47 protein-coding genes and 2 pseudogenes are annotated in these 44,553 nt (G+C 61.7%); 25 read left to right on the top strand and 24 right to left on the bottom strand.

The features are described 5' to 3' along the window. Window positions 1-64 precede the first annotated feature (64 nt). Window positions 65-973, top strand: coding sequence for an RNA polymerase sigma factor (locus AC1D35_RS21800; protein ID WP_113307804.1), 909 nt, complete (start codon window positions 65-67; stop codon window positions 971-973). A 123-nt stretch (window positions 974-1,096) separates the two neighbouring features. Here AC1D35_RS21800 and AC1D35_RS21795 read toward each other — a convergent pair whose 3' ends face one another. Then, window positions 1,097-1,504, bottom strand: coding sequence for a hypothetical protein (locus AC1D35_RS21795; protein ID WP_113307803.1), 408 nt, complete (start codon window positions 1,502-1,504; stop codon window positions 1,097-1,099). A gap of 159 nt (window positions 1,505-1,663) precedes the next feature. Between AC1D35_RS21795 and AC1D35_RS21790 the strand changes: the two are divergent. Further along, window positions 1,664-2,061 (top strand): annotated as a pseudogene (locus AC1D35_RS21790) (transposase); the annotation flags it as partial. Window positions 2,062-2,150: 89 nt separating this feature from the next. On the opposite strand, the gene AC1D35_RS21785 reads toward AC1D35_RS21790, so the two are convergent. Then, a complete protein-coding gene (locus AC1D35_RS21785) occupies window positions 2,151-3,092 on the bottom strand; it encodes an NmrA family NAD(P)-binding protein (RefSeq protein ID WP_113307802.1) in 942 nt (313 codons plus the stop codon). 74 nt (window positions 3,093-3,166) lie between these two features. On the opposite strand from AC1D35_RS21785, the gene AC1D35_RS21780 reads away from it, so the two are divergent. Next, window positions 3,167-3,967 carry an AraC family transcriptional regulator gene (locus AC1D35_RS21780; RefSeq protein ID WP_113307801.1) on the top strand — a complete coding sequence of 267 codons (801 nt, stop codon included), beginning with the start codon at window positions 3,167-3,169 and terminating at the stop codon, window positions 3,965-3,967. A 259-nt stretch (window positions 3,968-4,226) separates the two neighbouring features. Continuing rightward, window positions 4,227-6,221 (top strand): ABC transporter ATP-binding protein/permease, encoded by a 1,995-nt coding sequence (locus tag AC1D35_RS21775; protein ID WP_113307800.1) that lies wholly within the window; start codon window positions 4,227-4,229, stop codon window positions 6,219-6,221. A gap of 54 nt (window positions 6,222-6,275) precedes the next feature. Here AC1D35_RS21775 and AC1D35_RS21770 read toward each other — a convergent pair whose 3' ends face one another. Next, a complete protein-coding gene (locus AC1D35_RS21770) occupies window positions 6,276-6,533 on the bottom strand; it encodes a GNAT family N-acetyltransferase (protein WP_477852169.1) in 258 nt (85 codons plus the stop codon). Between the two features lie 437 nt (window positions 6,534-6,970). After that, a complete protein-coding gene (locus tag AC1D35_RS21765) occupies window positions 6,971-7,117 on the bottom strand; it encodes a hypothetical protein (protein WP_162747306.1) in 147 nt (48 codons plus the stop codon). Window positions 7,118-7,318: 201 nt separating this feature from the next. Here AC1D35_RS21765 and AC1D35_RS21760 point away from each other — a divergent pair, with 201 nt between their 5' ends. From AC1D35_RS21760 to AC1D35_RS21750, 3 genes are all read left to right on the top strand, one after another. Continuing rightward, a complete protein-coding gene (locus AC1D35_RS21760) occupies window positions 7,319-7,723 on the top strand; it encodes a hypothetical protein (protein ID WP_113307799.1) in 405 nt (134 codons plus the stop codon). Window positions 7,724-7,830: 107 nt separating this feature from the next. Next, a complete protein-coding gene (locus AC1D35_RS21755; RefSeq protein ID WP_477940036.1) occupies window positions 7,831-8,664 on the top strand; it encodes a universal stress protein in 834 nt (277 codons plus the stop codon). A 192-nt stretch (window positions 8,665-8,856) separates the two neighbouring features. Further along, window positions 8,857-9,327 (top strand): nucleoside deaminase, encoded by a 471-nt coding sequence (locus AC1D35_RS21750; RefSeq protein WP_113307797.1) that lies wholly within the window; start codon window positions 8,857-8,859, stop codon window positions 9,325-9,327. 28 nt (window positions 9,328-9,355) lie between these two features. On the opposite strand, the gene AC1D35_RS21745 is transcribed toward AC1D35_RS21750, so the two are convergent. From AC1D35_RS21745 to AC1D35_RS21725, 5 genes and pseudogenes are all read right to left on the bottom strand, one after another. After that, window positions 9,356-11,146, bottom strand: a complete 1,791-nt coding sequence (locus AC1D35_RS21745; protein ID WP_477852211.1) for a heavy metal translocating P-type ATPase — start codon at window positions 11,144-11,146, stop codon at window positions 9,356-9,358. A 324-nt stretch (window positions 11,147-11,470) separates the two neighbouring features. Continuing rightward, window positions 11,471-12,697, bottom strand: a complete 1,227-nt coding sequence (locus AC1D35_RS21740) for an arabinose transporter (protein ID WP_477940034.1) — start codon at window positions 12,695-12,697, stop codon at window positions 11,471-11,473. Window positions 12,698-12,730: 33 nt separating this feature from the next. Beyond that, window positions 12,731-12,838, bottom strand: a pseudogene (locus AC1D35_RS21735) (oxidoreductase); the annotation flags it as partial. A gap of 41 nt (window positions 12,839-12,879) precedes the next feature. Beyond that, entirely contained in the window at window positions 12,880-13,200 is a 321-nt protein-coding gene (locus AC1D35_RS21730) for a carboxymuconolactone decarboxylase family protein (protein WP_113301859.1), read from the bottom strand. Between the two features lie 88 nt (window positions 13,201-13,288). After that, on the bottom strand, window positions 13,289-13,684 hold the full coding sequence (locus AC1D35_RS21725; protein WP_113307819.1) for a (R)-mandelonitrile lyase: 396 nt from the start codon (window positions 13,682-13,684) through the stop codon (window positions 13,289-13,291). A gap of 116 nt (window positions 13,685-13,800) precedes the next feature. Here AC1D35_RS21725 and AC1D35_RS21720 point away from each other — a divergent pair, with 116 nt between their 5' ends. Further along, a complete protein-coding gene (locus AC1D35_RS21720; protein WP_113307794.1) occupies window positions 13,801-14,688 on the top strand; it encodes a LysR family transcriptional regulator in 888 nt (295 codons plus the stop codon). Window positions 14,689-14,705: 17 nt separating this feature from the next. Here AC1D35_RS21720 and AC1D35_RS21715 read toward each other — a convergent pair whose 3' ends face one another. Next, window positions 14,706-15,278 carry a TetR/AcrR family transcriptional regulator gene (locus tag AC1D35_RS21715; protein WP_113307793.1) on the bottom strand — a complete coding sequence of 191 codons (573 nt, stop codon included), beginning with the start codon at window positions 15,276-15,278 and terminating at the stop codon, window positions 14,706-14,708. A 156-nt stretch (window positions 15,279-15,434) separates the two neighbouring features. On the opposite strand from AC1D35_RS21715, the gene AC1D35_RS21710 reads away from it, so the two are divergent. Beyond that, a complete protein-coding gene (locus tag AC1D35_RS21710) occupies window positions 15,435-16,004 on the top strand; it encodes a DUF308 domain-containing protein (protein WP_113307792.1) in 570 nt (189 codons plus the stop codon). A gap of 198 nt (window positions 16,005-16,202) precedes the next feature. Here the strand turns inward: AC1D35_RS21710 and AC1D35_RS21705 are convergent, their stop codons facing one another. Beyond that, window positions 16,203-17,123 (bottom strand): ornithine cyclodeaminase family protein, encoded by a 921-nt coding sequence (locus tag AC1D35_RS21705; protein WP_113307791.1) that lies wholly within the window; start codon window positions 17,121-17,123, stop codon window positions 16,203-16,205. A gap of 627 nt (window positions 17,124-17,750) precedes the next feature. Between AC1D35_RS21705 and soxR the strand changes: the two genes are divergently transcribed. Together soxR and AC1D35_RS21695 are read left to right on the top strand one after the other, a co-directional pair. Continuing rightward, window positions 17,751-18,209, top strand: a complete 459-nt coding sequence (soxR, locus tag AC1D35_RS21700; protein WP_477940032.1) for a redox-sensitive transcriptional activator SoxR — start codon at window positions 17,751-17,753, stop codon at window positions 18,207-18,209. A gap of 167 nt (window positions 18,210-18,376) precedes the next feature. Next, entirely contained in the window at window positions 18,377-19,540 is a 1,164-nt protein-coding gene (locus AC1D35_RS21695; protein ID WP_477940030.1) for a M20 aminoacylase family protein, read from the top strand. A 186-nt stretch (window positions 19,541-19,726) separates the two neighbouring features. Here the strand turns inward: AC1D35_RS21695 and AC1D35_RS21690 are convergent, their stop codons facing one another. After that, the gene (locus tag AC1D35_RS21690; protein ID WP_113307789.1) at window positions 19,727-20,305 is read right to left on the bottom strand and encodes a TIGR00730 family Rossman fold protein; all 579 of its coding nucleotides are present in this window, start codon (window positions 20,303-20,305) and stop codon (window positions 19,727-19,729) included. Between the two features lie 168 nt (window positions 20,306-20,473). Further along, window positions 20,474-21,769 (bottom strand): sensor histidine kinase, encoded by a 1,296-nt coding sequence (locus AC1D35_RS21685; RefSeq protein ID WP_477852163.1) that lies wholly within the window; start codon window positions 21,767-21,769, stop codon window positions 20,474-20,476. A gap of 260 nt (window positions 21,770-22,029) precedes the next feature. Here AC1D35_RS21685 and AC1D35_RS21680 point away from each other — a divergent pair, with 260 nt between their 5' ends. Both AC1D35_RS21680 and AC1D35_RS21675 read left to right on the top strand, forming a co-directional pair. Then, window positions 22,030-22,956 (top strand): LysR family transcriptional regulator, encoded by a 927-nt coding sequence (locus AC1D35_RS21680; RefSeq protein WP_113307787.1) that lies wholly within the window; start codon window positions 22,030-22,032, stop codon window positions 22,954-22,956. 134 nt (window positions 22,957-23,090) lie between these two features. After that, entirely contained in the window at window positions 23,091-23,663 is a 573-nt protein-coding gene (locus AC1D35_RS21675; RefSeq protein WP_113301868.1) for an EF-hand domain-containing protein, read from the top strand. 42 nt (window positions 23,664-23,705) lie between these two features. Here the strand turns inward: AC1D35_RS21675 and AC1D35_RS21670 are convergent, their stop codons facing one another. Genes AC1D35_RS21670 through AC1D35_RS21660 form a run of 3 tightly spaced genes read right to left on the bottom strand, consistent with a single transcriptional unit; the run spans window position 23,706 to window position 25,647 of the window. Then, entirely contained in the window at window positions 23,706-24,020 is a 315-nt protein-coding gene (locus tag AC1D35_RS21670) for a hypothetical protein (RefSeq protein WP_115034810.1), read from the bottom strand. A 29-nt stretch (window positions 24,021-24,049) separates the two neighbouring features. Next, a complete protein-coding gene (locus AC1D35_RS21665; protein ID WP_115034811.1) occupies window positions 24,050-24,709 on the bottom strand; it encodes a L,D-transpeptidase in 660 nt (219 codons plus the stop codon). Continuing rightward, window positions 24,706-25,647: an ABC transporter substrate-binding protein gene (locus AC1D35_RS21660; RefSeq protein ID WP_113301876.1), complete on the bottom strand. Its 942-nt coding sequence runs from the start codon at window positions 25,645-25,647 to the stop codon at window positions 24,706-24,708. The genes AC1D35_RS21665 and AC1D35_RS21660 overlap by 4 nt, the downstream gene beginning before the upstream one ends. A gap of 467 nt (window positions 25,648-26,114) precedes the next feature. Here AC1D35_RS21660 and AC1D35_RS21655 point away from each other — a divergent pair, with 467 nt between their 5' ends. Further along, window positions 26,115-26,900 (top strand): YdcF family protein, encoded by a 786-nt coding sequence (locus tag AC1D35_RS21655; RefSeq protein ID WP_113301871.1) that lies wholly within the window; start codon window positions 26,115-26,117, stop codon window positions 26,898-26,900. Between the two features lie 62 nt (window positions 26,901-26,962). Here the strand turns inward: AC1D35_RS21655 and AC1D35_RS21650 are convergent, their stop codons facing one another. Both AC1D35_RS21650 and AC1D35_RS21645 read right to left on the bottom strand, forming a co-directional pair. Then, window positions 26,963-28,891 (bottom strand): adenylate/guanylate cyclase domain-containing protein, encoded by a 1,929-nt coding sequence (locus AC1D35_RS21650; RefSeq protein ID WP_477940041.1) that lies wholly within the window; start codon window positions 28,889-28,891, stop codon window positions 26,963-26,965. A gap of 453 nt (window positions 28,892-29,344) precedes the next feature. After that, entirely contained in the window at window positions 29,345-29,776 is a 432-nt protein-coding gene (locus AC1D35_RS21645) for a hypothetical protein (RefSeq protein WP_113301872.1), read from the bottom strand. A 195-nt stretch (window positions 29,777-29,971) separates the two neighbouring features. Between AC1D35_RS21645 and AC1D35_RS21640 the strand changes: the two genes are divergently transcribed. From AC1D35_RS21640 to AC1D35_RS21630, 3 genes are all read left to right on the top strand, one after another. Next, complete coding sequence (locus AC1D35_RS21640) at window positions 29,972-30,769, top strand: glycosyltransferase family 25 protein (RefSeq protein ID WP_113307785.1); 798 nt, start codon at window positions 29,972-29,974, stop codon at window positions 30,767-30,769. Window positions 30,770-31,158: 389 nt separating this feature from the next. Then, the gene (locus tag AC1D35_RS21635; RefSeq protein ID WP_113309814.1) at window positions 31,159-32,346 is read left to right on the top strand and encodes an arabinose transporter; all 1,188 of its coding nucleotides are present in this window, start codon (window positions 31,159-31,161) and stop codon (window positions 32,344-32,346) included. Between the two features lie 788 nt (window positions 32,347-33,134). Next, window positions 33,135-33,689 carry an alpha/beta fold hydrolase gene (locus AC1D35_RS21630; protein WP_113309816.1) on the top strand — a complete coding sequence of 185 codons (555 nt, stop codon included), beginning with the start codon at window positions 33,135-33,137 and terminating at the stop codon, window positions 33,687-33,689. Window positions 33,690-33,813: 124 nt separating this feature from the next. On the opposite strand, the gene AC1D35_RS21625 is transcribed toward AC1D35_RS21630, so the two are convergent. Continuing rightward, window positions 33,814-33,969 carry a hypothetical protein gene (locus AC1D35_RS21625; protein ID WP_162748533.1) on the bottom strand — a complete coding sequence of 52 codons (156 nt, stop codon included), beginning with the start codon at window positions 33,967-33,969 and terminating at the stop codon, window positions 33,814-33,816. On the opposite strand from AC1D35_RS21625, the gene AC1D35_RS21620 reads away from it, so the two are divergent. Both AC1D35_RS21620 and AC1D35_RS21615 read left to right on the top strand, forming a co-directional pair. Further along, complete coding sequence (locus tag AC1D35_RS21620; RefSeq protein ID WP_113309817.1) at window positions 33,969-34,286, top strand: hypothetical protein; 318 nt, start codon at window positions 33,969-33,971, stop codon at window positions 34,284-34,286. The genes AC1D35_RS21625 and AC1D35_RS21620 overlap by 1 nt on opposite strands. A 347-nt stretch (window positions 34,287-34,633) precedes the next feature. Continuing rightward, on the top strand, window positions 34,634-35,128 hold the full coding sequence (locus AC1D35_RS21615) for a hypothetical protein (RefSeq protein ID WP_162748534.1): 495 nt from the start codon (window positions 34,634-34,636) through the stop codon (window positions 35,126-35,128). 304 nt (window positions 35,129-35,432) lie between these two features. On the opposite strand, the gene AC1D35_RS21610 is transcribed toward AC1D35_RS21615, so the two are convergent. Then, window positions 35,433-36,245 carry an SDR family NAD(P)-dependent oxidoreductase gene (locus AC1D35_RS21610; RefSeq protein WP_113309820.1) on the bottom strand — a complete coding sequence of 271 codons (813 nt, stop codon included), beginning with the start codon at window positions 36,243-36,245 and terminating at the stop codon, window positions 35,433-35,435. Window positions 36,246-36,293: 48 nt separating this feature from the next. Here AC1D35_RS21610 and AC1D35_RS21605 point away from each other — a divergent pair, with 48 nt between their 5' ends. Continuing rightward, window positions 36,294-36,671, top strand: a complete 378-nt coding sequence (locus AC1D35_RS21605) for a winged helix-turn-helix transcriptional regulator (RefSeq protein WP_477940023.1) — start codon at window positions 36,294-36,296, stop codon at window positions 36,669-36,671. 36 nt (window positions 36,672-36,707) lie between these two features. On the opposite strand, the gene AC1D35_RS21600 is transcribed toward AC1D35_RS21605, so the two are convergent. Further along, window positions 36,708-38,102 (bottom strand): amidase family protein, encoded by a 1,395-nt coding sequence (locus tag AC1D35_RS21600; RefSeq protein WP_113309849.1) that lies wholly within the window; start codon window positions 38,100-38,102, stop codon window positions 36,708-36,710. Between the two features lie 394 nt (window positions 38,103-38,496). Further along, window positions 38,497-38,709, bottom strand: a complete 213-nt coding sequence (locus AC1D35_RS21595; RefSeq protein ID WP_113301405.1) for a cold-shock protein — start codon at window positions 38,707-38,709, stop codon at window positions 38,497-38,499. Window positions 38,710-39,650: 941 nt separating this feature from the next. Here AC1D35_RS21595 and AC1D35_RS21590 point away from each other — a divergent pair. The 3 genes from AC1D35_RS21590 (at window position 39,651) to AC1D35_RS21580 (ending at window position 42,591) form a co-directional block, all read left to right on the top strand. After that, complete coding sequence (locus AC1D35_RS21590) at window positions 39,651-41,336, top strand: arylsulfatase (protein WP_113309821.1); 1,686 nt, start codon at window positions 39,651-39,653, stop codon at window positions 41,334-41,336. A 283-nt stretch (window positions 41,337-41,619) separates the two neighbouring features. Further along, on the top strand, window positions 41,620-42,231 hold the full coding sequence (locus AC1D35_RS21585) for a DnaJ domain-containing protein (protein WP_113309850.1): 612 nt from the start codon (window positions 41,620-41,622) through the stop codon (window positions 42,229-42,231). A 144-nt stretch (window positions 42,232-42,375) separates the two neighbouring features. Next, window positions 42,376-42,591, top strand: a complete 216-nt coding sequence (locus tag AC1D35_RS21580; RefSeq protein ID WP_113309822.1) for a hypothetical protein — start codon at window positions 42,376-42,378, stop codon at window positions 42,589-42,591. 9 nt (window positions 42,592-42,600) lie between these two features. Here the strand turns inward: AC1D35_RS21580 and AC1D35_RS21575 are convergent, their stop codons facing one another. Together AC1D35_RS21575 and AC1D35_RS21570 are read right to left on the bottom strand one after the other, a co-directional pair. Beyond that, complete coding sequence (locus AC1D35_RS21575; RefSeq protein ID WP_477823016.1) at window positions 42,601-42,879, bottom strand: hypothetical protein; 279 nt, start codon at window positions 42,877-42,879, stop codon at window positions 42,601-42,603. A 406-nt stretch (window positions 42,880-43,285) separates the two neighbouring features. After that, a complete protein-coding gene (locus tag AC1D35_RS21570) occupies window positions 43,286-43,636 on the bottom strand; it encodes a hypothetical protein (protein ID WP_113309823.1) in 351 nt (116 codons plus the stop codon). 364 nt (window positions 43,637-44,000) lie between these two features. On the opposite strand from AC1D35_RS21570, the gene AC1D35_RS21565 reads away from it, so the two are divergent. Then, window positions 44,001-44,294 (top strand): hypothetical protein, encoded by a 294-nt coding sequence (locus tag AC1D35_RS21565; protein ID WP_113309824.1) that lies wholly within the window; start codon window positions 44,001-44,003, stop codon window positions 44,292-44,294. Continuing rightward, a partial coding sequence (locus tag AC1D35_RS21560) for an ATPase inhibitor subunit zeta (protein WP_477940020.1) occupies window positions 44,291-44,553 on the top strand: 263 nt, incomplete at its 3' end. The genes AC1D35_RS21565 and AC1D35_RS21560, both read left to right, overlap by 4 nt.

Below are 44,553 nucleotides of genomic sequence, written 5' to 3'. Positions count from 1 at the left end.
GGACTGCTCTCGCCGAGGCCATGGTCTACGCGGTGCGTGGGGATACGGGTGTGACGGTCATCGAATGACAGAAGACGCTGCTCTCGAAGACGAGGAGAGGAAAGCACTGCTCGCAGCGCTCGCCAGCGAAGCGGATGCGCTTCGCCCCGAACTGCATCGCTATGCTGCCCGTCTGGTGGGTTCTGTCATCGACGGCGAGGATGTGATTCAGGACGCGTTTGCCAGTGTATTTGCGACAGCCGGCTCGATCCCGCCGGACACGCCGCTGCGACCCTGGCTGTTTCGCATCGTCCATAACAGAGCCATAGATGCACTGCGCCGACGCAGCACGCTGCGATCTGAGCCCATTGAGATGGCTTTCGATCTGGCCGATATCAGCGCTGTCGGCGCGGAGGATGCGCTGATCCGGCAGGACGCGGTGCGGGTGGCGCTCAGCCACTTTGCAGAATTGCCGGTGCCGCAACGCAGCGCTGTCATCCTCAAGGATGTGCTGGGAGAGTCGCTTGCGGACATCGCAGCGCTGCTGGAACTGAGTGTCGATGCCGTCAAGGCCCATCTGTCGCGCGGTCGGGCGAGATTGCGCGCCATCTCCGACGTGCGGTCCGAGGTTCCGCCACCGCCGAGCCCCGAGGTCCTGAACTTCGCAGCGCTCTTCAACGCCCGGGACTGGGACGCTTTGCGTCGCCTGCTGGCGCAGGATGTTCGGCTTCGTCAGGCGCGACGGCCGGAAATCTCCGGTGCCGCCGACGTCGGTCGATTTTTCACCTATTATGCCGAATATCCGCCGGTCAGGATCGAACCGGCCTGGCTGGAAGGCCGGGAAATATTGCTGGTATCAGCCGAACCGCCTGATGGTTCTTCCTATTTCATGCTGCTCGAATGGCGGGAGCAAAAGATAAGCCTGATCCGCGACCATCGCTATGCGACCTATGTCATTGAAGGGGCTGATGTCGTGCTGGCTGCATCGCGGTGACCGACGTTGAGTAATGCGTGCCTTCTCGACGTCGGCTATGCGCCGATACCGTTGAAAAAGTCGGCTTCGGCCTTCCGTCCCGAACGTTGCGCCACGGCTTCTGTGCCACAAAAGAATGTGGTTTTAAATCCGATGACGTTCGTAGTGATCAGCGATGAATAGCAACGCTTTCTTCTGTCCTTCGGTAAGTTTTGCGCTACTCGAGCTTCGGTGACCAAGCCTATATTTTCGGTCTAATTCCAACAGGGTGTTGTGAATCTCGGTTGGAAGCGGCTCGACCGACTTGATCGTGGCACCGTGCTGATTTCCACCGGAGAACGTTTCGCCAGTCCTCCGATGGAAGACGTACAGCTGCTGTGTCGTGACGGAGCGAGTGGTAATCGTGTCTGCCTCGACCGAGACGACTAAACATGGCGGCGTTCCATGCCCGTCATGATGAACCGCATGAAGAATGTCACCTGGTACCAGCAAGCTAAGTAGTTCTTCTCGATTGAGGTTATGGAACTGGATATCATCATCGTGTTCGGTCAATGGACTGGCCTCAGTTTTGATTGCATCGAAGTTAGATGTCCGTCGGTGCGTTAGCAAACACAGACTTGAATGATCAGCCAAAGTCGAGCAGAGGCACGGTGTTGCGGGAGCCATAACGACATGATTCAATCGTCGCATTGATTTGCGCAGGATTGAGCGATGATGGGATGTCAGTCAGCTCCGGTGCAGCTCTTTTACGACTTCTGCCTTGATGATCACGTCCCTGTCGATCACATGCTGCGCGGGATCGACCGTCATCTCGAACTCGACAGCGTGCGAGCGCAGTTGAAGCCTTTCTACAGCAACACGGGTCGTCCTTGGATTGATCCCGAGCGATGATGCGGATGCTGATCATCGGTTACTGCATGGGTATTCGTTCGGAACGGCGGCTATGTGAAGAGGTCCACCTTAATCTCGCCTATCGGTGGTTCTGCCGCCTCGGCCTGGACGACAAGGTGCCCGATCACTCTAGCTTATCGAAGAACCGGCACGGCCGGTTCCGGCAGAGCGATATCCTGCGACATATGTTCGAGACGGTGGTGGAGCGTTGCCTCGCATATCGCTGCCGCAATTTAATAATTTGCGGCAGCGTCCAATAAAGACTGGAGATTGCTGGGAGGGTTCAAAAAACCAGCATGACATCTAGCTAGTCTCTGGCGGTCCACATGGGAAACGTCTCTCGTTGGTTTCCCGCTCTGACCGCCTCCAGGTAACGCGGCTTCCAAACGCCAGCAATGAAGACCTCCATCGTCGTGGGCAATTTCGGACGATCCTCGTGCTCCCCATGGAACCTTACGATGCCATTGTTCAAAGCGTCAGCACTCAGCGTGTCGTCCTGCCATTTTTCCGGCGTCCCGAACCGCGCCAGAAATTCAGCCTCCACGTCTTTGCGGGTCGTCTCGATGTATCGGTACTCCACCGGCCTGCCGATCTCCTTGCCAATGATCACGGCCAGTTCGTTCATCGAAACATCTTCCGAGCCGACTTCGAGAGTGACGCGGTGTCTGCCCGTCGGATTGGTCAGTTCCTTCGCTGCCAGCCATGCGATGTCATCGGTCGCCACCCAAGGCATCTTCAAATCAGGTTTGCAGAACCAGGCAATTCGACCGTATTTGGCAACCGGTCCCGTCCACGCAGACACGTCTTCCATGAACCAGGCGGCGCGCAGGTGGACCAGATTGATATTGCCGAGTTCGTTGAGCTTTTCGTCCAGATCGTGGAAACATTCGAAATGACCCGTTTTCCCCTTCACGTCTGAACCCATGGCCGTCAGGCTTACGGCCAGTTTGACGGAGGATTTTTCGAGCGCATCGACAAAGCGCTGGGCAACAGCGGGGTAGTGTCCCTCGATGTTGTTCCAATCGGTCTTCACCATGAGAAACGCGGCATCTGCACCCTGGAAAAATTGGTCAAGGTCTCCCGCTCCTGTGTCAAAGCTTCCCAGGAATGGCTCTGCTCCGAGCTCGACCAGTGCGTCAAGCGCTGGGCCACCTCTCGACAACGCTCTGACCTGATGCCCTGATCTCAGCAGGGTCCGGGTCAGCTTGGCGCCAACTCGTCCCGTGGCGCCGACGACAGAAATTCGCATGACAGTCTCCTTTCGGTTGTTGATCACCCGATTGTAGACTGTTGCAGTCCGTACGAATTTGGAGATAATGCCAAATGATCTCCAAATCGGGTCAATCCGCAAAACTGCCTTCCTGCTACGACGACTTTGATCCCGACTGGTCAGATCGCCCGGCCATCGCTGTCCGCCTCGACTTCAGTGACTATGAGGCTGAAGTGCCCCAGCACCAGCACAAGCAAGGGCAGCTCATTTTGGCTCTGCACGGAGCCGTCACATGCAGGACGGAGAATGGCATCTGGATTGTCCCACCGGACTGCGGAGTCTGGATACCCGGGGGCGTGCCCCACAGCAACCAGGTCACGTCCAACGCACGCCTGTCCTATCTGTTCGTTCAACCCGAAGCGGCCAAGCTGCCGCAGGAGTGCTGCACTCTGTCTGTGTCGCCGATGCTCCGCGAGATGATCCTCCGACTGGCGGATGTACCGGTCAATTCTGCTCCGGACGATCATGTCGGCCGTATGGTGCGGGTCTTGCTGGATGAACTCGCGCAAATGCCGATACAGGGGCTGGACTTGCCCGCGTCCAGCCATCCCAAAATCGCAGCGATCACTGCTGCCCTGATGGCGGAGCCGAGCGACCGTCGCACCCTGGTCGATTGGGCGGCACACGTTGCCATGAGTGAGCGATCCTTGAAGCGGCTGATGGTCCAGGAAACGGGACTGACCTTCGGCCGATGGCGGCGGCAACTGCACCTGGTCATCGCATTGCGCGAACTGGCCAGCGGCGCTACGGTCCAGAGGGTTTCGAGCGACTTGGGATATGAATCCGCTACCGCCTTTATCGTCATGTTCAAGAAGGCATTGGGCACAACACCAACACGCTACTTCGCGAGATGATTTGCCGAGTGGCCGAATTCGGCAACGCTGGTCGGCCTTTGCGGCACGTGCCATGACCGCAATGGGCCGGCTGCGGTCACGGTGGTATCTGCTACCGAATAGCGGATTTTCGCGTCCGTTGTGTTCTGCGGCAGTATGGTTCGGGTTTCTCCCCGACATGTCGGTCCGATCGAAGCCGTCGATGCACCTTCCGGTTTCCGGCAAGCACCAAGCTTGCCCCATCGTGAAACCTTTCGATCGGTAATCCGTTTCCGCTGGCATGACCGACGCAAAACTGAAACCGACATCGGTCGACGGCGCCAAGCCTGATGGTGCCGAGGAGACGCACCAGGGCAAGGCATCGACCGTCGAGGTCGCGCCGCCGCCAGATGTTATCGAACCCGATCCGGGCCTGACGCCCGAGGAGGCCGAGAGGGCGCGCAAGAAATATCTGCTGAAGCGTTTCTGGATCAGTGCGCGCGGCTACTGGGGCCGTGGCGGCGACGGTTTTGCCTGGCCATGCTCCATCGGGCTGTTGATCATGATCGGCATGAATGTCGGTTTCCAGTATGGGATCAACAGGTGGAACCGCGGCATATTCGACGCCATAGAGCGGCACGATGCCGGCACCGTCTATTATCTGAGCGCCGTCTTCCTGCCGCTGGTGGCCGGCAGCGTCGTCCTCGTCACCTGCCAGGTCTATGTCCGCATGATGATCCAGCGGCACTGGCGCCGGTGGCTGGCGACCGGGCTCATCGCGCGCTGGCTGGCGAACGGCCGTTACTATCAGCTGAACCTCATCGGCGGCGATCACAAGAACCCGGAGGCGCGTATTTCCGAGGATCTGCGGATTGCCACGGAGTCGCCCGTCGATTTCACCGCCGGCGTCATCTCGGCCTTTCTGTCGGCCTCGACCTTCATTGTGGTTCTCTGGACGATCGGTGGTGCCCTGACCCTGCCGATCGGTGGGATGTCGATCACCATTCCCGGCTTTCTCGTCGTCACGGCGGTGCTCTACGCGCTCATTACGTCGACGACGATCGCCGTCATCGGCCGACATTTCGTTCAGGTCTCCGAGGTTAAGAACCAGGTGGAAGCCGAGTTTCGCTATACGCTGACGCATGTGCGCGAAAACGGCGAGAGCATCGCGCTTCTCGGTGGTGAAGAGGAGGAGCGCAGCGACCTCGACAAGACGTTTTCCAATGTGCTGAGCCAATGGGCGCAGCTTGCCCATCAATATATGCGCACGACCTTCGTGTCGCATGGGTCGATGCTGATTGCGCCTGTCGTACCGGTGCTGCTTTGCGCGCCGAAGTTTCTGGAAGGCAGCATGACGCTGGGTGAGGTGATGCAGGCAGCGTCAGCCTTCGCGATCGTCCAGACCGCTTTCGGTTGGCTCGTCGACAACTACCCGCGGCTTGCCGACTGGAACGCCTGCGCGCGGCGCGTCGCCTCATTGATGATGTCGCTCGACGGGCTGGAACGCGCAGAACAGAGCGACGCGCTCGGACGCATCCAGCATGGTGAGACGGAAGGCGAGGCGATACTCAGCCTCAACGATCTCGCCGTGTCGCTGGATGACGGTACTGCCGTGGTCACGGAAACCCAGGTGGAGATCGAGCCAGGCGAGCGGGTGCTCGTGGCCGGTGAATCCGGCTCGGGCAAGAGCACGCTGGTGCGCGCCATCTCCGGTCTCTGGCCGTGGGGTCGCGGCAGCGTCGATTTCCACGCCGACAGGCGGTTGTTCATGCTGCCGCAGCGGCCCTATATCCCCTCGGGCACGCTGCGCCGCGCCGTCGCCTATCCCAATGCCGCCGACGGCTGGCCGCTGGATGAGATCAAGAACGCGCTCGACAAGGTCGGGCTCGCCTATCTCAACGAGAAGCTCGAGGATGACGCGCCGTGGGACCAGACGCTGTCGGGCGGCGAAAAGCAGCGGCTCGCCTTCGCGCGCCTGCTGCTGCACAATCCCGATATCATCGTACTCGACGAGGCGACGTCAGCTCTCGATGAGAAGAGCCAGGACAAGATGATGGAGATGGTGATCCGGGAATTGCCCAAGGTCACCATCGTCAGCGTCGCGCACCGCGTCGAGCTCGAAGCCTTCCACAGCCGCAAGATCACCCTGGAGCGGCGCGAGGGCGGTGCAAAGCTCGTGAGCGACATCGATCTCGTCCCCCGCAGGAAAAAAGGGAATGTGCTCTCACGCCTTCTGGACAAGCGGCCGAAGGGCAGCACGAGTTCCAGCAAGGCGGCGGCGCAGAAGAAGAGCTGAAGGGCGCCGAGGCGAGTCACGGCTGCCGCGAGCATATCTCTTGCGAACGGCCGGTTACGCCGTTGCCAAGAGATTTTTCTGAAAACGATGGGTCAGCACAGTAGGACCTGTGGTGCTGCCTTCCGGCATCCACAGATAATCTTCAAAGGTCCGAGAGAGCGTCCATCCCTCTCGCTGATAGAAATTTTCGGCGCGGCTGTTGCCCGCCGTACAGAACAACTCGGCCTCCCGCACCCCGTTTTCCGAGAGCTTTCGCTCCGCAAAGGAGAGAAGCTTTTGCGCTATGCCTTGCCCGCGCATTCCTGCCGACATAGAGTTTGACGATTTCCGCGTCTTTTACCGTCACGAATCCCCGCAGCTCGGTGTCGATGGCGACGTGGAAGGTGTCTCGCGCCTCGCCCAGCCAGGTATGAAAGTGGTCTATCGTCCTGAACGCCAGAACCTCCGGGGGCACAAGGGCGGCGTGGGCATCATGCCACCCCTGGTGCCATAGGCGCACGATGCCAGCTTGGTTTGCCGCTTCCGCCAGCCGAATTGTGAGCACTGAAATACCTTTCGAATTTGTGGCTATCTCCGGAGTGTTCGCATATGGAGCTGTACAATCTATTGAATACAAATTATTATTAACTGCTAATAATAAAGCATTCACCGATCTTCTCTATAAAAGAGATAAGCGTAAGAGGGAGGCGCCTCTGTTTATTGTATCGGTATTGGATGAGGGCGAAGAGAGAAACTTCGTTGCCGTTGCTTTACACATCAGCGACGGCCAGGTTCACATCGATGTCGGCGGCGTCGAGCACCATTTCGAGCTTGTCGACCTGATCGACATTCTCTCGGTCGAACATCGTCGCACCCATGATCTGAAAGGGCGCGTGCGCGCTCGTGCGGCGTGCCATTAATCACTGTCCCGCCCGGCATCGACTGAGTGCCGGGCCTTGGCCAGGCCCCTTGCCGGGGCCGGCATCGATCGCGTTCGCAGTCCGCTGCCGGACGCCGTTGGGCATCGACTGACGTCAAAACTTATCCGTGATTTGGGGAACCTCGACCGGCAGGCGAAGTTGTCCCCGATGACCAATGAAGCACAATGGAGGTTTCTCATGCTTCTGAAGTTCATCACGGCATCCATTCTTTCCATCGGGCTGGCCACCTCGGCGATGGGGCAATCATCGGGTGCGGGCGGCGGCGCAGGCGGCGCGGCGGGAGGTGCGGGTGGTACTTCCGGCAACGGTACGATCGGCTCCGGCGCATCTGGCGGGGCTGGTACATCCGGCAGCGTCGGCACGGGTACCAATAGCGGGAATACGCTGGCACCGGACGCAAACAGCACTACCAACAGCATCGTCCCCGATCCCGGTAGCACGAACCCGTCCGTGCGCGGCCCCTCCGGCACCGGCAATGGCATGGGCACCGGGACGCCCGATTGCAATGGCATGACCAGCACCGGCTCCTCGGCAGGGCTTCCCGGCGGGGATTCATCCGCACAGGTCCGCCCCAACTGCTAGCAGGACTTTCAGGCGAGATCGGGCGGCGGATCGTGGTTGACTGATGTCAAAGACCACATCGGATGGGATTGCTAACGTCGTGATATCAGTCACGGAGGGCAGCCATCATGGCCATCACGACAGTTCTGAGCATCCTCAAAAGCAACAGATATGAGCAGGATCTGAAAAGCGCGGCGAGCTTCTGCGCCGCGTATGGGGCACATCTGACAGCGCTTGCCGTTTTCATGGGCGCGGCGCCGTCGCTCGGGGAATACAATGCCATCTCCACCATCTGGCTGGATGAGAGGCAGCGGGAGATCGACGAACTCGCCTCGACGGGCGCCAAAATCAGGGAGACGCTTTCCACCAGCGACCTCTCGTTCGAGGTCCAGGATCTCTATACCGAATTTGCCTGGGCCGACGAAGATATCGCACAGCGTGCGCTTTATGCCGACGTCGTGCTCCTGGGATCCGATGCGGCCGAGGACGCGAGTTTCAGAAAGCGGATCTTCGATGGTGCGCTTTTTCAGGCGCCGACGCCGATCCTGATCAACCGCGGGCGACACGCGATCACCACATCGCCAAGAGCCGTCATCCTTGCATGGGATTCCAGCAACGAGGCGGCGCGGGCGGCCCGCCAGTCGCTCGATCTCCTGGAAAAGGCCGAGATCGTTCATGTGACCATGGTCGACCCGATGGCGCGGACAGGCGTGAACGGCGAAGAGCCGGGTGCCGATATAGCGGCCTTCCTTGCCCGCCACGGCGTCAAGGTGCAGGTCGATCGCCTTTCGAGCGAAGGCAAGAGCGCCGACGAGATCATCACCAGGCACGCAGTGGATATGGGCGCGGACMTCATCGTCATGGGGGCTTACAACCACCCGAGATGGCAGCAGAGCCTGTTCGGCGGCGTGACCCGCAGGATGATCGAGGATTGCAAGCTGCCGCTGTTTCYCGCCCACTGAACGAGACAACCGATAAACATCGCCGCTGTCGTCTGCGGTCCCGATGGGACAAAGGTGACGGCGACGTCGTCTATTTCCCCGGTAACGGTTGCGGGGAAGCAGGCTGCCGATCCTGAATCCGAATTGCAGCCCTTGGAAATCTCCCCGATCCCAGACAAAATCATCCCGCTCTAACTTCTGGGGGAGACTCTGATGGAAAACCACGAGCCGTTTTTACGCGAGGCGATTGCGCTCTCGAAATCCGCCATGGAAAACGGAGACGAGCCGTTTGGCTCGGTGCTGGTGAAGGACGGCGAAGTCATCCTGCGTGCCGAAAACAGCGTCTTTACCGGCCACGATATGACGAACCACGCCGAGCTGAACCTGATCAAACTGGCGGCGCAGCACTACGACACCGCATATCTTGCTGACTGCACGCTCTACACCAGCACGGAGCCGTGCGCGATGTGCTCCGGGGCGATTTACTGGTCGGGCATCGGGCGAATGGTGTTTGCTTGCTCCGAAGCGCGGCTGGGCGAGATCGCCGGGATCGGTTTGAACGTGCCGAGCCGGGCGGTGCTGCAAACCGGGGCGCGCATCGTCACCGTCGATGGACCGAACATTGAAGAGGAAGCCGCCGCAGTCCATCAGGAATTCTGGCCGAAGCATCTGGCCAAGGCTTAGAGCTCGGCTCAGGGGTCGCGATGAGGGCCTAGCGTAGCGCCCGCAGCGCGTTCAGGATCACGGCCACATCGATTACTTCCTGCAGCATGGCGCCTGTCACCGGCGGCAGGAAGCCGGCGCCGGCGAAGAGCATGGCGATGAGCGAGAGACCAATGCCTGCGAGAATGCTCTGGATAGCGATGGCGCGGGAACGTCTTGCAATTTCGATGGCGGAGGCGATCCTGTTCAAGTCGTTGCGGATCAGGACGATGTCGGCGGCTTCGGCCGCGGCCGCGAGATTGGTGGCGCCGACGGCGATGCCGACATCGGCGGCTGCGAGTGCCGGAGCGTCGTTGACGCCGTCGCCGACCATGAGAACCTTTCCGCCCAGGCGTTTGCTCGCCGCGCGTTCCCTGGCGATGACCTCGACCTTCTCGGCGGGAGACAGTCGCGCCTCGACGGCATCCAGCGACAGGGAGCCGGCAATGGCGGCGGCGACGCTGCGCTCATCGCCGCTCGCAAGCACAATCCGGCCAAAACCCAGCTTGCGCAGCTTGGCCACGAGGTCGACGGCATCGCCGCGCAGGCGATCCTCGAAACCGATTTCGCCGGCAAGCTGGCCGTCGAAGAAGACCTTTGCCTGCATTCTGCCTTTCCCCTCGGCGGGGCGGGAGGGCTTGCCATCCGGCGTGAAGTAATTGTCGCCGCCAACGCTTACCCTGATACCGTCGACAAGCCCGGAAATGCCGGCACCTGCAAGCTCCGATACGTCGGTCGGGCGCGAGAGTGTCAGCTGGCGCCTCCGCGCCTCCCTGACGATCGCACGGCCGACCACATGCGACGATGCCTGGTCCAGCGAGGCGGCGAGACGCAAGATCCTTTCCGTGCCTTCGGGCCCCTCGATGGAGACGACCTCGGGATCGCCCGCCGTCAGCGTGCCGGTCTTGTCGAAGACCGCGACGGAGGCGTCGGCCAGGATCTCCAGCGGACCTGCGCCCTTCACCAGCACGCCCGCCTTTGCAGCCTTCGAGGTTCCGGCCGCAAGGGCGACGGGAACGGCCAGGATCAGCGGGCAGGGGGTCGCCACGACGAGAACCGCGACGATCCGCGCCATGTCACCGGACAGGATGGCGGAGCCGAGCGCGATTGCCAGCGTCAGGAGAAGAAAGGCGATCGCATATCGATCGGCGAGCCGCGCTATCCGCGCCTTGGAACGCCGGGATGCCTCGACCAGTTTGACGATGCCGGAATAGGTGCTGTCCTCGGCGCGGCTTTCCACCCTGATCTCGATCGCGTCCCCGGCATTGGTGGCGCCGCTTTCGATCCGCTCGCCCCTCTGCAGGTGAACCGGGAAGGCCTCGCCGGTCAGGACGGATTGATCGATCGATGCATTGTCCGACATCAGCGTACCATCGGCCGGGATGACATCACCTCTGCGGATCATCAGGATATCGCCGACCGCAATGTCCGGAATGGGAACTTCTTCCATGCCGTTTTCCAGGAGGCGAAGTGCCGTTCGCGGCACCTGGGCCAGCAGGGCCGACATGCCTTCGTCGGCCCGCCGATGCGCATAGGCTTCCAGAAACTGGCCGCCGGCATACATCAGCGCGACGATCGCTCCTGCCAGATATTCACCGAACCAGAGGGTAGAGCCCATGGCGAGTGCCGCGATCAGGTCGAGACCAAAATCGCCGTTTCTGAGCTTGGCCACGATGTCGATCAACAGGAATGCGAGGGCGGTGCTGGTGCTTGCCGCAAGGGCAAGGCGGCTTGCGGAACCGTAATCCAGCAGGAAAAGGACGAACGCGCCCGCCAGACCTGTGACCGCTGCCGCCGCCATGATCGTCGACCTCAACCCGACATCGGGCAGCCATGCGTGCAATTTCCCGAAAATGCGAATTCGCGGATGCGCTTTCGGTTCGTCCAGAACGCTCATGGCCCGCACGCCTCCCATGTTCCGGTTGGGCGTTTCCTCTTGGCTGCGCAGGATCGATGCTTTGAACTCGTCGCCTGGCACCCGTCATGCGGTCAGGAATCTGGCATAACTACAGGATTTCTCCTTGATCTCACTCAAGCTGCACCGGCTTTTCAGGTTGAGGTCCGGAACCCCTGACGGGCATGGCAACCATGCGCCATTGCGGAGATCGGATCCGCCTTTCCGGCTCTACTCGCTCGGTGACGCGTGCTCGGAAGTTTGCTGTGACCGCGTGCCATCGCGGTTCATCAGCTTCACGGAGATGAATGCCGATCCGAGAACCGCCAGTGAACTGACCAGAAATACGGCCGAAAGTCCTGCCTCGGTTGCGACCAGGCCAAGCGCCGGCCCCGATATGCCGAGCGCAAGGTCAAGGCAGGCCGTATAAGCACCCATCGCCAGACCTCGGCTTTCGGGTGGTGCGCGGCGAACGGCTTCAACGCCAAGGCCGGGAAAGACCAGCGCATAACCGAAGCCGACGAGACCGGCGCCGAGGRCAGCCGGCAGCGTCGAGGGTGCCAGGCCCATCAGCACGAGCCCGGCGACCTCGATCAGAACGCAGATGAGCGCAACCTTTGCGCCGCCCAGCCGATCGKGCAGATGGCCAAAGGCCAGGCGGGCGATGACCAGGGCAACAGCATAGGTCGTAAAAGCCAGCCAGACAGGCGTCCAGCCATTCGCGGCAAAGAGCAGCGAAGCGAAAGAGAGGATTACGCCGAAACCGATACTGCTGAGCGCGGCTCCGAGACCCGGCAACCAGATCTGCCGGGCAACGGCAAGGATTCCGGCTCTACGGCGATGCTCCGGCGGCGTTGCGCGAAGAGGGAAGACGACAGCCAGCGTCAGAAGCGGCGCAATCAGGGTGGCTACTGCGATGGCAGCAAATCCGCCGGCGCTGTAAAGTGCGATGCCGAGCGGCGCGCCGGCGGCGAAAGCAGCGAACATCGCCGTTCCCATCCAGGCGATGACCTTGCCGGCATTGCTCGCTCCGACGAGGCCGAGCCCCCACACGGTCGCGCCTGTAATGATGAAGCTTTCCGCACCGCCCAGAACTGCGCGGCCGGCCAGCAGGACACTCAGGGCGATGATCGGATGAGCTGTGAACCATAAGGAGAGCAGATAGAGAAGGCCGGCGGCGGAAGCTGCAACAAGGCCAAAAATGACCGAGTATTTCGGGCCTCTGCGATCACAGACATTGCCCGACCAGACGCGCGAGAAGAGCGAGGCGGCGAACTGACTGCCGGTTACCAATCCGACGACGAACGTGCCATAGCCGAGATCCTGGTGGACATGCAGCGGCAAGACCGGCAGGGCCAGGCCAATCACGAGGAAGGCGACAAGCACCATGATCATTATCGGCAAAAGCGTCATGATCACGGTGCGCCTGGAGGCTGGAGCCAGCGACGTCGTCGACATTACGGTGCGTCCTTGGTCCGGTCGGCCGTGAACCTAGTAAGCCTGAACCGTGGGCCGGAACAGGACTTCGTTGATGTCGACGTCATCAGGCTGGCTGATGGCGAAAGCCACCGTGCGGGCGAAGGAGCTGGCCGGAATGGCTTATGACGATGATCTTGCCGGCAATACCTTCCGTCATGGTTTCAAGCCTCCTCGAAGACCTTGCGGGCGACCGACAGGGCCGTGCTGGCAACCGGCCAGCCGCCATAGAATGCAAGATGGGTGATGGTTTCGACGATCTCGTCGCGGGTGACGCCGTTATCGAGCGCGCGCTTCAAATGAAACGGCAACTCATTGTGCCGGTAGAGCGCAATCAGCGCCGTAATCGTCACGAGGCTGCGATCGCGCGGCGACAGGTTCGGGCGCTCCCAAAGGTCACCAAAAAGAACCTTGTCGGTATAGTCGGCCAAAGCGGGGGCGATATCGCCGAAGGCTTTACGGCCATTGGATGGTGTATCTGCCATTGCTGTGTTTCCTGGTAAAAGAGGGGCCACGGCAAGCATCGTCGTGGCGGCAAGGAACGAGCGTCGATCCATGAGACGCTCCTCCGGTTCAGCGGCGATATTGCTCGTCGGAAACTTTCTCCATCCAGTCGACGTTCCTGCCGTCGAGCTTTTCCTGGATGGCGATATGGCTCATGGCCGCAGTTTCGCTCGCGCCGTGCCAGTGCTTTTCGCCGGCGGGGAACCAGACGACATCACCAGGGCGGATTTCCTCGACCGGGCCGCCATCACGCTGCACCAGGCCAAGACCGGACACGACGATCAGCGTCTGGCCGAGCGGATGCGTGTGCCAGGCTGTACGCGCGCCGGGCTCGAAGGTGACGAGAGCGCCGGCGGCGCGGGCCGGTTCCGGGGGCGCGAAGAGCGGATCGATCCGTACCGTGCCCGTAAACCAGTCTTCGGGGCCTTTGACCGAAGGCTGCGAGCCGCTGCGTCTGATATCCATGATCGTCTCCATTGCTGCTTGGCGAGTGATGTCCGCCATTCGCAAAGAAGATACGCCCTGCAAACTCATCCGATTAGATGGTATAATCCAAATGAACTTATAGGCAGGGGCAATAAATGGCCGAAAGTCTCGATGACCTGATGGCGTTTCTGACGGTCGCGCGGGAGCGGAGCTTTACCCGTGCCGCCGCAAAGCTCGGCATTGCGCAGCCGACGCTCAGTCAGAACATTCGCGCGCTGGAAGAGCGGCTTGGTGTGCGTCTCCTGGTGCGCACCACGAGGAACGTCTCGCCGACCGAAGCCGGCCAGCGCCTCCTGCAGACCGCCGGGCCGCGACTGGAAGAAATCACGGCTGAGCTGGATTCCCTGAAAGAGCTGCGGGATAAGCCGGCCGGCACGTTCCGTATCTCGGCGATCGACTTCACCGTCGATTACATCCTCTGGCCGAAGCTCATGCCCCTCCTGCAAAAGCATCCCGATATCAGGATCGAGATTGCCGTCGATTACAGCATGACCGACATCGCCGCCGGCGGATATGACGCCGGCATACGTCTGGGCGGCGTCGTGGCGAAGGACATGATCGCTGTTCCGATCAGCGGCGCTTCACGCTTCGCTGTCGTCGCGTCCCCCGATTATTTTGAAAATCGCCAGATCCCGACGGTGCCGCAGGATCTGACCGAGCATATCTGCATCAATCTTCGGCTTCCGACCTATGGAAATTTCTATGCCTGGGAATTTGAGAAAGAGGGCCGCGAGCTCAGAGTTCGTGTCGACGGACAGGTCGCATTCAACGGAATTTTCCAGATCCTGAATGCCGCGCTCGCGGGATACGGCCTGGCCTATGTTCCGGAGCCGATGGCCGCCCCGCACATAAAGGCCGGCCGTCTGCGACGCGTCCTGGAAGACTGGTGCCCTTATTGGGAACCCTATCATCTCTATTACCCGACGCGCCGCCAGTCCACGCCGGCGTTTTCCCTGCTCGTCGATGCCGTGCGCCATCGGTGAGGGCGCAGCCGTCGCCTCTAGGCCCTGAGCCTGGCGAGTTGCGGGCCGACGATTGCGGCAAAGAGGTCGGGATGGCCAAGCGCGCGGGCCGACAGCATGGCGCCGTGGACGCAGGCCATCAGGATCTGCGCTTCCTCCTCGGGCGACTTGTCCAGCCGGAAGAGTTTCTGCTCCGCACCGGCCTTCAGCACCGATGTCAGCCAGGCGGCCAGGTTCTCGAAATGCCGGCGCACGTGTGATGCCACATTGTCAGGCAGCATCTGTATTTCGGCCGCCAGCATGGCGCAGACGCAGAAAGGCTCCGATGCGTCGAGGATGCATTTCTGCCAGTAGTTCAGATAGGCCTGCAGCTGTTCGACGGGGCCGGGGACGTGTTCGCGCAGCGACTTCAGGCCCGATTCGGCGCGCTGCGTATAGCGGTCGACCAGCACCTGCACCAGTTCGGCCTTGGTGGGGAAATGGTGGTGGATGCTCGCCTTGCGGATGCCGACCGCATCGGAAATATCGGCATAGCTGAAGCCGTTATAGCCTCCCGCCACGACGAGGGACTGCGCTACGTCAAGGATCTTTTCTGCGGTCGTCTGTTCCATGGATCTTGGCTACCTGCTGGTCGGCAAGGCTGTCAAGTTGGCGCAGCTGGTTCGCTCACGAGCATGTGTTCCAGCCGGCTGAGGGCAGGAGCTTTTGACGATTGACTCCATGAATTGATCTACCTACTAGTAGGAAGACACAACAAGGAGCCTGTCATGCAGAACCAATCTTCCCCGCAATCGAGCTGGTTGCGATCCTACTACTTCGTCCGTGCGCTGTTCTCGATCGGCTGGATCGTCGCCGCCATTCTTTCAGCCACTCTGTCGGGAAGCCAATCGGCACTCGCCTCCGTGCTGCTCGTCATCTATCCGGCCTGGGATGCGGTGGCGAACCTCGTGGACGCCCGCTCGAACGGCGGCCTGAAGGCGAACCCCGCCCAGACGTTCAACGTCGCCGTCAGCACGATCACCACGGTCGCCGTCATCATCGCCGTCATGAACAGCACCTATGCCGTCCTCGCCGTCTTCGGCGTCTGGGCGATCCTCTCCGGCCTGCTACAGCTTTCGGCCGCCGTGCGGCGCTGGAGCACCTACGGCGCGCAATGGGCGATGATCCTCAGCGGCGCACAATCGACGCTCGCCGGCGGGTTCATGATCAGCCAGTCGCTCGGTACCACGCCGCCGAGCATCCTCGACATTGCACCCTATGCGGGGTTCGGTGCCTTCTATTTCCTGCTGTCGGCAGTATGGATGACGGTTGCTGCGAATAGGAAAGCGAATGCGTGATGGGTGAGGGGCGCCCAGCCCCAAACCGGAATGTGGGCTGTTTTTCGCGAATGTCTCGCGCGAGATCAGAGGTATTCCAGCGAGATGGGCTGTCGGTGAGGCACCCATATACCTCCTTAATTCCTGTGTGGACGCGCGGTAGCTGGGACGCCACGGCAGCCCAGCTACCGCGCATACGCCGCAGGAATATCTATGAGGTCAAAATGCGTCGAGCAGAGCAGATGCCAACAGCACTTCGGTTCCGGCGAGCCCAGCAGAGCAGAATAGAGTTATGTTCTCTGACGAGGACCGGATCCTTCCGGGCATAGAAACCAACTCGGCCAGATCGACCATTCGATTTTCGTGTCGCGTGCCAGCGAGAAAAAAGGGCGAGGCGTAGGCTCGCGTTTGTTCAGGCGCATCGGTGGCTATGATTTTGGCAGCATCAGCGACGTCGAGCCCAATTTCATGCCCTCCGACAAGCTTGGGGCCAACGGTGTTGACGTGAGCGCCCGGCGTCAGATCCGCAATATGCAGGATTGGGGTCCGGCTCGAGGTCGCGCAGATAACGATGTCGGCATCCACCGTCGCCTGCGCAACACTTTCGACAGGCGTGACCTCTACACTGAGTTCGCGTTGCATCTCTTGGGCGAAAGCTCTTCTGTTGACCACATCCGGGCTGTACACACGAACGGAGGATATCGTTCTGACTGCTACGGCCGCAGCAAGCTGGGTTCGCGCCTGGACGCCGCTACCGATTACGGCCACGGACCTGGCATTCTGTGAGCTCAGGTGCCGGATCGCAACGCCGCCGATTGCGCCGGTCCTGATGGCACCGAGACGTTCCCCGAGAACCAGGCCTTTCAGTCTTCCCTCGTTCGTCGACCAGACAGCGACGATTTGAGACTGCTTCGAATTCTGAAACGTATCGTACACACGGAATCCGGCCAGTGGAGCTTCGCCAAGGATCCCGCCCACCGTGAAGACCAGATCGCCATGCTCTCCGAAGGAGACGTGATGCCTTGGCGGCGATACGATCTTGTTATCGAGCCTCGCTCGAAAGGCGAGTTCCAGGACATCGATTGCCTTCGCCATCACATCGTGGCCGATGAGGTCGTGATCGCCGAGCAGCTTGACCATTATCACGCCTTCCGATGACTGAGGGAGTTGCCTTGATGCTACGCATCGTGAGATCTGCAGATACAAGCATCACCAATTGGGCTGATCGGGCATTCTCCGGCCCCGTCACTGAAGCAACAATTATGGCACCCTCGGAAAAGCAGGGGGCGTGAAGAACCGCCATCGAAATGCCACCGCGGTCAAAAGTCCAACGCCCGCGCCAGCTATGATTTCGGCAAGCCACCGGTCTTGAGGCTCCGGTGAAACCGCCCAGTAAACGGCTGCGAAAGCAACTACAGCGGCAGAAACGAGGACGGCCCGTCGAACCGACAGCGGCCAGGCTAATGCAGCGTAGAAAAAACCCGTTTCAAAACCGACGATCGCTGTCACCAATTCCGGGACAGCGTCAGTTGATGCTCCGCTATAGCCACTGATCGTGCGATACGTAAGCACGAGGGACGCAATGACAAAGGTTTGCGAGGCCGCTGCCGCGATCGCCGTGCGTCCCCTGGAGGTTCGATTTTTTGAATATCTGAAGAAAGCCATCCGTCATCCTGACCGCGGCCCAGCTGCGAAAATCGCGTATCTTGTCCTGCCGCGATAAGTTCTCTACAACCTTAAGTGAACTTGAGGTCAAGGGGCAGACAAATGGCGCGAGAACTTACTGTTGGAGACGTTGCCAAACGGTCGGGGGTAGCGGTTTCCGCGCTTCACTTTTACGAGACCAAGGGCCTTATCCGAAGCTACCGCACGGCGGGAAATCAGAGACGGTATTCAAGCGATGTTTTACGGCGAGTGGCAGTAATCAAAGTCGCTCAGAATCTTGGGATTTCCTTGAATTCCATTGGTGACGCGTTGTCCTGCCTTCCAGCGGGACAACCACCCTCCAAAGAAGACTGGGAGACCATGTCCCAGCGATGGAGAGAAGAATTGAACTCGCGGATACATCAACTCCAGAAATTGCGMGATGGAMTTTCCGATTGCATCGGCTGTGGGTGTCTTTCCCTCGACAAATGCGGGCTGGTCAACTGGGCAGACAAACTTGCGTTGAGGGGGCCAGGCCCGCATCGACTGATCGATGGGAAAAAGCGGAGAGTCAAAAACTAAGAGCCCTGGAACGCGCATGGCCGGCGACGATCAATATGTCCGGCTCTCTCATCTTCCCGATCCATTCCCCGGTTGGCAAATCGCCGCCGCAGCGGCTAATCTCCCACCACCCCACCTTCGGCCGAGGTTTCACCTCATCCCGGCCGCACTATCACGAGGATACTATCATGAGCACCATCGAAGCCGTCGCCGAAGAGGCCAAGGGTTGGCGCCGGCATATCCATCAGAATCCGGAGCTGCTCTTCGACCTGCCGGAGACGGCGGCGTTCGTGGCGGGCAAGCTTGCGGAATTCGGTTGCGATGACGTCACGACCGGGCTTGCCAGGAGCGGCGTCGTCGCCGTCATCGAGGGGGCGAGAGGTCCGGGTAAGGTGATCGCGCTTCGCTGCGACATGGATGCGCTGCCGATGTCGGAGCAGACCAATCTTCCCTATGCCTCCAGAAATGCCAACCGCATGCATGCCTGCGGCCATGACGGGCACACCGCCATGCTGCTCGCCACCGCCAAGTGCCTTGTCGAAAACCGGGATTTTGCCGGCAAGGTCGTGCTGATCTTCCAGCCGGCGGAGGAGGGCGGCGGCGGAGCGCGGGTGATGATCGAGGAGGGGCTGCTTGAAACCTTCGGCATAGACGAGGTCTATGGCATGCATAACGAGCCGGGCCTGGAGATCGGTTCCTTTGCCACGCGCGCAGGCCCGTTCATGGCGGGTGCAGACCGTTTCGTCATCACCATCAACGGCAAGGGCGGGCATGCGGCCTCGCCGAACATGACGCGTGATCCGGTGCTCGTCAGCGCCCATATGGTCACCGCGCTGCAATCGATCGCCTCACGCTTCACCGATCCCTTCGATCCCGTCGTCGTTTCCATCACCTTCTCGGAAGCGGGCAACGACAAGGCGCTGAACGTCATTCCCGCCTCCGTGCGTCTCGGCGGCACGATCCGCACCATGCAGGCGGATACGAGGAAGGCCGTCGAGCAGCGGTTCCGCGATATCGTCCATGGCACGGCGAAACTGTTCGAGACGGAAGCCGAGATCGACTGGCGGCCGGGTTATCCTGTAACGGTCAATGATGCCGGCAGGACGTCGGCTATCGTTGCGGCGGCTGCAAAGGTGGCCGGCGAGAGCCAGGTGGATGCGGCCTACGAGCAGTCGATGGGGGCGGAGGATTTCTCCTATATGCTGGAGAAGCGGCCCGGCGCGATGATCCTGATCGGCAATGGGGATAGTGCGGGTCTGCACCACCCGGCCTATKATTTCAACGACAAGGCGATTGCGCATGGGGTGCGGTACTGGCTGTCGCTGGTCGGGCAGGAGCTTGGGGGGAAATAGGCGTCTGCCGGAAAAGACCCCTCCCCACAAGGGGGAGGGGCTTAACCTGCCGCGCCCGCTTTCCAAATACTCGATGTTTCGGGATGAGCGAGGTGCGCGCATCGAGTTAGTCCCTCCCCCTGTGGGGAGGGGTTGGGGAGGGGTTTTGCCACGATACAGACCAGCATGTCGGAGGCATCTACCCCCTCACAACCACTTCGCCACCTCGACCCGCTGAAACGCCCTGAGATCCCCGATCAACCCGCCCACATCCGCATTCACCGAAATCGAATAGCGATGCGCCGGCGGCAGGAATTTCGTTTCCACCATATGGTCGATGAATTTCAGAAACGCATCGAAAAAGCCTGATGTGTTCAACAGCCCGACCGGCTTGTCGATCTCCGAAAGCTGGTTCATCGTCCAGACCTCCATCAGCTCCTCGATCGTGCCGATGCCGCCGGGCAATGCGATGAAGGCGTCGGCGCGTTCGGCCATGCGTTGCTTGCGGATGCGCAGCGTCGGCGCGATTTCATCCGTCGTCAGTTTCGGGTGTGAGTGGCCGCGCTGGTGCAGGCTTTCGGTGATGACGCCATGCGCCGTGCCGCCGGTTTCGAGCACCGCATCGGCGACGACGCCCATCAGGCCCTTTGTCGTGCCGCCGTAGACGAGGCCGATGCCCTCACGCGCCATGGCCCCGCCAAGCGCCCGGGCGCCATCGGCGAGATCTTCCGTTGCGCCGAAATTCGATCCGCAGAATACCGCGATGGATTTGATGGAACGTGTCATGCTCGGGCGCCTTTCCTGTGCTTTTGCTCACACGCATTAGCGGCCGGCCGCCGCAAAGGAAAGCTGGCAGGAGGCTCTGTCCGGCGTCAGCCCCGATATGCACAAACCCCATCCCGCTATTCGGAAAGATGCGAATGGAAGGGTGACGTTTCGGGCTGCGATAAAGCCTTACCGATCGGGCTGCGTTTCGGCTGCCGGCAGCCAGAAGCGGAAGAGGGCGCCGCCATCGCCGGCATTGGCGGCGTTTATATCGCCGCCGTGGCTGAGGACAATGGACTGGCAGATCGAGAGGCCGACGCCGACGCCGTCCTGTTTCGTCGTGTAGAAGCAGTCGAAGATCCGGCCGAGATCGGCAGCCGAAATGCCGTCACCGCTGTCGCGGATGGAGAACTGGATCCTCCCGCCCGCCTCGCTGGTGGCGATCTCGATGCGGCGCGGCCGCCTCGCGGCGCTGACGACGGCCTCGATGGCATTGACGAGCAGGTTGACGACGACCTGCTGCACCTGGATGCGGTCGCCGAGGAAGGTGGGCAGGCCGGGCCGGCAGACCACCGAAAGCGAGATCGCATGCATATCGGTCTCATGGCGGACGAAGGACAGCGCGTCCCTGACGATGTCGTTGAGATCGAGCGGCATTCGCGTGTTCGGTTGGCCGCTCGCCATGCCCCGGACGCGCTTGACGATTTCGCTTGCCCTATGGGCGCTCGCCGCCATGCGCGTGGCAAGCTCGCTGATTTTGGCAAGGTTCGGCTCGTCGCGCGAAAGGTGCCGCATGGTCGTCTCGCAGTCCGTGACGATCGCGGCAAGCGGCTGGTTCACCTCATGGGCAATCGAGGTCGCAAGCCTGCCGAGGGTGCAGAGCCGCGCCGTATGCAGCGGGTCGACTTCGTGCTCCTCGGCTTGTCTCCGTCCGGTGATATCCTCCAGCACGACGAGCAATGTGTCGAGACTGTCGGGCGAGAAGGTGACCGACAGTTTGACGTCCAGGACGGCACCCTTGAAGCTGCGCATCTTCATTGGCTCGCTGAAGAGCTTCGCTCCGTCGAACCAGGCGCGTATCAGCCTTTTGATGGTCTCCGGCGATGCCGCAAACAGGTAGCTGGCCGGCCCTGCCAGATCGTCCGACGAAGAGGCTTGCAAAAGGGAAACGGCCATCTCGTTGGCATCGGCGATGAACAGGCCGGCCCGGGAAACTGCAGTGGTGAACAGGTGCTCGGCATCGCCCCTGGCTTTCGATCCGGCAAAGAGGGCACTGAGCCTGGCGGCATCGAGCTGCAGGACCGGAACCGGAAGGTGATGGATGGAAGCCGTATAGTGCGCCTCGCCGCGCGGGCGTCTTGCCGACGGATTGCCTTCGGCGCCGCCCTTGATGACGACGATCGGAGCAAGCCCGGCAGAGCGCTCGCCCCGGCTGGGGTCGTTCCATCGGGCAGCGGCGTTCCTCGCTATCGGCGTGTCGGCCATTGGCTCTTCCTATAGGTTTCAGGCCAAATGTTTCAGCCAATATGTTTCGGCTTGGGCAACATTCTGGTTGAGACAATACTTCTCCGTCGCGGCGCGCGCCGTTTCTGAGCGCGCGTCGACCTCGCGGCCGCCATTGGCGACACCACATCCGTCATGATAGTAGCCATCAGGCTGAATAGAGTCGTGGCAGGTTAAAGCGGGGGCAAGGGCGGCACAATGCCCGCTTCCGTCAACAGGGTGTTGCGCTCAGTGGAACGCAGATGATCGACTTGGATGATATCAGAAGCTTCGTGGCGGTGGTCGAAAGCGGCGGCTTCAACCGTGCCGCCCAGAGCCTCGGCGTTTCGAAATCGATCGTCAGCAGGCGTATCGCGCGGATGGAAAGCGATCTCGGCGCGACGCTCGTCAACCGCAGCACGCGCGGCATCAGCGCAACGGAAGCGGGGCTCGAATTCAAGCTGCGCTGCGGGCGGATCCTGGCCGAACTCGAGGAAGCGCGGGATGCAGTCGCCACCTATGCCGGCGGCGATGTCACCGGGCGTCTCAGGCTTGCCGCACCGCTCTCCTTCGGCCAGCGCTATCTCGGACCTGTTCTGACCGAGCTTGCCGGCCGTCATCCGCGGCTCGAACTCGACGTGTCCTTCTCCGAGCGGGCCGTCGATCTCATCAACGAGCATTACGATGCGGCGATCCGGCTCTTCGAACTGCGCGACCCCTCGCTGATTGCGCGGCGCATTGCGCCGGTCAGGCCCTTCATCGTGGCCAGCCCCGATTACATCGCCCGCAACGGCCGCCCGGAGAGGCCGGAAGACCTGGTGTCGCATAGCTGCATCATCTATTCCGGGCGCCATATTCCGGAGTGGAAGTTCCGTGCCGGCAAGCGCATGGTGTCGATCCGCCCGAACGGGCGGCTTCTGACCGATAATGCCGAGGTGCATCTGAGCTGGACGCTCGCCGGGCTCGGCGTGGCGGAGCTGCCCTCGTTCATCGTCGCCGACGAGATCAGGAAGGGCACGCTCGTACCGCTGCTGGTCGATTATTACCTGGATGAGGGCGCAATCTATGTGGTGCGCCCACCCGGACCGCATGTGCCCGCCAAGGTGCGGGCACTGATCGAGATCATGCTGGAGCGGCTCGGCGGGGAGGGAAGTGCTGCCTATCCCCCGGCTGTGCAGGCAGGAGAATAGGCCGGTCCGCCTGTTTCCGGGAATTTCGTTACAGTTGTAACACAAGGCTAAGATACACGTTTTCAGCCAGTTTCAAGCAAGCTCCGCTTTCCAGTTTGCGCGCATCCACACGCCAAACAGAAGGATGAAGCACCATGATCGTCGGCTCCGATAATTCAACCCGCAACGTGCCCAGCTATATGCCCAGGGTCGCCGTCTCCGTTTACGGCGAGGGGAAATACGACAGGACAAGCGGGGAACTGGTGAACACGCTTCCGGCAAAAACGGATGATCAGCTGCTGGCCGAACTCTACGATCGCACCGCCCAGCAAACGCTCGACGATGCCGATATCGACGGCGACGGGCTGATGAGCAAGGACGAATACATGGCCGCTCAGAAGCGGCTGGCCGATGCCGATAACAGGATCTTCGATATCGATGCCGCAGAAGAACGCTGGTCGACCTTCGATCCGACCGCCAAGGGGGCGATCGACAAGAACGAGATCATCGAGGGCCTGAAGATCCTTCTGCCGCTCAAGGTCGGCCATCTCGATGCCGATATGGCCGAGCGCATCCGGGCGCAGGCCCTGGAGGCCTCCAAGGAAGCGCTGCAGAATTTCCAGGACGCCGTCGACGCGGAAAGCAGGAAGCCGGCAATGGCGGAAACGATCAAGAGGACGATTGCCGAACAGGCCTCGCTGCTCTCGCTCTATGACGAGTTCAAATAGCCGCGGCTGCCCCGTGGCACTGCGGCGCAACTGCGGCCGCGCTCACGCCGGCTGAACGCTCTTTACGATGCCCATATTGTCGATGACGCAGCTGAACTTGCGGCCCGAGGCATCGAGATCGACGCTGAAGCCGCCGGCATCCACCGGGCGCGATCCCGTCGGCAGGATCTTGGCCCGGTCGAGGCCTGCCTGTTTGGCGGCGGCATCGGCGCAGAGCAGTTGCAGGTCGGCGGGTGCGGTCTGCACCGCCGTGCGCGACATCTGGTCGGGCGGCGGGGAAGACTGGCAGGCTGCGATCGCCGATAGCGAGCAAAGGAGCAGGGCGCAAAGCGGCCTGCTCTCCAAGGAAATGCGCATGTTAGTCCCCCGTTTCAGACGCCCCACGTTCAAACACCCTTGTAGAGGGCCGCGCCCTGCATCAGGACGATGACCTTGGCGCCGACCTTTATCCGTGAGTGCAGATCGATGATGTCGTCATTGTTCATGCGAATGCAGCCCGAGGATACGTCGAGGCCGATCGACCAGGATTCCGGCGTGCCGTGGATGCGGTAGATCGTGTCGGCATCGCCGGCATAGAGATAGAGCGCTCGGGCGCCGAGCGGATTGTCGGGGCCGCCCGGTTGTCCGGCCGCCCATTTGGCGGCATTCGGGTCGCGGGCCACCATTTCGGCAGGCGGGGTCCAGGTCGGCCATTCGGCGGTACGGCCGACGCGCACGATGCCGGCCCAGCCGAAGCCTTCGCGTCCGACGCCGATACCGTAGCGGATCGCCTGGCCGCCCGGCTGCACGAGGTAGAGAAAATGCTGGTTGCCGTCGATGATGATCGTGCCCGGCTCCTCCGCCGTGCGGAAGGTGACGACCTGCCGGCGGAAGGCATCCGGAACCTGCTTGTTGCGGGCGAAATATTTACGCGCCGTGTTCTTGTCGTAATTGACCCATTGCCGCGTCTTGGGATCGTAGATCTGCGTGCCGGCCGCAAGGGCAATACAGGCGGCGAATGTAAGGGCGAGTGCGGTGAGGGTGGCTTTCTGCAACGTCCGGCTCATGGCTTTGCCCACCCCTGGATGCGGGCGGCATTGTCGGCCACCCATTTTTGCGCATAGTCGGCAGGCGGCGTCCGCTCTACCTGCAGCGCATAAGTCATGGCCGTCACTTCCTGCGGCGTCAGATCGACCCTCTGCAGAAAGGCGGCGACATCGGCATGTTTGGCGCCAAAGGAGACCGACCAGGCGATGTGGAATTCCGACGGCGGCCAGGCGACATCGGCCTTCGAATGCTCGATCCAGAGCGGATCGCTGCCGGGCGCTATCTTCCATTTTGCGGGGTCGTAGGCCGGTTCCTTCAGCCGTGTGACCTTGTGCAGTTCGAAGACGTTGTGTGGCGCGTAGCAGGCAAAGACCATCGGCCGGCCGGTTGCGACGGCTGCATCGACGGCAGCCATGCCGACATCCTCTTCCGCCTCCACCAGGGTGAGGTTGCTGGCGTAACCGTAGCTCGCGGCGCGGATGCGCTCGATGCTCGCCGAGGTCCAGGTCGCAGCACCGATCCAGAGCTCGCCGCGGCCATCGCCATCGGTGTCGAGCAGCGCGCCCTTTTCAGGGTCCGACAGGTCCTTGACGCTTTTGATGCCGGCCTTCTCGGCGTCCTCGGTGGCGCAGAGGCCCTGCCAGGCGGCAACGGCGCGTTTTGCCAGAACCACCGCCTTCTTCTCATCGACGTATTTTTCGATTGCCGCATCGAGATTCGGCCGCCAGACCTCCGGGTGGATATCGAGTTCGCCGGATTCCAGCCCGGCAAAGGCATTGAGCTCTCCCATCTCGCGCAGGTCGACCGTGAGCCCGAAGTTCTTGCCGATCGCGACCTTCAGGATATTGGCCGTCGCCTGTCCCGACGGCCAGTTCGGCACGGCGATAACAAGATCGGCGGCCTGGACACTGCCAAGGGATACCGAGGCGATGAAAAGCGATACGGTGGCGGCAAGCATGGCCGCGGGCCGTTTGAAACGGTCCGGCGATCCGGCGGGCGTGCGCTTCGCTTGCCTGAGATTTTCACCCTGATGATGTCTCACAGAAACCCCTCCGTTTCCGATCCTCTATGCCGTCGAGGAGCCGCGCGATGGACCCGATGCCGCTCATCATGGCTCTCGTCATGTCCGGGGCTCCGGCGCATACGCGAGACCGAATGGCCGGCGGGGTAATGTCTGCGCCCCTATGCAACTTCAAGTCCTAAACACACCACGCACATGGCGGGGAAGTACGTTACCGTAAATGCCGCCGTAAATTCGTGCGGCGAGCGGCGAAGCGGAATGGGGAAATAGCGACTTGCGCGCAACTCTCCTCATCGATTGACCTGATCAACCGGAGAGGGCAGAACGTCTCCTCAAAACCAGACTTGCCCCGAATCCACGAATAGGCTTTCGTGGCCGCATTTCAGTAGGATCCCGGCACGCCCATGTTTTTCTTCGCGAAGGTTTTCTGGCTCACGTCCCAACCCGTCACCCTCGGCTTCCTGCTGATCGGTCTCAGCATTGTTCTGATGATCTTCCATGTCCGGCGGCTCGCCATCGCGGTCGGGCTGCTGTCCCTGGCGCTCGTCTTCGTGAGCTTTTACACCACGTCAGGTGCGCTGATCGTGCAGGAGCTGGAGGATCGTTTTCCACGGCCGGCCGCACCTGCCGATGTCGCCTGCATCGTCGTGCTCGGTGGCGGGATCGCGACAAAGGTCGATAGCGTGCGCGGTGGCTACAACTTCGATGACGCGGCCGATCGCTATATAGAAACGGTGCGGCTGGCCGGCGTCTATCCCAATGCCAAGGTTATCATGTCCGGCGGCGATGGCAGTCTTACCGGCGGCTACGTCAAGGAAGCGGATATCATCGCCAGGATGTTCAACGATTTCCATATCGATCCGGCTCGTGTCGAATATGACGCGGAATCGCGCGATACCTATGAGAACGCCATCAATACAAAGGCGATCCTGCAGCGGCTGAACCTCGGCCACTGCCTGCTCGTGACATCGGGTTTCCACATGCCGCGGGCGGTGGCAATCTTCCGCAATCTCGGCATGGACGTTACCCCCTGGGTCGCCGATTACCGCACGAATGGACGACAGGGCCTGGCGCTGTCGGCCGGCCATCCGCTAGCCAATGCCGACCTGCTGACGATAGGCATGAAGGAATGGATCGGCATCGTCGCCTATTATTTCGCCGGGCGCGTCTCGACCCTCTATCCGCAGTGAGGGCAGGCGGCTTGCGCCCGGACAGTCGGCGGATTCCTGAAAAGTTGCGCCGCCTGCCGGCTCTATAGCCGCCCGAGAGGGGTTGCCTTCTCTGCCTCGCATTCCGGCAGTCGCAGAGGTCTCGCGAATTTCGCCAGCGCCTCGGGCTTGGCGCATGCCGGGAAGCCGGCCAGCGGCATCGTTTCTATGAACCGGCTGCGCTCTATTGTGCTCAAGCCGGGTTCATTGATCATGCTCTCTACAGTCAGGTCCGGGTGCCGCTTGAGAGCTTCCCTGACCGAGGCATTCGCCTCATCGGTTCGACCCAATGCGGCGAGGGCGCTGCTGCGCACCACCCAGGTCCACCTTTGGTAATTGTTGGGCGTCATGCGCTCCAGCATCTTCACCGCGTCCTCATATCGGCCCGCCATGAAATAGGCAGGCGAGAAGAAGTTGGACGTCCACATCGGATAGTTCGGGTCGAGCCGCATGACCTTGTCGACCATCTGAGCACCGCGTTCCGGTTCACTGAAGCGTGCGGCATAGCCGCTGTAAAAAGTCAGGATTTCGGACGAACCGGGACCCAGACGAAGGGCCGTTTCGAATTCGGACTTGGCGCGGCCCATGTCGCCCTTATTGGCAAGGCTCATACCGAATACCGCATGTGCTTCGGCGTCGCTCGGATCAAGCTGCACGGCGCGTTCGGCCACATCGGCAGCCGCCTTGCGGTTGGCCTCGGGATCGCCACCGAACACACCCAACAGATCATGAGCATGGTAAAGTTCTACCCAGGCCCGTGCCAGCCCCGGGTCCAGCTCGACGGCGCGGTTGAGAAAGGTGATGGCGGCCTCCGCATCTGCTTTGGTGAGATTTTCAATCTTCTCGGACCGGAGCAGATAATAATCATAGGCGCTCAGGTTTTCAGGCCGTTTGCGTTTGGCCGCAACCCGCAAGGCTTCTTGAATCAGTCCCACTCCGCCGCCGAGGCGGTTGGCGACCTGCTCCGCGATTTCGGTCTGAACGGCAAACACGTCCTCGGCGGGCCGGTCCCAGTTCTCCGACCAGAGATGGTGGCCGGTTCTTGCATCGATCAACTGTGCTGTGATCCGCACCCGGCCACTCTGCCGCTGGATAGAGCCTTCCAGCACAAAGCCGACATGGAGCGCAGTTGCGACCTGGCCGGCATCCACCGGCTTGCCTTTATAAATTTCCGTCGAATTGCGCGCCACCACCTCGAATTCGGGAAACCGTGCGAGGTCGGTGATGATGTCCTCCGTCAGGCCATCGGCCAGACGCCCGCTCGCCTCGTCGCCGCCAAAATTGTCGAAGGGCAGCACCGCCACCGACGGCTTGCCGCCGAAGGGTTCAGGCTGCAAGAACCACCAGGCCGCGCCGCCCGCCAGAGCGAGCGCCACGATCGCCGCCGCAGCCGTCATGGCCGAGCGCGGTATCATTGCGAGAAGCGGGCGACGCGCCCGTTTGCCGTCGAGCCTCAGCCGATACATCCGCACCGGGCGGCTGATATTCTTGACCTGCTGATTGCCGGCGAAATCGAGCGGCCAGTCGAGTTTGCCCTGGAGATGATCGTATGCCGTTCCCGACACCATCACGCCGCCCGGCTCGGCCAGATGCTCCAGCCGCGCGGCGACATTCACCCCATCCCCGTAGAGATCGCCATCCACCAGGGCCACATCGCCCAGATTGATCCCGACGCGGAACAGGATGCGCTCAGGCTCCGGCAGACTGGCGTTGCGCGCCGCCACGCTATTCTGGAACTCCGCGGCGCAGGCAACCGCATCGACCACGCTGTCGAAGGCGACGAGCGTGCCGTCGCCCATCAGCTTGATAACGGTGCCGTGGCGCTCAGATATGGCGGGATTGATCAGGTCGGCGCGGATGGCCTTCAGTCGCCTGATGGTGCCGGCCTCATCGGCCTCCATCGCCTTCGAGTAACCGACCATATCCGCCGCCAGGATCGCGAGCAGCTTCCGGTCGAGTGCGGGGGTTCCCATCATCGGTGCCTTGCATGAACATGCAACAGTGCCGGCAGTTTACACCTACGGAAGCACGGCAACCAGCACACCGCCGAAACGGCATGTCCGCCTCTGGCGCGAAGCGGCCACGAACTCGCTTCGGCCGGCGGCATAGGCCAGGGTCCGGATCCACAAAGAGGATTCCGTTGACGGCGGCTCCATGATTCACGGTCTCCAAAGGGAGACCACAGGTGAATCGGAATTGCTTCTAGCTCACGGAGGAGCAGTTTTCGTGGCTGCAGGCGCTGCAGCCAACAGACACGCGGCAAGCCAATAGCCATGACCGCCGGGTGATCAGCGGCACCCGGTACGATCCATCTGCGACGAACGTCCTTGCGGCTGTCTGCCTCGCCGCCACTGTCACCCACTGGTTATGAGTCAGGGCAGCAATTCACGGCAAACATCCGGACGAGAGCAGCATTTCTTCCGTTCTCACTTGGCGGCGCCAAGCAGGTAGCCCCCGTCCCAGTGATAGATCTGCTTGTCGTCGACGGTGACCTTGACGACCGCCTGGAATCCGGCAAGCGCTCCGCTGCCGGCATGGAACGCACAGGTTCCCTGCATCGGGCTGGCGGTGTCGTAGGTGACGCAGTACCCGACCGCCGTGTCTCCGTTTCCGACGGCAATGACCGCCGTGCTACTGCCGAAAAGGGGACTGCCGGTCACCGGCCCATAGTACAAGATCTTGGTGCCCGCCGGGATCGCCGCGAGGTTCGATTCCGTAATGGTGCAGAAGCTCGGGGTTTCGCCGGTGTACTGGCTACATTCCTTGGAAATCTTCAGCGGTTGCATAGCCGGCGTAGCGGACGCCACGGAGGTTAGCGCCAGGATGGCACCAGCCGAGAGGATCAACAATCTGCTCATTGCCCACTCCCTATGGTCGAATTAACGGCCGATATTTTACTCGTTATCTGCTCTCTGAGCAATTCGCTGCTTTCAATCTTCCGAGCAAGGGGTTGCCGTCCGCCGGCTGCTCGCGAATTCCGCACTTTTGCTTGCATCGGAACACAGTTATATGCTTGCGCTGACAGGGCAGGCATAGGGCGCCAGGGAGTTCACTTGAGAATATTGATCATCAGCCGCAAGGCGGAGGAGGTTCGGCGGAGCTTCCAGATCCGGCAGCTGGCTGCACTCGGCCTGTCCTTCGAATTTCTCGACGCATTCGAAGCTGCCGATCTGACCGTCGAGGAATGCCAGACGGCTGCCAGCAACTGGCCGAGCCCGACGCGGCGGCAGGACATCGGTTGCTTCCTGTCCCACCGCAAGGCCTGGCAGGTGGTTGTAGAGCATGGCGCGAAGATGCTCATCCTCGAAGACGACGCGGTGCTGTCAGACGATATCACGGCCGTCCTCGCCAATATCGAGGCCCGCAACGATGCGTGGAACAGCGTCTACGATCTCGAATTCGCCCCGCGGCGCCATATCCTCAATCGCAAGCGCGCCTGGCAGGACGCGGCCGGCCGCTTTGGCGCGACCCGCGTCTATCAGAACCGCGTGGGGCTGGCAGGCTACGTTATTGGCCCCGAGGCTGCAAAACGCATGCTGGCTGAGACCACCACCTATTCGCTGATCGATGCGCATTTCTGGCACCGCTCCTGGCTTGCCGCCTACCAGATCGAGCCGGCGCCCGTCATCCAGCAGCGGTTTCTGGAGGGTGAGGCCGAGAGCGGTGATTTCGTGCGCCCGGAAAAGGATCTGGTCTTCCTACCTCTCAGCAAGCTGCGCAAGCTGGCGCGCCGGCTGGAGCTCGAAAGCATCAAGGCGAGAAACCTCGTTGCCGGCCTGTTGTGGGGGCAGAAGAGGGATGTGCTTGTCGATCGCTCCAGGTTCAATGCCGGCGTGGCGAAATCCGTGTGACTGGGCTGCTGCTGGTGTCCGTGATCGGGTAGGGCAGGGTATGCTTGCCGATGGGTGTGGTGGTTGCCTGAAAACCCCTCCCCAACCCCTCCCCACAAGGGGGAGGGGCTTAACCTGCTGCGCGGCGCCTTCCATATCTTCGACGTTTCAATAGGAGCGAGGCGGTCCCGCGCTGAATCCCTCCCCCTTGTGGGGAGGGGTTGGGGCGGGGTTTTGGCGACGCAGACGGCGTTCTCCCCATTGACACTCCTCCACATATTCCTTACCTCCCAATCCACGCCAGTCATCTGGCCGTAAGCGTTTGACGTCAAGCAACGCACTTATCGATCCTCGCCGGTCGGAGTGCGTTTTTTTGTGCCCGTCGACGAGGAAACAGCCAGGAGGTTTTCATGGCTTTCCGTCTTACTGATGATCGCGAGCAGGCACGGCTTTACGTGCTGACCGCGATCCTTTTCGTCTCCTATCTCTGCGTTGCGATCGCCCTTCCTGTCGTGCCCGTGTTCGTGACCGGCACGCTTGGCCTCGGCAATGGCTGGGCGGGCCTTGGCGTCGGCATCGCTTTCCTCGCCACCATCCTCACCCGCGGCTATGCCGGCGGGCTTGCCGATGGCAGGGGCGCCAAGCTCGCCGTGCAGCGCGGCCTGGTCTTCTATGTGGCGGGGGCGCTGATTTCGCTCGCCGCCGGGCTCTCGCTGCAGGCGCCGGCTGCGGCTTTCGCCATTCTCGTCGCCGGGCGGCTGTTGATCGGGCTCGGCGAAAGCCTTGTCGCCGTCGGCGTCATTGCCTGGGGCATCGGGCTTGTCGGGCCGGCGCGCTCCGGCCGGGTGCTGGCGCTGGTTGGCGCGGCGATCTACGGCGCGCTTGGGCTTGGCGGGCCTGTTGGACTGCTGCTGCTCGATAACATCGGCTTTGCCGGCACGATGGCCGTCAGCGCCATGCTGCCCCTGCTCGGGCTTGCCGCGATCCGCAGCGTGCCCGCCGTTGCCGCCCATCCGGGCAGGGAACGCCCGCCGCTTGCCGCCGTCATCGGCCGCATCTGGGTACACGGGCTGATCGTCTGCCTGCAGGGCATGGGCTTTGCCGCGATCGGCTCCTTCTTCACCCTCTATTTCCGCGATCTCGGTTGGGATCATGCCGGCCTCGGCCTGACCGCCTTCGGCTGCGGCTTCGTGCTGGTGCGCCTCGTCTTCGGCCATCTGCCGGATCGCTATGGCGGGCTCACGGTCGCCGTCGTGTCGCTTGCGGTCGAAGCGATCGGCCAGTTCCTGATCTGGAGTGCCGCCGATCCCACCGTCGCGCTGATCGGCGCCTTCATGACCGGCCTCGGCTGCTCGATGATCTTTCCCGCCATGGGGCGCGAAGTCGTGCATCTCGTGGCACCGCATCTGCGCGGCACGGCGCTTGGCGGCTTCTCGGCCTTTCAGGATCTGGCTTACGGGCTGACCGGGCCGCTGGCGGGCGTGCTCGCCGACCGGGCGGGATACGGAAGCGTGTTTCTGGTTGGCGGGGTGACGGCGGTTTGCGGGTTTATGGTTGCGGTGCTGCTGAGGCGAGGGAAGGTGGTTGCTGCGGGGTGATGCAGCGAGGTGAGGGTGTGTGGATGAGTAGGGGAGGTGTCCCGTGGGTCACCCCTCTGTCCTGCCGGACTCCGGGGGCGAGCCACGGGTCTCGAGCCGTCCTTGCCGGTCCTCAATATCCCTCTGGTTAGCTGAACGGGCAGCGGAGACGGCGTCGTACTGACGCGCCCCTATCGCTCCTATTCCCAAGGTTGTATAATTCTGCAGACAAACGAGTACGGCGTGTTCGGAGCCCGTTATCCAAAGGGAGGATGCCTTGTCCAGATCATCGTTGTTTCTGTCACTAGCGCTGGCTATCGGCCTGTCAGTCCCAACAATATCCATGCCGACTGAAGCAAGCGCGCAGGCCCAGATCTCCATCAGCGTCGGCAGCAATCTCAACAGCGGCAGAGGGATTACCTGTAGTCAGGGCGAGAGGCTGCTCCGTAGCCGCGGTTTCAGGGACGTCAGGCGGATCGACTGCCGTGGTCGTTTCTTCGTTTATCGGGCCCAGAGAGGCAACAGCCGGTTCGAGATTTCCATACGGCAGCGTGATGGCCGCGTCGTGGATATGCGCCGCATCGGTGGAAGGCGATAGTGTCGGGAAGGTGATACCCGCGATTTCTACGCGCTTGTCCGGGTCTAGCGCAAAGCTGCCCTGAACGCCGCCACCAAGGTTGGTGGCATCTGGTTGTCGAATTCCGCACTCGTCGATCTCCCTCCTTGTGGGAGTCCGAAGGACGGGCAAGACCCTTGCCCCGCTCCCGCAACGACCCATCTCCCCGATGGTCACAACCGGGATACCATCCATGCCAACACAGATCCTCTTCATTCAGGGCGCCGGCGAGACGACCCACGACGAGTGGGACAACAAGCTGGTCGACAGCCTCGCCCGCGAACTCGGCGATGCCTACACGATCCGTTACCCGCGCATGCCCGACGAAGCCGATCCGCATTATCAGGCGTGGAAAGCCGCTGTTATCACCGAGTTCCAAACCCTCGAAGACGGCGCCATCCTGATCGGCCATTCCTTCGGCGGCACGGTGCTTCTCCACACGCTTGCCGAAGCGTGGCCGGCCTTCGAGCCCGGCGCCGTCATCCTGATCGCGCCGCCCTTCATGGGTGCCGGCGGATGGGAGAGCGATGAGATGGCCGGGGGCAGCGATTTTTCCGAAAGCCTGCCGGAGGGGATGCCCGTGCTCATCTATCACGGCAGCGACGACGACACGGTGCCCTTTGCGCATATCGAGCTTTACGCCATGGCGATCCCGGATGCGGTCGTCTGCTCGCTGCCGGGGCGCGATCACCAGATCGACAATGATCTCGCCGACGTGGCCAAGGATATACGCTCGCTGGCAGCATAGGCCCGCCGACCCCATTCCATCACTCAACCATTGGCATCGCATCCTCCCGCATCGCTGAAATCAAAGCCGATGCAGGAGCTGCCGCATGATATCCGGATATTTGGGAGCAGCGGGCAAAGCGCCTTTATCGACACAGGCCGCCCGCCGTCTTCATGCCATCGGCATGCTCCAGCCGCTTGCCGGCCTCGTCCTTGCCGCCGGCTTCGTGCTCTGCCTGGCCGGCCGATATGAGGCCCAGCTCATCCGTGAAGCGCACCTCCATCAGGAGGTCATCGGTCAATGAACGCCTTCAGTCTGCAGTTCGATTTCGATGAGCTCACCATCCCCGTCCTTGGCCGGAACGACAGTGGCCTGCTGCTGTACGGTTCCGCCGAACTCTCGGGCGATCACGAGGGGTTCAGTGTCGAGGCCATCCATCTTGCCGGGGGCACCACGCTGCGCCAAGCCGGCAATGCCGAATTCGGCCGGCCGGCGCCCTTTGCCGACGAGCTCTTCCGGCGCGTCGCCGCCGTCATCGAGAACGACAAGACCGTGCTCGGCCGTCACGCGGCCATGGAATGGGCCGAGCTCATCGAGCGCCACGGCGAGGCGGCCTGAGTGGGCGGAACATAAACCTATCTTTGTTTGTTTTCGAGCGTTCCGGGTCCCTGAAAAGTTTCGCCTGATATGGATCGTGATCGAAGATAGGAATAATTTCCTTGCTTGTTGTCGCCGTTGCCGGGTACAACCCTATGACGGCAGCGATATCCAACTGGAGAGTTTTGCATGCATGCGTGCCCGCTCAAAGCGAGCGACATCACCTTCATCAAGGCACTGGCATACGGCGCGCCATCCTGGCGGATTGCAGCGTTACTGGCTGTGTCTGCAGATATTTCTCACCGTGCGGTGACACTCTTCCGGCCGGCAGAAACGGCAGCCATTCCGGCGCGCGACGGGTGGCTTTCTTGAAGGATATTCCCGACGACCTGATACATTCGGTACGGGCCGCACAGCTTTCGGGCGGCCTCTGCCAGGAGATCGCTGCCGCGATCGGCCGGGAGCGTGCGCGGTGCAGGCAAGCCGTCGAGACATGGCGGATGGGGCTGGCGGCTTGCGACGATCTCGGGCGCAGTATCGAGCTGTTGCTTTCGGAGATCGAGGCGGGTGGCGCCACGATGGAGCAAAAGCCGGCCGAGGATGATGATGCGGTGCTTATTGCGCTCGGGCGCAAGCTGCATGAGGCGGCAGGGGTGGCAGACCGGCAACTGCTGGCGATGCCTGATTATGCTGGTATAGCGGAAGAGGCCACTGCCATCGAGGCGATCCTGCGGCCGGGCGAAGAGATTGCCGACAGGATGCTATATCTGTGGCCGGTGACATCCAGGGGTGTCGAGGCCCGGCTGCGCGCCGAGGTCTGGAAGCGCGGGGAGTATATCGGGACCTATCTTGGTGGGGAATGAATGCGAGGGTGGTCCAATCTCTCTGACCCTCACAGGTCAGTTGATGAAGAGGCCAGAAGACCCGCCCCAAACCCCTCCCCACAAGAGGGAGCGGCTTAACCTGCCGCACCGGCTTTCCACATCTTCGACGTACCGGAGGGAGCGAGGCGGTGCCTCAAGTTAGCCCCTCCCAGCTGTGGGGAGGGGTTGGGGAGGGGTTTTTGGCGATGGTACAGACCGGAATGATCCCTGACAGATTGATCCAGGTTGATGATCGAGACACGCGTTTTCCTCCGGCTACTGGACCAAGCGCAACCTCCTGCGATCAATAAATCGCCGGCAACATCCCGCCATCGACCCGCAGATTCACCCCCGTAATGTAGCCGGCGCGCGGACTGACCAGGAAAGCAACGGCGTCGGCGATCTCCTCCAGCGTGCCCACCCTCCCAACCGGCACCTCGGCGAAAAGCGGCAGCACGGCCTGCTCCACGGTTTCCCATGCGGCATCCCCGGCAATGCCGCGCTCACCCGCGACCTCGCGGAAGCGGGCGTCCAGCCGGCCGCTGTGGATCGTGCCCGGCGATATCGTATTGACGGTCACGCCCTCGGCCGCCACCGCCTTCGCCATGGAAGAGGTCATGGCGTTCATCGCCGCCTTGCAGGCGGAGTAATCCGGGCGGCCCGCAGGCGGCATCAGGCCGGCGAGGCTGGAAATATTGACGACGCGGCCGAAGCGGGCCTGGCGCATGTCAGGCAGCAGCCTCGTTGTGACACGGACGGCGGCGAGAACATTGCGGTCGTAGGCCGACGCCCAGGAGGCGGGCCGGCTGTTCGTCCAGTCCTCCGGCTCGCCCGAGCCGCCGGCATTGTTGACGACGATGTCGATCCGGCCGGCAAGCGCCTGTGCTTCGTCGATCAGGCGTTCCACCTCGTCATCGACGGTGAGATCGCCTGTTACCGCATGGGCGCGGCCGCCTTCGGCGATGATCTCGTGGGCCACGCGCTGCGTCTCCGCCCTGTCGCGGCCATGGACGATGACGGTGACCCGCTCGCGCGCAAGCCCCCTGGCGATCGCTTCGCCGATGCCCTTGCTGCTGCCGGTGACGAGCGCTGTCTTGCCGTCGAGTTTCAAATCCATTGCGGTCTTCCTATCTTGGAGTGGATGGACGCACAGAAGAACAGGACGATGCTCGATACAATTACGCACTTAAAAGTGCCTGTAGAACGGGAAGACCGCGCCRCCTGCCTCGGGCCTGAAGGCTCGGTCGCACATGTGACGCGGGTACTGCGGATGATCAGCGGGCGCTGGAAGCTGCCGATCCTGTTTCGCCTCTTCGCCGAGCCTTCGATGCGCACCCTGCAATTGAAGCGGGACATGCCGGGCATTTCGCAGAAGATGCTGACGCAGCACCTGCGGGAGCTGGAGCTGGACCGGCTTGTCGAGCGGACGGATTTCGGCGAGCAGCCGCCGCGCGTCGAGTATCGGCTGACGGAGGCGGGACGGGCGCTGATGCCGGTGCTGATGGCGGCGCGGGAGTTTTCGCGCGATCATGCGGCGGGATAGGGCAGGCGGCTTTGAGGGGCGTCGGCCCCAGTATCTTCAGGCTGGGGTGCGCGGGTCGATCGGCGTTGCGGGCCGCAGATCGAGAATCAGCTCCAGGGCGCGGGCGCCAGCCAGAACGCGTGCCTCGCCGCGGGGCCGGCCGACGATCTGCAGGCCGACGGGGCGACCATCGGCAGTGAAGCCGCAGGGCAGGCTGAGGGCCGGGGCGGTCGTCAGGGAGATCGCGTAGGCGATCGCCAGCCATTCGACATAGTTTGAGAACGTATGGCCGGCACATTCGCCGACATATCTCTGGCCGACCGGATAGGCGGCGACAATGGTGGCCGGGCAGAGAAGGAGATCGTAGGTATCGAAGAACAGGTTCATGCGCCGGAACATAGCAGCGCGGTTGTTTTCCGCCCGCACGACATCCGCCATCGTATAGCTGAGGCCCTTTTCGATATTCCAGACCACCTCCGGCTTCATCTTGTCCCTGTTGCCATCGAGAAGCCCTGCGTAGCTAGAAGCAAAGGTCATGCCTCGCAGAACCTGGAATGTGTCATGCGCTTCGGAGAGGTCCGGGTGAGCCTCCTCGACGATGACGCCCATCTCGCTGAAACGGGCAGCCGCCGCGCGGCAGATCGCGGCCACCTCGGGATCGACAGGGGTGATGCCGAGATCGGCGGAAAAGGCCACGCGGGCCGGCCGCCAGCCGGAGCGCGCCGCCGCCAGAAAATCCTCGCCCCTCGGCAAGGAAATCGGATCTGCCGGGTTTTCGCCGGTCATCGCGTCGAGCAGCAGGGCCGTATCTTCGACGCTGCGGGCCATAGGCCCCTTGACGCCGATCAGCCGATCGATCTTCGAGTCCGGATTGCTGGCCACGCGGCCGGGGCTCGGCCTCAGCCCCACCACGCCGCAGAAGCTTGCGGGATTGCGCAGGCTGCCGCCGAGATCGGAGCCCTGCGCCAGCCAGGCCATGCCGGTGGCAAGGGCAACGGCTGCACCGCCGGAGGAACCCGCGGCAGAAAGCCCGGTATTCCAGGGGTTTAAGGTCGCGCCGAAGACCTCGTTGAACGTATTGCCGCCGGCGCCGAATTCCGGCGTGTTGGATTTCGCGTAGATGACGCCGCCCTGAGCCTCTATCGCCTCCACCATGATGTCGGACTTTTCGGGAATGTGGTCGGCAAAGACAGTCGAGCCGTAGGTGGTGCGCACGCCGGCGACATCCGTCAGGTCCTTGATCGGCACCGGCAATCCCGCCAGACGGCCGCGGCTGCCGGGGGGCTGCTGCATCAGCCGGCGGGCATGGGTACGGGCGCGATCGAAACAGAGGGTCGGCAGCGCGTTGACCGCAGCATCGACGGCGCCGATGCGCGCCTCCAGCGCATCGAGACAATCGAGCGGCGACACATCTCCGCGGTTCAGGAGATCGACGACCGTGCAGGCCGGCATGTTCGTCAGACTGGCATCGCTGGGCACGGGCTCATCCTCAGCCGGATCGTCTTCCAAGTGAGGCCGTCAGACTGCATCATCTGCCCGATGGCTTCAAGCGCATGTCACGCGGATGCGGAGGATGCGGCAAAAACCCTCTCCAACCCATCCTGTCGGATGCCGGGGTCGAGCCACGGGTCTCGACCCGTCCTTCGGACCCTCACAAGGGGGAGGGACTTAGCGTTGAGCTTGCGGCACTTTCCGTGGTCACCGACGGGGCAGAGACGGCGCGGCAGGTTAAGCCCCTCCCACCTGTGGGGATGGGTTGTGGAGGGGTCTTCTCGCGCCCCCAAAACAAAAACGGCGCCCCTTGCGGAGCGCCGTCGCCTGCCGAAGCAGAGAGACCTGAATCAGATCAGAAGGCCTGGATGTTGACAGCCTTCGGGCCCTTGCCCATGCGATCCGGCTCGGTGTCGAAGGAAACTTCCTGGCCTTCGCGGAGCGACTGGATGCCAGAAGCCTGGAGAGCGGAGATGTGGACGAAAACGTCCTTCGCGCCGCCTTCCGGCGTGATGAAACCAAAACCCTTGTCCTGGTTGAAGAATTTTACGGTGCCCTTGGTGGCCATAGGGGATAGTCCTTTTCCCATTGGTAGTTAGTTTATCCGCACCCCCGGCGGAGGGGAGGCGGACGGCTTTAGCTTTCGCGTTTCGGCCTCTGGAAGCCGGACGCGAAGGGTCAGTCGAGACGTCACGTACGGGGAAAGAACATCTACGCGCATGGGTGTCACCCATGCCGCCCCACCGGAATTGGCGCTCCGAAAGGGCATTACCACTTCAGTCCAGTCACCGGCATGCGAAATGCCCGAGTGTCGCAGTTCGTGCCAGCATTTCGGGCAAAAAGCAAGCGGCAATATTATGGCATGGCTTTCGCGGTTGCGAGAATTGATGATGATTCAAATGGTTGGCGGAAGATTAGCAGAGGCTTGCATGGCTGTGCCATTGCGGGATGGTGGGGATTTGCAACCTGAAGGGGGCGAGCTGCATCTTGCGGCTGATGGGCTTCCGGTTCTCTCGGGATTCCTTTTATCGGCGTGCGGACAAAGGGGGTGAGAAAGGCGGAATGACGTAGCAAGTGCCAACAGCCGCTTTACAGCGGTTCGAGCCACCGCTTTGCGCCAAACCGGTCATCATGTGGGTTCGGCATTGCGGTGGGTATCATGCACCGGGGCCTATTCCACCGGAGCGTGGTGACGAGAGCCTTCAATCTGGCGGCGAAGGCGAAGATGTGCGATTATCTGCCAAGGCGACTGCTCACATCGAGGCAGACGCCGGGGCAAATATTTCATTGCTGGCCATCGACGCTTCGATAGCGGGTACGCCTGTCGCCACCCTATGGCGAGCAATCAGTGCGGCATTCCTGTAGCCAACATACCCGATCTCCTGCAACGCCATGCCRCGAACTGTCACGACATCAGATCGTCTTCGGCCGAGAGGRTAGGCATCCTTCTACTCTAGAAAGCAGTGCCAACAAGGCCGAGCGACGAGCAAACTCAACGGAGGATACACCATGAGTACCATGCGAAACCTTTGCTTTGGTCTGCTGGCTTCCGCATGCGCGACCGCGCTGGGTGCACCGGCAGTCGCGCAGCAGCCGCAGTCAAAACCCAACATCCTTGTCATCATGGGCGACGATGTTGGCTGGTTCAACCTCGGTGCCTATCACCGGGGCATCATGTCCGGGAAGACGCCGAACCTCGACAAGCTGGCGTCCGAGGGCATGATGTTCACCGACTATTATGCCGAGGCGAGCTGCACGGCCGGCCGGGCGAGTTTCATCACCGGTGAGATCCCCTTGCGCACCGGCCTGACGACTGTCGGTCAGGCGGGTGCGGATGTGGGCATGCCGGACAAGGCAGCAACCATCGCCGCCGTCCTCAAGACCGAGGGCTACGCCACGGGCCAGTTTGGCAAGAACCACCTCGGCGATCTGAACAAGTTCCTGCCGACTCTCCATGGCTTCGACGAGTTCTTCGGGTACCTGTACCACCTCGATGCGATGTCGGACCCCTACTGGTATTCGTTCCCGAATGACCAGTCGTACCGTGACAAAGTCGGGCCGCGCAATTTGGTGCATACCTTTGCTACGGATACTGATGACGCGACCCAGCAGCCGCGCTGGGGCAAGATCGGCAAGCAGCGGATCATCGACGAAGGCCCGCTGGCGCCATACCCTGATATGTCCAACGTGCCGAACATGCATGACATAACGCCCAAGGCCAAATACGACATGGGAACGTTCGACGAAGTGCTGGTCAAGGCTTCCTGCGACTTCATGGACAAGGCCAAGACCGACGGAAAGCCGTTCTTTGTCTGGCACAACACGACGCGCATGCACGTCTGGACATTCCTGTCTCCCAAATACCAGGCTTTGATGAACAGCGAGACCAATTATGGTCTCGAAGAAGCCGGCGTGGCGCAGCTGGACGATAGCGTCGGTGCCATCCTGAAATGCGTTGAGGACGCCGACGAGACCGACAACACCATCGTCGTCTTCACGACCGACAATGGCGCAGAAGTCTTTACCTGGCCTGACGGCGGCATGACCCCGTTCAAGGGCACCAAGGGTACCGTGATGGAGGGCGGCTTCCGCGCACCAGCGATCATCCGCTGGCCGGGCAGGATCAAGCCTGGCACGGTCGAGAACGGTATTTTCTCCGCCCTGGATTGGTTCCCCACGCTGGTGGCGGCGGCTGGTAATCCCAACATCACCGACCAGTTGCTCAAGGGCGTGAAGCTGGGCGACGTGACCTACAAGAACCACCTCGATGGCTACAACCAGCTGGACCTGCTGGAAGGCAATTCGCCGTCCGCACGTCATGAGTTTTTCTACTTCGGTGGCCCTGCTCTGGGGGCCGTACGCCTCGACAATTTCAAGTTTCAGTTCTTTCAACAGCCGCAGGGTTGGCCCGGCGGAAAGGTAACGACTGATATGCCCACCATGGTCAATATCCGTCAGGATCCCTTCGAGCGAACACCGTCGATTGGCGAACAAAGCCTCAATGACCTGGGTGGAGGCTACATGAACGACTTCTTTGCTCGTGAGTTCTGGCGCTTTGTGAGTGTTCAGCAGGAAGTCGCCAAACTCGCGCTTACGGCGGTCGACTACCCGCCAATGCAGGATCCGGCCTCCTTCAACCTGGATGCCGTGAAGAAGCAGATAGACGCGGCGATCAAGAACAAGCCAGGCAACTGATCGAGAACGTCTCAAGACGACGGGTGGCCCGCAGGGGCTGCCCGTTTGTTCTTTCGCCTGGCTTTGGTCCCATCCTCCACTCTCCCGCCGACCAGCGCGGCAGAAATTGCACCCCGTTAACCCCTTGCCTGTGGGAAAATCAGCCGCGTTCCACAATTTCGTCCCGAGCTGCCGCAATTATGGCAGGGTGTTTCGGGGCTTGATGCGGCGCCAGCCTGCGGTTAGGTCTCGGAGGGACGAAGCAGTGAATGAAGGAAGTGCCGGCGTGATCGATCCCTATGCCATGCTTGGACTGGAGCGCGAAGCCGATGGCGAGGCGATCAGGCTTGCCTGGCGCAAGGCGGCCAAGGGCGCGCATCCGGATGCCGGCGGCGACTCCGATCATTTCAACCGGCTGCAGATCGCCTACGAACTGCTGCAGGATCCCGTGCGCCGGCGCGTCTATGACGATACGGGCTACGACCCGCAGCTTGCCGACCCGAGGGATCTCGAAGGCGTGCTGATGCTGGAATCGCTGGTCAACGAGGTGATCCTCGACGAGCGCGAACCCGGCAGCTTCGACCCCGTGGCCGCGATGCGCCGCAAGCTGTCGGACGATATCGTGAAAAGCCGCTTCCACATCCTGGAGCTCGAACGCCACCGCGCCCGCGTGCGCAAACACATAGACCGCCTCGGCCGCCGCCCGGAAACCGACGTGCTCGGCTCCATGCTGCGCGCCCGCAGCGAAGCCATCGCCGACGCCATCCGCAAGACGGAGAAGCAGATCCAGACGATCGAGCATACCTATACGATGCTCGAGGGCTACTCGTATGAGGTGGAGGTTCTGGCACCGCTGGAAAAGGTGGAGGTGGAGGTGGAGGTGGTGGAGCCGCAGCGCGGGGAGGCTGCGGAGTAGGGGAACCATCGCCGCAGGAGATCATCCGGCCTTGCTCGCGCGCATGGTTCCGATTTTCAGGCCGATGCTGTAGCCACCCGGATGGCAGGGGCGTGAGCCCAACGGATTTCCGTACAGCATGTCCGGCATGTGGTATGATTGTCGATGACCTATTCCCTGAAGGATCTGGACGTTGCGCGCCGGCAAGTGGTTGCCGACCGGCAGATGATTTCGGCGCAGGAGATCCTGATCGACGGGATGCTTACGCGGGGAGAGCCGGCGGGGCTGGCGCGGGAAAGGCTGGTCACGATGACTGGGGATCTGCGCAACCATCGCTTCCATCAGGATCTGATCCAGGCGGCGATCCGGCTGCAGCGCTGAGCCTGCCGTTCATGCCGCGGGCCTCCACCGGGCGCGGATTGCTCGCGCCTCGGTTTCTTCTTTGGATTTTTGGTCTTTCCCATCAGCCGCGCGGGCTTTCTTGTGGGCTTCGCGTGCTCTCCCGTCGGCTTCTCTCTCGGTGGCGATCTTCTTTTTGTGGTCGTCGCGCGCTTCCTCGAGTTCTTTGATTGTCGGAAGATCATTGCCGGCCGGAGCCTTGTCTGACGGTCCGGGCTGGTGGCCGTTCAGGGTGGCGCGGGCAGCGGTGGCCTGGGCGATCAGTTCCACGGCCGAGGGGCTCCTTGCCGGGCGCTTCGCATTGGCGTTGTGATGCCTTCCATCCCTATGAGAGGCGGGTTTGTCGGGTGTGTTTCCAGGCATGTTGCATGCCTCCTGTTCGTGTCTTGAAGCCGCCACCCTTCATCGGTCCTGCGCTGGCGCTGCATGGAGTGCCGTATCGCTATCGAAGGCGGGTATTCCCATGGTTTCAGCGGTCTGTCGCTGCCGGACGAGGATTGACGGTCATGGCGCCTGATCGCAGCCAGAGATCGTTGCGCTCATGGCGCAGGCGAATTTCTGTCTGTGCATGATCATCCTCCGGGAAGGATTGGCGAGCGGGTGGCCTGGGTGAGCGGTCGGTGGGGCAAGCGGCCGGGGATTTCTCGCCGGCCTCGTTTTTGCGGGGGCGAAACGCTCAGCTCGGCTTACCAAGAGCAATCTGGCAGGCCTGCGCAAGGTCCGCGTTCGGTTCGGTGGTGCCGAGCGGCGTAGCCCAGCCGGCCTTCTTGATGATGTCACTGCGTCCATAGGTGCCGGCCGAGTTCAGCTCGGCCATGATCTGCGCCGAGGCCGGATCGCTCTTGGCGCGGTCGAGGCAGTAGGGTGTCAGCGCGGCGGCGATCGCCGAGGTGCGCTCGATACCGGCGGCTTTCTGGGCGCTGCCGCTGGTCACCCAGCCTCCCCAGCTGAAACCCACAATCGCCAATGCGGCCGCGCCGCACACGGCGCCCCACAGGCCGGGGCGAAGCCATGTTATATTTTGCATCACGAATTCCAATCTTTTAAAAAAGCACGCGATTTCGCGTGCTTAAATAATAACACAATAAAAAATCTGCGTTTTGTTTATTATTTTATTTGATATTCCTGTTGTAATTGTTCAATTATATTTAAAAAATTCTTTGGGTATAAGTGTAAAAACTCGATAAAACTGCTGTTTTATATTTTCGTCCTAATCGCGACTCAATTGGAGCGCAATGATATCCGGTCGTCGTTTGGCCGTATGGTTCTCGCCGGTGTCAGAGACTTGAAGACAGTCACGCTTCCGAATTTCGATTGCCAGACCGATGCCGTAGCCCGATGAGGCTTTTCACCGGGCTGCGGTCAGAGGCCTTCACCTGGAGCCTGTCGCCATGTCAGCCTACGCATCGTCAACACGCACAACCAACACCATCGTCCATTTCTCCGCCTCCTTCACGCTGCCCGATCTCGTTGGTGAGATCCATCCGGCCGGCGACTACAAGATCGTGCAGGATGAGGAGCCGATCGAGGGTCTTTCGCGCATCGCCTACCGACGCGTCGGAACCTTCATTCATCTGCCCTCGATTGCGGAAGGCAGCCGCTTGCGCAGGATCGTGAGGATCGAGCCCGCACTTCTCCACCAGCTGCTGGAGACCACGAATGCGACGGGGGAGCTTTCCTCATGACCGTATTCGAAGATCGCGAGAAGGCGCTGGAGCAGATGTATTTCCTGGATTCCGACATGGCTTTCAAGGTGCGATCGCGCAGCGACCGACTGCTCGCCCGCTGGGTCAGCGGCATGACGGGCGCAGACAGCGAGGCCTATATCGGCGAGATCATTGATCTCAGGCTGACCGGCGCCGATGATGAAGGCGTGATCGCCAAGATGGTTGCGGATATCCGCGCCGCCGGCAAGGATGTGGATGAGAAGGCGCTCAGGGAGCG

This window comes from Rhizobium sp. P1_E6 (assembly GCF_056405875.1).
This window is presented reverse-complemented; position numbering and strand designations above follow the sequence as displayed.

What these genes read in the sequence shown, in the direction of transcription:
- AC1D35_RS21800 (WP_113307804.1), top strand. Translation starts at nt 65, where the DNA reads ATGACAGAAGACGCTGCTCTCGAAGACGAGGAGAGGAAAGCACTGCTC.
- AC1D35_RS21785 (WP_113307802.1), bottom strand. Translation starts at nt 3,092, where the DNA reads ATGCGAATTTCTGTCGTCGGCGCCACGGGACGAGTTGGCGCCAAGCTG.
- AC1D35_RS21780 (WP_113307801.1), top strand. Translation starts at nt 3,167, where the DNA reads ATGATCTCCAAATCGGGTCAATCCGCAAAACTGCCTTCCTGCTACGAC.
- AC1D35_RS21775 (WP_113307800.1), top strand. Translation starts at nt 4,227, where the DNA reads ATGACCGACGCAAAACTGAAACCGACATCGGTCGACGGCGCCAAGCCT.
- AC1D35_RS21770 (WP_477852169.1), bottom strand. Translation starts at nt 6,533, where the DNA reads ATGTCGGCAGGAATGCGCGGGCAAGGCATAGCGCAAAAGCTTCTCTCC.
- AC1D35_RS21765 (WP_162747306.1), bottom strand. Translation starts at nt 7,117, where the DNA reads ATGGCACGCCGCACGAGCGCGCACGCGCCCTTTCAGATCATGGGTGCG.
- AC1D35_RS21760 (WP_113307799.1), top strand. Translation starts at nt 7,319, where the DNA reads ATGCTTCTGAAGTTCATCACGGCATCCATTCTTTCCATCGGGCTGGCC.
- AC1D35_RS21750 (WP_113307797.1), top strand. Translation starts at nt 8,857, where the DNA reads ATGGAAAACCACGAGCCGTTTTTACGCGAGGCGATTGCGCTCTCGAAA.
- AC1D35_RS21745 (WP_477852211.1), bottom strand. Translation starts at nt 11,146, where the DNA reads ATGGCGGCGGCAGCGGTCACAGGTCTGGCGGGCGCGTTCGTCCTTTTC.
- AC1D35_RS21730 (WP_113301859.1), bottom strand. Translation starts at nt 13,200, where the DNA reads ATGGCAGATACACCATCCAATGGCCGTAAAGCCTTCGGCGATATCGCC.
- AC1D35_RS21725 (WP_113307819.1), bottom strand. Translation starts at nt 13,684, where the DNA reads ATGGATATCAGACGCAGCGGCTCGCAGCCTTCGGTCAAAGGCCCCGAA.
- AC1D35_RS21720 (WP_113307794.1), top strand. Translation starts at nt 13,801, where the DNA reads ATGGCCGAAAGTCTCGATGACCTGATGGCGTTTCTGACGGTCGCGCGG.
- AC1D35_RS21715 (WP_113307793.1), bottom strand. Translation starts at nt 15,278, where the DNA reads ATGGAACAGACGACCGCAGAAAAGATCCTTGACGTAGCGCAGTCCCTC.
- AC1D35_RS21710 (WP_113307792.1), top strand. Translation starts at nt 15,435, where the DNA reads ATGCAGAACCAATCTTCCCCGCAATCGAGCTGGTTGCGATCCTACTAC.
- AC1D35_RS21705 (WP_113307791.1), bottom strand. Translation starts at nt 17,123, where the DNA reads ATGGTCAAGCTGCTCGGCGATCACGACCTCATCGGCCACGATGTGATG.
- AC1D35_RS21690 (WP_113307789.1), bottom strand. Translation starts at nt 20,305, where the DNA reads ATGACACGTTCCATCAAATCCATCGCGGTATTCTGCGGATCGAATTTC.
- AC1D35_RS21685 (WP_477852163.1), bottom strand. Translation starts at nt 21,769, where the DNA reads ATGGCCGACACGCCGATAGCGAGGAACGCCGCTGCCCGATGGAACGAC.
- AC1D35_RS21680 (WP_113307787.1), top strand. Translation starts at nt 22,030, where the DNA reads ATGATCGACTTGGATGATATCAGAAGCTTCGTGGCGGTGGTCGAAAGC.
- AC1D35_RS21675 (WP_113301868.1), top strand. Translation starts at nt 23,091, where the DNA reads ATGATCGTCGGCTCCGATAATTCAACCCGCAACGTGCCCAGCTATATG.
- AC1D35_RS21670 (WP_115034810.1), bottom strand. Translation starts at nt 24,020, where the DNA reads ATGCGCATTTCCTTGGAGAGCAGGCCGCTTTGCGCCCTGCTCCTTTGC.
- AC1D35_RS21665 (WP_115034811.1), bottom strand. Translation starts at nt 24,709, where the DNA reads ATGAGCCGGACGTTGCAGAAAGCCACCCTCACCGCACTCGCCCTTACA.
- AC1D35_RS21660 (WP_113301876.1), bottom strand. Translation starts at nt 25,647, where the DNA reads ATGCTTGCCGCCACCGTATCGCTTTTCATCGCCTCGGTATCCCTTGGC.
- AC1D35_RS21655 (WP_113301871.1), top strand. Translation starts at nt 26,115, where the DNA reads ATGTTTTTCTTCGCGAAGGTTTTCTGGCTCACGTCCCAACCCGTCACC.
- AC1D35_RS21650 (WP_477940041.1), bottom strand. Translation starts at nt 28,891, where the DNA reads ATGGGAACCCCCGCACTCGACCGGAAGCTGCTCGCGATCCTGGCGGCG.
- AC1D35_RS21645 (WP_113301872.1), bottom strand. Translation starts at nt 29,776, where the DNA reads ATGAGCAGATTGTTGATCCTCTCGGCTGGTGCCATCCTGGCGCTAACC.
- AC1D35_RS21635 (WP_113309814.1), top strand. Translation starts at nt 31,159, where the DNA reads ATGGCTTTCCGTCTTACTGATGATCGCGAGCAGGCACGGCTTTACGTG.
- AC1D35_RS21630 (WP_113309816.1), top strand. Translation starts at nt 33,135, where the DNA reads ATGCCAACACAGATCCTCTTCATTCAGGGCGCCGGCGAGACGACCCAC.
- AC1D35_RS21620 (WP_113309817.1), top strand. Translation starts at nt 33,969, where the DNA reads ATGAACGCCTTCAGTCTGCAGTTCGATTTCGATGAGCTCACCATCCCC.
- AC1D35_RS21610 (WP_113309820.1), bottom strand. Translation starts at nt 36,245, where the DNA reads ATGGATTTGAAACTCGACGGCAAGACAGCGCTCGTCACCGGCAGCAGC.
- AC1D35_RS21600 (WP_113309849.1), bottom strand. Translation starts at nt 38,102, where the DNA reads ATGCCGGCCTGCACGGTCGTCGATCTCCTGAACCGCGGAGATGTGTCG.
- AC1D35_RS21595 (WP_113301405.1), bottom strand. Translation starts at nt 38,709, where the DNA reads ATGGCCACCAAGGGCACCGTAAAATTCTTCAACCAGGACAAGGGTTTT.
- AC1D35_RS21590 (WP_113309821.1), top strand. Translation starts at nt 39,651, where the DNA reads ATGAGTACCATGCGAAACCTTTGCTTTGGTCTGCTGGCTTCCGCATGC.
- AC1D35_RS21585 (WP_113309850.1), top strand. Translation starts at nt 41,620, where the DNA reads ATGCTTGGACTGGAGCGCGAAGCCGATGGCGAGGCGATCAGGCTTGCC.
- AC1D35_RS21580 (WP_113309822.1), top strand. Translation starts at nt 42,376, where the DNA reads ATGACCTATTCCCTGAAGGATCTGGACGTTGCGCGCCGGCAAGTGGTT.
- AC1D35_RS21570 (WP_113309823.1), bottom strand. Translation starts at nt 43,636, where the DNA reads ATGCAAAATATAACATGGCTTCGCCCCGGCCTGTGGGGCGCCGTGTGC.
- AC1D35_RS21565 (WP_113309824.1), top strand. Translation starts at nt 44,001, where the DNA reads ATGTCAGCCTACGCATCGTCAACACGCACAACCAACACCATCGTCCAT.